Origin of the sequence: Acinetobacter sp. YH12086 (assembly GCF_013419345.1) — a bacterium.
Lineage (GTDB): Bacteria > Pseudomonadota > Gammaproteobacteria > Pseudomonadales > Moraxellaceae > Acinetobacter > Acinetobacter amyesii.
In genome coordinates this window covers 1-57671 of record NZ_VPAF01000014.1, presented here as the reverse complement: position 1 = coordinate 57671, position 57671 = coordinate 1, and the positions used below count along the sequence as shown (strand labels likewise).

The 57671-nt window shown below is 39.8% G+C and carries 57 protein-coding genes and 1 pseudogene (1 of these 58 running past the window's edge); 24 read left to right on the top strand and 34 right to left on the bottom strand.

Annotated elements, in window-relative coordinates; all coding sequences use genetic code 11:
• The 8 genes from FTU29_RS13645 to FTU29_RS13610 form a co-directional block, all read left to right on the top strand.
• Nucleotides 1-186, top strand: partial view of a YARHG domain-containing protein gene (locus tag FTU29_RS13645; protein WP_078188510.1) — the 3' portion only. Its footprint begins 84 nt before the window's first position; 186 of the gene's 270 nt are visible here — the last part of the coding sequence; its start codon lies beyond the left edge, outside the window; the stop codon is at nt 184-186.
• A gap of 31 nt (nt 187-217) precedes the next feature.
• Nucleotides 218-631 carry an HIT family protein gene (locus tag FTU29_RS13640; RefSeq protein WP_078188511.1) on the top strand — a complete coding sequence of 138 codons (414 nt, stop codon included), beginning with the start codon at nt 218-220 and terminating at the stop codon, nt 629-631.
• Between the two features lie 310 nt (nt 632-941).
• The gene (locus FTU29_RS13635) at nt 942-2021 is read left to right on the top strand and encodes a porin (protein ID WP_180122380.1); all 1080 of its coding nucleotides are present in this window, start codon (nt 942-944) and stop codon (nt 2019-2021) included.
• Between the two features lie 523 nt (nt 2022-2544).
• Complete coding sequence (gene cydP, locus FTU29_RS13630; protein WP_078188513.1) at nt 2545-2736, top strand: cytochrome oxidase putative small subunit CydP; 192 nt, start codon at nt 2545-2547, stop codon at nt 2734-2736.
• Nucleotides 2736-4322, top strand: coding sequence for a cytochrome ubiquinol oxidase subunit I (locus FTU29_RS13625; protein WP_078188514.1), 1587 nt, complete (start codon nt 2736-2738; stop codon nt 4320-4322). The genes cydP and FTU29_RS13625 overlap by 1 nt, the downstream gene beginning before the upstream one ends.
• A complete protein-coding gene (gene cydB, locus FTU29_RS13620) occupies nt 4319-5464 on the top strand; it encodes a cytochrome d ubiquinol oxidase subunit II (RefSeq protein ID WP_078193913.1) in 1146 nt (381 codons plus the stop codon). The genes FTU29_RS13625 and cydB overlap by 4 nt, the downstream gene beginning before the upstream one ends.
• Before the next feature lie 24 nt (nt 5465-5488).
• A complete protein-coding gene (cydX, locus tag FTU29_RS13615; protein WP_002120988.1) occupies nt 5489-5590 on the top strand; it encodes a cytochrome bd-I oxidase subunit CydX in 102 nt (33 codons plus the stop codon).
• Between the two features lie 3 nt (nt 5591-5593).
• A complete protein-coding gene (locus tag FTU29_RS13610; RefSeq protein ID WP_078188516.1) occupies nt 5594-5896 on the top strand; it encodes a cyd operon YbgE family protein in 303 nt (100 codons plus the stop codon).
• A gap of 20 nt (nt 5897-5916) precedes the next feature.
• Here the strand turns inward: FTU29_RS13610 and FTU29_RS17485 are convergent, their stop codons facing one another.
• From FTU29_RS17485 to FTU29_RS13575, 8 genes are all read right to left on the bottom strand, one after another.
• Nucleotides 5917-6285, bottom strand: a complete 369-nt coding sequence (locus tag FTU29_RS17485; RefSeq protein WP_257226933.1) for a hypothetical protein — start codon at nt 6283-6285, stop codon at nt 5917-5919.
• A gap of 31 nt (nt 6286-6316) precedes the next feature.
• The gene (locus FTU29_RS17480; RefSeq protein ID WP_257226932.1) at nt 6317-6589 is read right to left on the bottom strand and encodes a hypothetical protein; all 273 of its coding nucleotides are present in this window, start codon (nt 6587-6589) and stop codon (nt 6317-6319) included.
• Nucleotides 6590-6647: 58 nt separating this feature from the next.
• Nucleotides 6648-7784, bottom strand: coding sequence for a rod shape-determining protein RodA (gene rodA / locus FTU29_RS13600; RefSeq protein ID WP_078193916.1), 1137 nt, complete (start codon nt 7782-7784; stop codon nt 6648-6650).
• 85 nt (nt 7785-7869) lie between these two features.
• A complete protein-coding gene (gene ispD, locus FTU29_RS13595; RefSeq protein ID WP_180122378.1) occupies nt 7870-8595 on the bottom strand; it encodes a 2-C-methyl-D-erythritol 4-phosphate cytidylyltransferase in 726 nt (241 codons plus the stop codon).
• On the bottom strand, nt 8558-8950 hold the full coding sequence (locus FTU29_RS13590; RefSeq protein ID WP_078188520.1) for a septum formation initiator family protein: 393 nt from the start codon (nt 8948-8950) through the stop codon (nt 8558-8560). Before FTU29_RS13590 ends, ispD begins: the two co-directional genes overlap by 38 nt.
• 16 nt (nt 8951-8966) lie before the next feature.
• Complete coding sequence (eno, locus tag FTU29_RS13585) at nt 8967-10256, bottom strand: phosphopyruvate hydratase (RefSeq protein ID WP_078188521.1); 1290 nt, start codon at nt 10254-10256, stop codon at nt 8967-8969.
• 64 nt (nt 10257-10320) lie between these two features.
• Nucleotides 10321-11178, bottom strand: a complete 858-nt coding sequence (gene kdsA, locus FTU29_RS13580) for a 3-deoxy-8-phosphooctulonate synthase (RefSeq protein WP_078188522.1) — start codon at nt 11176-11178, stop codon at nt 10321-10323.
• A gap of 31 nt (nt 11179-11209) precedes the next feature.
• Nucleotides 11210-12850 carry a CTP synthase gene (locus tag FTU29_RS13575; protein ID WP_180122376.1) on the bottom strand — a complete coding sequence of 547 codons (1641 nt, stop codon included), beginning with the start codon at nt 12848-12850 and terminating at the stop codon, nt 11210-11212.
• A gap of 229 nt (nt 12851-13079) precedes the next feature.
• Between FTU29_RS13575 and FTU29_RS13570 the strand changes: the two genes are divergently transcribed.
• Nucleotides 13080-13493, top strand: coding sequence for an internalin (locus FTU29_RS13570; protein WP_111884959.1), 414 nt, complete (start codon nt 13080-13082; stop codon nt 13491-13493).
• Between the two features lie 112 nt (nt 13494-13605).
• Here the strand turns inward: FTU29_RS13570 and FTU29_RS13565 are convergent, their stop codons facing one another.
• Entirely contained in the window at nt 13606-14490 is an 885-nt protein-coding gene (locus tag FTU29_RS13565; RefSeq protein WP_180023569.1) for a LysR family transcriptional regulator, read from the bottom strand.
• A 107-nt stretch (nt 14491-14597) separates the two neighbouring features.
• Between FTU29_RS13565 and dkgB the strand changes: the two genes are divergently transcribed.
• Both dkgB and FTU29_RS13555 read left to right on the top strand, forming a co-directional pair.
• Nucleotides 14598-15407 (top strand): 2,5-didehydrogluconate reductase DkgB, encoded by an 810-nt coding sequence (dkgB, locus tag FTU29_RS13560; protein WP_180122406.1) that lies wholly within the window; start codon nt 14598-14600, stop codon nt 15405-15407.
• A gap of 1 nt (nt 15408) precedes the next feature.
• Nucleotides 15409-16584 carry an MFS transporter gene (locus FTU29_RS13555; RefSeq protein WP_180122374.1) on the top strand — a complete coding sequence of 392 codons (1176 nt, stop codon included), beginning with the start codon at nt 15409-15411 and terminating at the stop codon, nt 16582-16584.
• 37 nt (nt 16585-16621) lie between these two features.
• Here FTU29_RS13555 and FTU29_RS13550 read toward each other — a convergent pair whose 3' ends face one another.
• The 3 genes from FTU29_RS13550 to FTU29_RS13540 form a co-directional block, all read right to left on the bottom strand.
• On the bottom strand, nt 16622-17713 hold the full coding sequence (locus FTU29_RS13550; protein ID WP_180122372.1) for a YheT family hydrolase: 1092 nt from the start codon (nt 17711-17713) through the stop codon (nt 16622-16624).
• Between the two features lie 203 nt (nt 17714-17916).
• Nucleotides 17917-18321, bottom strand: a complete 405-nt coding sequence (locus FTU29_RS13545; RefSeq protein WP_078193923.1) for a nuclear transport factor 2 family protein — start codon at nt 18319-18321, stop codon at nt 17917-17919.
• 122 nt (nt 18322-18443) lie between these two features.
• A complete protein-coding gene (locus FTU29_RS13540) occupies nt 18444-20468 on the bottom strand; it encodes an NADPH-dependent 2,4-dienoyl-CoA reductase (RefSeq protein WP_180023536.1) in 2025 nt (674 codons plus the stop codon).
• 181 nt (nt 20469-20649) lie between these two features.
• Between FTU29_RS13540 and FTU29_RS13535 the strand changes: the two genes are divergently transcribed.
• On the top strand, nt 20650-21189 hold the full coding sequence (locus FTU29_RS13535) for a PadR family transcriptional regulator (protein WP_078194002.1): 540 nt from the start codon (nt 20650-20652) through the stop codon (nt 21187-21189).
• Nucleotides 21190-21214: 25 nt separating this feature from the next.
• Complete coding sequence (locus FTU29_RS13530) at nt 21215-22123, top strand: alpha/beta fold hydrolase (protein ID WP_180122370.1); 909 nt, start codon at nt 21215-21217, stop codon at nt 22121-22123.
• Nucleotides 22124-22256: 133 nt separating this feature from the next.
• On the opposite strand, the gene FTU29_RS13525 is transcribed toward FTU29_RS13530, so the two are convergent.
• Nucleotides 22257-23168 carry a LysR family transcriptional regulator gene (locus FTU29_RS13525; protein WP_078188530.1) on the bottom strand — a complete coding sequence of 304 codons (912 nt, stop codon included), beginning with the start codon at nt 23166-23168 and terminating at the stop codon, nt 22257-22259.
• Between the two features lie 279 nt (nt 23169-23447).
• Between FTU29_RS13525 and FTU29_RS13520 the strand changes: the two genes are divergently transcribed.
• Nucleotides 23448-24362, top strand: coding sequence for a LysR substrate-binding domain-containing protein (locus FTU29_RS13520; protein ID WP_078188531.1), 915 nt, complete (start codon nt 23448-23450; stop codon nt 24360-24362).
• Nucleotides 24363-24682: 320 nt separating this feature from the next.
• Here FTU29_RS13520 and map read toward each other — a convergent pair whose 3' ends face one another.
• Complete coding sequence (gene map / locus FTU29_RS13515; protein WP_078193926.1) at nt 24683-25477, bottom strand: type I methionyl aminopeptidase; 795 nt, start codon at nt 25475-25477, stop codon at nt 24683-24685.
• 349 nt (nt 25478-25826) lie between these two features.
• On the opposite strand from map, the gene brnQ reads away from it, so the two are divergent.
• Together brnQ and FTU29_RS13505 are read left to right on the top strand one after the other, a co-directional pair.
• Nucleotides 25827-27119 carry a branched-chain amino acid transport system II carrier protein gene (brnQ, locus tag FTU29_RS13510; protein WP_180122368.1) on the top strand — a complete coding sequence of 431 codons (1293 nt, stop codon included), beginning with the start codon at nt 25827-25829 and terminating at the stop codon, nt 27117-27119.
• A gap of 557 nt (nt 27120-27676) precedes the next feature.
• Nucleotides 27677-27913, top strand: a complete 237-nt coding sequence (locus tag FTU29_RS13505; protein WP_078188534.1) for a hypothetical protein — start codon at nt 27677-27679, stop codon at nt 27911-27913.
• A gap of 272 nt (nt 27914-28185) precedes the next feature.
• Here the strand turns inward: FTU29_RS13505 and FTU29_RS13500 are convergent, their stop codons facing one another.
• The gene (locus FTU29_RS13500) at nt 28186-28647 is read right to left on the bottom strand and encodes a hypothetical protein (protein WP_180122366.1); all 462 of its coding nucleotides are present in this window, start codon (nt 28645-28647) and stop codon (nt 28186-28188) included.
• A 174-nt stretch (nt 28648-28821) separates the two neighbouring features.
• Between FTU29_RS13500 and FTU29_RS13495 the strand changes: the two genes are divergently transcribed.
• Together FTU29_RS13495 and FTU29_RS13490 are read left to right on the top strand one after the other, a co-directional pair.
• Nucleotides 28822-29682, top strand: coding sequence for an alpha/beta fold hydrolase (locus FTU29_RS13495; protein WP_180063817.1), 861 nt, complete (start codon nt 28822-28824; stop codon nt 29680-29682).
• A 215-nt stretch (nt 29683-29897) separates the two neighbouring features.
• The gene (locus tag FTU29_RS13490; protein ID WP_078188537.1) at nt 29898-30383 is read left to right on the top strand and encodes an Lrp/AsnC family transcriptional regulator; all 486 of its coding nucleotides are present in this window, start codon (nt 29898-29900) and stop codon (nt 30381-30383) included.
• Between the two features lie 84 nt (nt 30384-30467).
• Here FTU29_RS13490 and FTU29_RS13485 read toward each other — a convergent pair whose 3' ends face one another.
• The 10 genes from FTU29_RS13485 to FTU29_RS13440 all read right to left on the bottom strand — a co-directional run bounded on the left by FTU29_RS13485 (nt 30468) and on the right by FTU29_RS13440 (nt 39311).
• Nucleotides 30468-30680: a hypothetical protein gene (locus FTU29_RS13485; protein WP_180004964.1), complete on the bottom strand. Its 213-nt coding sequence runs from the start codon at nt 30678-30680 to the stop codon at nt 30468-30470.
• The gene (locus tag FTU29_RS13480) at nt 30677-30889 is read right to left on the bottom strand and encodes a DUF4177 domain-containing protein (RefSeq protein ID WP_078193931.1); all 213 of its coding nucleotides are present in this window, start codon (nt 30887-30889) and stop codon (nt 30677-30679) included. The genes FTU29_RS13485 and FTU29_RS13480 overlap by 4 nt, the downstream gene beginning before the upstream one ends.
• Nucleotides 30890-31091: 202 nt before the next feature.
• A complete protein-coding gene (locus tag FTU29_RS13475) occupies nt 31092-31949 on the bottom strand; it encodes a tetratricopeptide repeat protein (RefSeq protein ID WP_180122364.1) in 858 nt (285 codons plus the stop codon).
• Nucleotides 31950-32042: 93 nt separating this feature from the next.
• Nucleotides 32043-33266 carry a sodium/glutamate symporter gene (gltS, locus tag FTU29_RS13470; protein ID WP_180122362.1) on the bottom strand — a complete coding sequence of 408 codons (1224 nt, stop codon included), beginning with the start codon at nt 33264-33266 and terminating at the stop codon, nt 32043-32045.
• Nucleotides 33267-33470: 204 nt separating this feature from the next.
• Nucleotides 33471-33686, bottom strand: a complete 216-nt coding sequence (locus FTU29_RS13465; protein ID WP_078193934.1) for a hypothetical protein — start codon at nt 33684-33686, stop codon at nt 33471-33473.
• A 106-nt stretch (nt 33687-33792) separates the two neighbouring features.
• Nucleotides 33793-34803 carry a DUF4034 domain-containing protein gene (locus FTU29_RS13460; RefSeq protein ID WP_078193935.1) on the bottom strand — a complete coding sequence of 337 codons (1011 nt, stop codon included), beginning with the start codon at nt 34801-34803 and terminating at the stop codon, nt 33793-33795.
• Nucleotides 34804-34902: 99 nt separating this feature from the next.
• Nucleotides 34903-37542 (bottom strand): bifunctional aconitate hydratase 2/2-methylisocitrate dehydratase, encoded by a 2640-nt coding sequence (locus FTU29_RS13455; protein ID WP_180004960.1) that lies wholly within the window; start codon nt 37540-37542, stop codon nt 34903-34905.
• A 296-nt stretch (nt 37543-37838) separates the two neighbouring features.
• The gene (locus FTU29_RS13450; RefSeq protein WP_180077016.1) at nt 37839-38108 is read right to left on the bottom strand and encodes a hypothetical protein; all 270 of its coding nucleotides are present in this window, start codon (nt 38106-38108) and stop codon (nt 37839-37841) included.
• 296 nt (nt 38109-38404) lie between these two features.
• A complete protein-coding gene (locus tag FTU29_RS13445) occupies nt 38405-38764 on the bottom strand; it encodes a hypothetical protein (protein ID WP_078193938.1) in 360 nt (119 codons plus the stop codon).
• A 112-nt stretch (nt 38765-38876) separates the two neighbouring features.
• A complete protein-coding gene (locus FTU29_RS13440; RefSeq protein WP_180004959.1) occupies nt 38877-39311 on the bottom strand; it encodes an I78 family peptidase inhibitor in 435 nt (144 codons plus the stop codon).
• Nucleotides 39312-39609: 298 nt separating this feature from the next.
• Between FTU29_RS13440 and FTU29_RS13435 the strand changes: the two genes are divergently transcribed.
• The 4 genes from FTU29_RS13435 (at nt 39610) to xseB (ending at nt 43169) form a co-directional block, all read left to right on the top strand.
• Nucleotides 39610-40257: a LexA family transcriptional regulator gene (locus FTU29_RS13435; RefSeq protein WP_078193940.1), complete on the top strand. Its 648-nt coding sequence runs from the start codon at nt 39610-39612 to the stop codon at nt 40255-40257.
• Between the two features lie 15 nt (nt 40258-40272).
• Nucleotides 40273-41568: a Y-family DNA polymerase gene (locus FTU29_RS13430; RefSeq protein WP_180122360.1), complete on the top strand. Its 1296-nt coding sequence runs from the start codon at nt 40273-40275 to the stop codon at nt 41566-41568.
• Nucleotides 41569-41704: 136 nt separating this feature from the next.
• Nucleotides 41705-42985 carry an exodeoxyribonuclease VII large subunit gene (gene xseA / locus FTU29_RS13425; RefSeq protein WP_180122358.1) on the top strand — a complete coding sequence of 427 codons (1281 nt, stop codon included), beginning with the start codon at nt 41705-41707 and terminating at the stop codon, nt 42983-42985.
• Nucleotides 42975-43169, top strand: a complete 195-nt coding sequence (gene xseB / locus FTU29_RS13420) for an exodeoxyribonuclease VII small subunit (RefSeq protein WP_078188551.1) — start codon at nt 42975-42977, stop codon at nt 43167-43169. Before xseA ends, xseB begins: the two co-directional genes overlap by 11 nt.
• A 73-nt stretch (nt 43170-43242) precedes the next feature.
• On the opposite strand, the gene FTU29_RS13415 is transcribed toward xseB, so the two are convergent.
• Together FTU29_RS13415 and FTU29_RS13410 are read right to left on the bottom strand one after the other, a co-directional pair.
• Nucleotides 43243-47763, bottom strand: a complete 4521-nt coding sequence (locus FTU29_RS13415) for a translocation/assembly module TamB domain-containing protein (protein WP_180122356.1) — start codon at nt 47761-47763, stop codon at nt 43243-43245.
• Nucleotides 47764-47784: 21 nt separating this feature from the next.
• Nucleotides 47785-50526, bottom strand: a complete 2742-nt coding sequence (locus FTU29_RS13410; RefSeq protein WP_180122349.1) for an autotransporter assembly complex family protein — start codon at nt 50524-50526, stop codon at nt 47785-47787.
• Nucleotides 50527-50703: 177 nt separating this feature from the next.
• Here FTU29_RS13410 and FTU29_RS13405 point away from each other — a divergent pair, with 177 nt between their 5' ends.
• Entirely contained in the window at nt 50704-52023 is a 1320-nt protein-coding gene (locus FTU29_RS13405; RefSeq protein WP_180122347.1) for an MFS transporter, read from the top strand.
• Between the two features lie 3 nt (nt 52024-52026).
• A complete protein-coding gene (gene coq7, locus FTU29_RS13400; protein WP_180122345.1) occupies nt 52027-52662 on the top strand; it encodes a 2-polyprenyl-3-methyl-6-methoxy-1,4-benzoquinone monooxygenase in 636 nt (211 codons plus the stop codon).
• 69 nt (nt 52663-52731) lie between these two features.
• Here the strand turns inward: coq7 and FTU29_RS13395 are convergent, their stop codons facing one another.
• From FTU29_RS13395 to FTU29_RS13365, 7 genes and pseudogenes are all read right to left on the bottom strand, one after another.
• On the bottom strand, nt 52732-53412 hold the full coding sequence (locus tag FTU29_RS13395) for a hypothetical protein (protein WP_180122343.1): 681 nt from the start codon (nt 53410-53412) through the stop codon (nt 52732-52734).
• 77 nt (nt 53413-53489) lie between these two features.
• Nucleotides 53490-54068 carry a DedA family protein gene (locus tag FTU29_RS13390; RefSeq protein WP_228144785.1) on the bottom strand — a complete coding sequence of 193 codons (579 nt, stop codon included), beginning with the start codon at nt 54066-54068 and terminating at the stop codon, nt 53490-53492.
• A 161-nt stretch (nt 54069-54229) separates the two neighbouring features.
• Nucleotides 54230-54679 carry a 2-amino-4-hydroxy-6-hydroxymethyldihydropteridine diphosphokinase gene (locus FTU29_RS13385; protein WP_180122341.1) on the bottom strand — a complete coding sequence of 150 codons (450 nt, stop codon included), beginning with the start codon at nt 54677-54679 and terminating at the stop codon, nt 54230-54232.
• Nucleotides 54636-55016 (bottom strand): dihydroneopterin aldolase, encoded by a 381-nt coding sequence (gene folB / locus FTU29_RS13380; RefSeq protein ID WP_180004951.1) that lies wholly within the window; start codon nt 55014-55016, stop codon nt 54636-54638. The genes FTU29_RS13385 and folB overlap by 44 nt, the downstream gene beginning before the upstream one ends.
• A gap of 83 nt (nt 55017-55099) precedes the next feature.
• Nucleotides 55100-56398: an AarF/ABC1/UbiB kinase family protein gene (locus FTU29_RS13375; RefSeq protein ID WP_180122340.1), complete on the bottom strand. Its 1299-nt coding sequence runs from the start codon at nt 56396-56398 to the stop codon at nt 55100-55102.
• A gap of 58 nt (nt 56399-56456) precedes the next feature.
• Nucleotides 56457-57185, bottom strand: a complete 729-nt coding sequence (locus tag FTU29_RS13370; protein ID WP_180122404.1) for a HesA/MoeB/ThiF family protein — start codon at nt 57183-57185, stop codon at nt 56457-56459.
• Nucleotides 57186-57561: 376 nt separating this feature from the next.
• A pseudogene (locus FTU29_RS13365) lies at nt 57562-57671 on the bottom strand (IS5/IS1182 family transposase); the annotation flags it as partial.

Genomic DNA, 57671 nt, shown 5'->3' with positions numbered 1-57671 from the left:
TGCCAAAAGTTGAAAAATGACCATGATGTGATTTATGCGTCGAAAGGTTTCTGCTTTAAAGATCCTGATGCTAAAGCGAAGTTTGGCAATGACAATTGCTACACAACTAAGCCTAAATTTTCAGAAAAAGAGCAACAACGACTTGACGCGATCAAAGATCGTCAGAAAGAATTGAACTGTAAATAATTACGATTCAATTCGCTCAAGGAATTTAGCAATGACTTATGATGATCAAAATATTTTTGCTCGGATTTTACGTGGAGAACTTCCTGCGTTTAAAGTCTATGAAGATGATCAAGTACTCGCTTTTATGGATGTCATGCCACAGGCCGAAGGTCATACGCTCGTAATTCCTAAAACCCCTGCTATTACGCTGCTTGATTTAGATCCAGAAGCGGCTGCTTATACCATTCAGGTAGCTCAAAAAGTTGCGAAAGCAATGGAAAAAGCCTTAGACGTGAAAGGTATCGTATTGATGCAGTTGTCTGGCGCTGCTGCGGGTCAAACTGTTCCGCATGTGCATTTCCACCTGATTCCGACTTCAGTCCATGAACTAGGTAAACATGCCGCACAAATGGGCGATATGGAAAAAATCAAAGCCATTGGCGAAAAAATCAAAGCAGCACTTTAAGTTCAATTGAATTTAAAGTGATGATCAATGGAGCTTCGGCTCCATTTTTTATGTCTCGAATATTATCCCAAGAACTTTTAGCTGCAAAATTTACTGTTCAATACAACTCTAAGCATTTAATAAATATTATTTTTTATAAGTATAAAAGCAATTTAAACCAAAAATCACCTTTCACCGTTTTGAAATATTTCCTTAATAGAACTGTCTTATTTGTAATGAATACTTAGCGCCATTAGATAGCGAAATTACTTCTAGCCAAGCTACTGATAAAACATATTGATATGACTGGAAAAGTCTTCTGGAGCTTCAAATGAAAAAAACTCTATGTGCATTAGCAATCGGGGCAACAATTCTTACACCAATGATGGCGTCTGCTGCAGATGTAAAAATTTATGGCCGTGCACATGTCTCTCTTGACTATCTAGATGATGGTAAAGATTACAACGAAGTTGGTCTTTCTTCTAACGCTTCACGCTTAGGCTTCAAAGTAGATCAAAAAATTAATGATGACCTCAACGTATTCGCTCAAATTGAGCAAGAAGTAAACTTTGCAAGCGGTAGCCAAGACAGCAAAGGGGTAGATTTTTCAACACGTGACACATTCGTGGGTTTAAAAAGTTCAACTTATGGTCAAGCACGTGTAGGTCGTTTTGACAGCCCATTTAAAGTCGCACGTAGCCCTGTGAACTTCTTCGGTGACATGGTTGGTGACGTTCGTAACGTAACACGTGTAGGCAACTTAAAATTTGATGAACGTAATGAAAACACCATTGAATATAAATCGCCAAAATTTGGCGGTGGTTTCAATGTATTAGCTGCAATGTCGATGCATTCAGGTACACAAATTGACCGTGAAGCAGATGGCGAAGGCAAAGATGACAACAAAGCCTATGACCTTGCTCTAACTTATAAAGAAGGTCCAATTGATTTTGCAGCAGCATACGAAAAGTATGATGAAAATGCAGCAAACGCAGCAGGTGGCGCAAGTCGAGATGCATTCCGCATTGCCGGTGCATATAAGTTAACTGAAGAATTGAACTTGGGTGCTTTATACCAAATTGCGAAACACGACAACGATACAACCAACCCAGATGCTCAAGTTTTTGGTGTAGCTGGCGAATATAAAGTAACGCCTAAAACCTCAGTACGCGGTGAATACTTCTACCGTGACGTAGATGCTGATGATGCTAATGCAAGCTTGATCGGTGTGGGTGTAGAACATAAGTTGGATAGCACTTTACGCGTATACGGCAACCTAGCAACTGTGCTTAACGACAAAAACTCTAAACTTAACCCTTGGAAAGAAGGTCGTAGCTTCGGTAACGGTATCGCAGGGATCGGTGATGAAAATGCAACTGCACTTTCTCTTGGTCTGCGTTACGACTTCTAAGCTGCAATATCTCCCCCAAAAGACATACTCCGGTATGTCTTTTTTTTACTCAAATATAGTGTCTCAAGACTAAAATAAGCTAAGTTCATCATGTATCAAATATTTAAAAAGTATTTAAAAAACTTAGTCCAGCCTCTTTAACATTAACCATATAGAGATCGTTTAACAGCACTACATGAATAGCCCTTTTTTTTAGCAAAACTTAAACATAACAAATAAAAATCTTATTCACTCAATAAAGATTCTCATTATTAATAATGTAACTTTTAGTAAATATAGTAAATTAGTCAGAATTTAAAATATAAATATAAGCGTTTTAGTCGGATTTGAAATAATTAAACACAAGTGTTTTAGTCAAGTATTTAAAATAAAAAAATTAGTTTATTTTTTAACTATTAAACACTATAAGTAATTGTATTTAAATTACTTAATAATATATTTTTATTTTAACTGTTCAACCTAATTGCTTTTTGTATATATTTGTTAATAATATAGTACAAGTTTAAAGAATAGGCTTATCTCCATGAGCTTAAAATTCAAAGATTTAAATCGTCGTGTGGTCAGAGAAATAACCGCAATACTAATAATTAAAGTGATTATTTTAATGATCATTAAGAACATCTGGTTCGACGCCCCTACTATCCCTAAAAACTTTGACAATCAAGTTGCCGAGCATATTGCTGGCAGTCCTTCCCAAATCAAGGAGACACGTTGATGATTTCTGAAAGCGTGGTCGATCTTTCGCGGTTCCAATTTGCAATGACCGCGATGTATCACTTTATTTTTGTTCCACTGACTTTAGGTCTGGCTTTTATTCTTGCCATCATGGAAACCACTTATGTGATTTCTGGCAAAGAAATTTATAAAGACATGACTAAATTCTGGGGAAAACTCTTCGGTATTAACTTCGCATTAGGTGTTACTACTGGTTTGACCATGGAGTTTCAGTTCGGTACTAACTGGGCGTATTACTCACACTATGTCGGTGATATTTTCGGTGCACCATTAGCCATTGAAGGTCTGATGGCATTCTTCCTTGAATCAACATTTATTGGTTTATTCTTCTTCGGCTGGGATCGCCTATCTAAAGTTCAGCATTTGGCTGTAACTTGGTTAGTTGCACTTGGCTCGAACATGTCTGCACTATGGATTTTAGTAGCCAATGGTTGGATGCAAAACCCAGTCGGTTCCGCTTTTAACTATGAAACTATGCGTATGGAAATGGTGGACTTCGGTGCACTGATTTTCAACCCTGTAGCTCAGGTTAAATTCGTACATACCGTATCTGCAGGTTATGTGACTGGTGCTATTTTCGTACTAGCCATTTCAAGTTACTACTTATTAAAAAAACGTGACTTGCCATTTGCTCGTCGTTCATTCGCTATCGCTGCAATCTTTGGTTTAGCTTCTACACTTTCAGTGATCTTACTGGGTGATGAATCTGGTTATGAAATTGGTGATGTACAAAAAACTAAACTTGCTGCGATTGAAGCTGAATGGGACACTCACCCAGCTCCAGCGCCATTTACTTTGTTTGGTATTCCAAATAAAGAAACTATGTCTACTGACTACGCGATCAAAATTCCTTATGTCATGGGGATTATCGCAACACGTTCAACTGATAAAGAAGTAACAGGTATTAAAGACCTGATCGTACAACACGAAGCGCGTATTCGTAACGGTATGGTGGCTTACTCACAGTTAGAACAACTTCGTGCAGGCGATACGTCTCCTGAACTTAAAGCAGCATTTGCTGAGTCTCAAAAAGACTTGGGCTATGGTTTGCTTCTGAAAAAATACACAGACAAAGTGGTCGATGCTTCTGACGAACAAATCAAAGCTGCTGCAAAAGACACTATTCCACATGTTCCAAGCTTGTTCTGGGCATTCCGTGCAATGGTTGCTTCTGGCTTCTTAATGCTCCTTCTGTTCGTACTGGCTACCTTTGCTGTCGGTAAACGTAATGCAGAAAACAAACCATGGTTATTGAAATTTGCCTTGTTTGCACTTCCACTCCCTTGGATTGCTGCGCAAACAGGTTGGTATGTTGCCGAAGTTGGTCGTCAACCATGGACCATTGGTGAAGTCCTACCTACACACCTTTCAGCTTCTAGCTTAAGTACAGGTGATGTATGGGGTTCTATCCTTGCATTGGCAGCGTTCTACACTGTACTGCTGATCATTGAAATGTACTTAATGATTAAATTCTCACGCCTTGGCCCAAGTTCTCTACATACTGGTAAATACCACTTCGAGAAACTTGAAGCTGCAAAAAAGGCAAATGAGGAGGCTCAAGCATGATCGAATATGAATTACTCAAAATCATTTGGTGGGTCTTAGTCGGTGTCCTACTGATCGGCTTCGCCCTCACCGATGGCTTCGATATGGGCTCAATGGCGATCATGCCATTCGTAGGTAAAAAAGACGAAGAACGTCGTGCGGCAATCAATACGATTGCCCCACACTGGGACGGTAACCAAGTTTGGTTTATTACTGCCGGTGGTGCACTGTTTGCAGCATGGCCAATGGTATATGCAACTGCATTCTCAGGCATGTACTGGGCACTGTTACTGGTACTCTTCGCCCTCTTCTTACGTCCAGTCGGTTTTGACTACCGTTCTAAACTCGAAAATACCAAGTGGCGTAATTCTTGGGACTGGGGTTTAGCAATTGGTGGTGCCGTTCCTGCCCTCGTATTTGGTGTTGCATTTGGTAATATGTTCCTTGGTGTTCCATTCACTATGGACGAAACTGTTCGCTCAACTTATACAGGTAGCTTCTTTGCACTGCTTAACCCATTTGCTTTAGTTTGCGGTATTGTGAGTTTATCTATGCTTTGCGCTCATGGTGGTGCATGGCTCATGCTTCGTACAGACGGCGACCTACGTGCACGCTCTGCAAAAGCGACTCAACTTATGGGTATCGTATTCTTGGTTTGCTTCTTACTTGCAGGCGCATGGTTATACTTCGGTAATATCCAAGGCTACACATTAGCGCAACCATTTGACACAAATGGCGTTGCTAACCCATTGGCTAAAGAAGTGATCACCAATGCCAATCCAGGTTGGATGAACAATTATAGTATTTATCCTATTACTATGATTGCGCCAATCATGGCTATTTTAGGTGCACTGATCATCATCCTTGCCGCAGGTAAAGGCAAAGCAGGTTTCAGCTTCCTTGGTTCAAGCTTGGCAGTCATTGGTGCAATCTTAACCGCTGGTTTTGCATTGTTCCCTTTCCTTATGCCATCGAGCATCAACCCAACTGTAAGTTTGACTATGTGGGATGCGGTTTCAAGTAAAAATACCCTGACTGTGATGACAGTTGCCGCGTGTATTTTTGTCCCAATTATCCTGTGCTACACAACTTGGTGTTACTACAAGATGTGGGGTGTGGTCACTAACAAACATATTGAAGAGAATTCACACAGCCTATACTAAGGCTGTGTCTAAGGAGAAAAGACGATGTGGTATTTTGCTTGGATTCTCGGTATTTTGATGGCATGTTTTGCAGGTGTACTTAGTGCGCTTTACATCGAACATCATCAAGATCTAGATGAGGAATAACAAATGACTGATGCTGCTGTAGAAAAATCACTTGTAGAAAAGAAGCCAAATAAATTTGCAATGGTCATTTCCTGCCTGTTAGCTTTTCCTTTGGCAGCCGTGTTACTTGTACATCCTGCTGCCATGCTGGATGACAATGGTGGATATAGCCATCGAGCGCTGATGTTCATCATGATAGGTATTTCAGGTGGTTTTGTGCATGGTGTGGGTTTTACACCACACCATTGGTTCTGGAAATGGCTTTTTAGCCCCTTCCTCGCTTGGCCACTCATGTTATGGGGCTACTACACATGGTTCCTACATTAATTAATATCTAAATAAAGCCCTCACTTGAGGGCTTTATTATATTTACGATCAATTTCGGCTTTTTTTTCTGCTGTAATATCGTCTTGCATTTGAAAACAGCCTCTAAATTTTTCATGGATATGATGAATATATTTTTCTTTAGCGGCATGCCTTAGCAAAATTTGAGCTGCCATTATGATAAATCCATTGACTTGCTTCACTATTATTATGCGCTGAGCATCCGCCAACCCAGCTTTTCGCTGAATTAATGAGTTTCGACCAGTATGCACAATCGAATGCAAATTCTTTAACGAATAGAATTTAAACTCTTTAAACATTTCAACAATATGCTTAATTTCTACAACATTTTCTAACTTTGTAATTATTTCAGCTGCGGTAGGAATTTTCACATTCTGAAGCAACTCTTCTTCTCGTTGAATTTCAAATTTCTATATTAGGGGCGACCATTAGTAGCCAATATGCCCTCACCACAGCTTCAAATTGAATTCGAAATAATGCGATTGCAGATATATCTTGGCGTGATTCTAAAAGTTGTAAAATGGCTTCACCATGCTCCATGGATAATTCACAACATTCATAGACCAAATCAAGTCGCTGCACGCCACCAATAAATGCTGAATGATTTAACTCGTTATATAGCTCATCCAACATCGATTCAGAATCACGAAAATATCTATCAACATCAGCTTCCATTTTTTAAATGCCAAAATTTAAAATATAAAAAAAGCCGGATTAATTCCAGCTTTAAAATTTAACGATGCGTATGAATCGACATCACAATCCCCATCCCAGCGAGCATCGCAATTACGGCTGTACCACCATAACTCATCAACGGTAGTGGATCACCTGTTACAGGTAAAATCCCACTGACCATACCCGAGTTTAAAAATACAAAAAAGAAGAAAGTTAATCCTATCGCTCCTGCATAGAGTCGTCCAAAATTATGGAAGCAATTTAGTCCAATAATCAAACAGCGAACAATAATTGCTGTAAATAAACTAAATAAAAGAAATACACCAATAAAGCCAAACTCTTCAGCATAGGTCGACATGATAAAGTCAGTATGATGCTCTGGCAGATAGCCCAAGTGCGACTGCGTCCCTTCGGTATAACCCTTACCCATTAACCCGCCTGAACCAATGGCAATTTTAGACTGAATAATGTTCCAACCTGCACCAAGCGCGTCAGATTCAGGGTCAAATAACGTCAGTACACGTTTTTTCTGATATTCCTGTAAAAAAAACATCCAAAGTACAGGTGCTGCAATTGCAAAGGCGGTTAAAGCGCCTGCAATTAAACGCCACGACATACCACTTAAAAATAAAACAAAAATACCCGGAATAATCAAACCGATATTCAAATCAGGCTGTAAAGCGACCAATGCAAATGGAATCAATAATAAAATTAACGCCCCGACGATTTGTAAAAATTTCGGTGGAAATGGTTTTCGCGCAAAATACCACGCCATCATCAGTGGCATGGCAAATTTCATAAACTCACTCGGCTGCATACTGCCGATACCCGGTAAGCTAATCCAGCGTTTCGCCCCCATCCTTTTTTCACCAATGACCAAAACCAATAGTAGTAAAAATATACCGATGGCATATAAGTACGGACTCATGGATTGGTAAACTTTGGGAGGAATTTGCGCGCAGATCAGCATCACAATAAAGCCCACACCAAAACTTGTGGCTTGACGTAGTACCATTCCCGAATCTTCCGCAGTCGCACTATAGACAACCATCAGCCCCAATATTGCATTGAGTACCAAGAAGCAAAGTAACCATGGGTCTAAATGAAGTTTAGCCCATCGAGAAGAATCGTGTTTTATACTGCGGCCATCGCGTAATGACTGACGTAAAAAACGATACTGTTGAGAAGGGATCATTGCGAAACAGATCTAAAAAGGATGCGGGAATTATAGATTAAAGCGACAGTAAAAATCACTGTCCCTTAAATATTCCTTGAAATAATCATCCATTAACTTGAGACGCTAAAATTAAACGTGCCAATTCCAAGTCATCAGGATAGGTAATTTTAATATTGTCCGAACGACCTTGGACGACATTGACATGCTCACCGATAAATTCTAAAGCACTAGCCTCATCTGTGATGGTCGCACCAGCGGCAAGCGCTTGTTCAATGGCATTTTTCAGCACACCCAATTTGGCAATTTGTGGTGTTTGCGCTTGCCATAAAGTTGAACGATCTACCGTTGTTGATATAAGTGGCGCCGCTTCAACTCGCTTTAAAGTATCGCGTACGGGAATGGCGAGAATCGCACTTTGCTCAGAATTTACTGCCGATTGAACTAAATTTTCTAAGCTCAACTGCGAGACACATGGTCGTGCTGCATCATGAACGAACACCCAATCATCATCATTGGCAATCCTAGATAGATATTGCAATGCATTGAGTACAGAATGCACACGCTCTGCACCACCTAAACAAAAATGTGCCTTCTCTTGATTAGTGAGTGCCAATGTCTGAGCAACATTATCTTGCTCACCTATAGCCAACACATAGCCCGTCAACGGCAATTGGTTGAGACGTGCAACTGTGTGTTCAAGAACAGTTAGACCCGCAATGTTTTGATATTGTTTTAGTTCAGTTTTAGAAAATCGACTTCCTGAACCAGCAGCAGGAATAATAGCCCACAATTTAAGGTTCTGGTGGAAGTTCGGCTGGTTCTGACTCATTGGTACGTAGGTCTACTTTTGCGTTTGGATCAATATAAATTGGTTTGTACTGAGTACTGATCGTACTCATCTGCACGAAAGTTTCATGCGGTTTAATTAAACCTAAATCTAGACGAGCATGCTCTTCAATAGCTTCAACGCCATTTTTTAAATCGTATACTTCAGCTGCAAGTACGCGATTTCGTTCTTTTAATTCGTCATTGAGTTCGACTTGTTGTTGTATTTTCTGACTCAGTTGTTGATGTTGATGATAACCACCTTCACCGAACCAGTATAAATATTGAAACCCTGCGATCAAAAAGATCGCAAGGCCCAACAATGCTTTACTCGCTTTGGAGTCAAATACATTTAACATAGATAGCATGATCTGCTTAGTTCAAACCTTTGAACTCAGCTTTACCGCGATATGCAGCATTAGTCAATTCTTCAATACGAAGTAATTGGTTATATTTCGCTACACGGTCAGAACGGCAAAGTGAACCAGTTTTGATTTGACCCGCTGCTGTACCCACTGCAAGATCCGCAATAGTTGAATCTTCAGTTTCACCAGAACGGTGTGAAATTACTGTAGTGTAACCATTTGCTTTTGCAAGGTAGATTGCATCTAGAGTTTCAGTCAACGTACCGATTTGGTTGTACTTGATCAGAATCGAGTTACCCACTTTTTCATTGATACCACGTTGAAGAATTTTAGGATTCGTAACGAATAGGTCATCACCAACCAATTGGATTTTGTCGCCAAGGATTGAAGTGAGGTAAGACCAACCTTCCCAATCAGACTCGTCCAAACCATCTTCAATTGAGATGATTGGGTATTGTTTTGCAAAACCAGCAAGGTAGTCAGCAAATTGGTTGCTTGTGAATGCTTTATTGCCTTCACCTGCAAGGATGTATTGACCATCTTTGTAGAATTCTGAAGATGCACAGTCAAGCGCAAGCATAATATCAGAACCTGCTTTGTAGCCAGTTTTTTCAATTGCTTCAAGAATTACTGTAATTGCTTCTTCGTTAGAACGAAGGTTCGGTGCAAAACCACCTTCATCACCAACTGCAGTATTTAGACCTTGTTTCTTTAAAACTGATTTTAAAGAATGGAAAATTTCAGCACCAGCGCGTAAAGCTTCAGAGAATGAAGTGAAGCCAACTGGCTCAATCATAAATTCTTGAATGTCTACGTTGTTGTCTGCATGTGAACCACCATTTAGGATGTTCATCATTGGAACAGGCATAGTCAAAATGCTGTTATTACGAAGGTCTGCGATGTATTGGAAAAGTGGAATTTTCTTTTCATCAGCAGCAGCGCGCGCAGCAGCTAGCGATACCGCTAAAGTTGCGTTCGCACCTAATTTTTCTTTGTTTTCAGTACCGTCAAGCGCGATCATTGTGTTATCAATGTCTTTTTGTTCGAATACTGATTTACCCAACAATGCATCACGAATTACTGTGTTAACGTTGTTAACCGCTGTTTTAACGCCTTTACCTAAGTAACGAGCTTTGTCGCCGTCACGAAGTTCTAAAGCTTCACGAGAACCAGTTGAAGCACCAGATGGTGCACATGCACGGCCTACAACGCCAGAGGCTAAGATTACGTCTGCTTCGATGGTAGGGTTACCACGAGAGTCCAAAATTTCACGTGCACGAATGTCAACGATTTGGCTCATGAACAATTCCTCAGTTGATTAATAAAAATGATGCGTCAAAAGTGACGCATCAATGTGTATCGAATTAGTGTGTGTCTAACTTTGCGAAACCTTTGACTAAGGTATCGAGTTCTTTTAACTGTGCCAAGAAAGGTTCCAACTGTGACATGCGTAGCGCACATGGACCGTCACATTTGGCATTTTCTGGATCTGGATGAGCTTCTAGGAACAATCCTGCTAAACCAGTCGCCATACCTGCACGTGCCAGTGTCGTGATTTGTGCACGACGACCACCTGCAGAATCCGCACGACCACCCGGCGTTTGAAGCGCATGCGTAACATCAAAGAACACAGGGACATTCATTTCTTTCATGATGTCAAAGCCCAACATGTCTACAACTAAATTATTGTAACCAAATGCTGAACCACGTTCACAAAGAATCAGTTTGTCATTCCCTGCTTCCAAACACTTATGCAAAATATGACGCATTTCGTGTGGTGCGAGGAACTGTGCTTTTTTAATGTTGATGATGGCATCAGTTTTCGCCATCGCTTCAACAAGGTCAGTTTGACGGCTTAAAAATGCAGGAAGTTGGATAATATCCGCAACTTCAGCAACAGGCGCAGCTTGGTATGGTTCATGTACGTCAGTAATAATCGGCACATTAAAGTGTTTTTTAATGTCAGCTAACCACTCGATTCCTTTTTCCAGGCCTGGGCCACGGAAAGAGTTCAAGCTTGAACGATTGGCTTTATCAAAACTTGCTTTAAACACATACGGAATATCCAAGCGTTTGCAGATATCCACATATGTTTCAGCAATTTCAAAAGCAAGGTCTTTTGACTCAAGTACGTTCATGCCGCCGAATAGTACAAATGGCAAATGATTTGCCATTTGTATATCGCCTAAACGTACAATTTCCTGTGGTTTTAATTGTGACATTTAAACTCTTCCTGGTTTAGTCAAAAACACATTATTTCGCTTTTTGGTACTGCTTTTTAGCAGCATCAATAAAGCCTGCGAATAATGGGTGTCCATCACGTGGTGAACTTGTAAATTCCGGATGGAATTGTACAGCAATAAACCAAGGATGTTCAGGAATTTCAACAGTTTCAACAAGACGCTGTACTGGAGAATAACCTGAAATCTTCATGCCTTTTTCTTCAAGCACTGAGATATAACGGTTGTTCATTTCATAACGGTGACGATGACGTTCAACGATCTCTTCAGAACCGTAAACTTGTGCAGTTTTTGTTCCTGCAACCAATTCAGATTTTTGAGCACCAAGACGCATTGTGCCGCCTAAGTCAGAATCTGCATTACGTTGTTGAACTTCGCCGCGCTCATCTAACCATTCAGTGATTAGACCAATCAATGGTGATTTTGTAGAACGGTTAAATTCAGTTGAAGTTGCATCGCTAATACCCGCAACGTTGCGCGCATATTCGATCACAGCCAACTGCATACCTAAACAGATGCCAAGGAATGGCACACCGTTTTCACGTGCAAAACGAATCGCTTTCATTTTGCCTTCTGTACCACGTTCACCAAAGCCACCCGGCACTAAGATTGCATCCGCGTCTTTTAATACGTCGTTTACATCTTGGCTTTCAAGTTCTTCTGCATTGACATAATCAATTTGAACTTTCACACGGTTTTGAATACCCGCATGTAAAAGTGCTTCGTTTACAGATTTGTAAGCATCTGGAAGTTCAACGTATTTACCAACCATCGCTACACGAACTGTGTATTCAGGGTTCAGTAATGCATCTACAACATTATCCCAATCTGTTAAATCAGCTTCAGGAAGATCGTTATAGCCAAAACGTTCACAGATTAAATCATCAACGTTTTGTTCATAGAAAGTACGTGGAATTTGGTAAATAGAACGCGCATCTTTACATACTACAACTGCACGTGCTTCAACGTTCGTAAATAACGCAATTTTACGTGTAGTGTCAGCATCAACATCATGCTCTGTACGGCAGATCAGGATGTCTGGTTGAATACCAATCGACAAAAGCTCTTTTACAGAGTGTTGAGTTGGTTTAGTTTTTAATTCAGCAGCTGACTTAATATATGGGAGTAAAGTTAAGTGCATTAACATTGTGCGCTTATGACCTAGTTCGACCATAAGTTGACGTACAGATTCCATGAATGGGAGAGATTCAATGTCACCTACTGTACCGCCGATCTCAACGATCGCAACGTCATAGCCTTCACCTGCGCGAAGAACACGTTCTTTAATATTGTCAGTAATATGTGGAATAACTTGAACTGTACCACCGAGGTAATCACCACGACGTTCTTTATTCAAGACATCTTGGTACACTCGTCCTGAAGTAAAGTTGTTCAGTTTGGTCATTTTCGCACGACGCAAGAAACGTTCGTAATAACCCAAGTCTAAGTCAGTTTCAGCACCATCCTCTGTGACAAAAACTTCACCGTGTTGGAATGGACTCATAGTCCCTGGATCGACATTAATGTATGGATCCATTTTTACCATGGTTACTTTTAAACCACGGGCTTCTAAAAGCGCAGCCACTGATGCAGCTGAAATACCTTTACCTAGTGATGATACAACACCACCAGTAACGAAAATAAAATGGGTCATTAAGTTTCTCGTACAATGGAGCCTAAATTGGCCTACAATGTTGTGCGATTTTACTTTACTCTGTACCAAGAAAGCAAAGTCATTCCGCATCAATTCATAGAACAATTAACAATTGGCTATTGTAACAGCAATTATCATAAAAATTTAGAGTAAGTTCTTATCATTTCTATATTCTTATTTGCTGTTATAATGCAGTTATCCAATCCACACTTTTTTGTTTTGTGTAATTATGAATAAGAAACTTTTAATCTGCGGTGCAATCGCAACAGGTCTACTTCTTACAGCATGTGTAAAAAAAGAAGCACCAAAAGAAGAAGAACAGGAACAGGTTGAAGTTGCAGCATCTGAACCAACAGCATCTGTACCTACACAATTAGAACCAGTTGAAGAACAACCAGTTGTTGAAGAAACGACTCAGCAGCAAGTTGAAGTGATTCGTGAAGAAACACCGAATACAACAACTGAAATTCGTCGTGAACCTACTCCTCCTGCAGAAGCTCCTGCTCCAAAAGCAGAAGCACCTAAAGCAGCAGAAAAACCTGCGCAAGCTACTCAACCTAAACAAAACTCTGGTTCTGCACAGTCTGAAGATGACGCCGTTGCCGCTGCCATTGCTGCTGCAACACCAGCTTTAGAGAACTAAGATCGAAGTTTTATCAAACCAATGATCAAAAAACCCGGCAATTGTCGGGTTTTTTTATTGTTTCTATGTAAATAAAAATATGTACCCAACAATGCACTGTTTTTTCTCACAACTATTCTTGTAATTTTTCAGCTAAATATTCAATAAATAAACGAACACGTTTCGGTAAATGCTCTTGTTGATAATAGACAGCATGAATAAGCTGTTCATGTGGCTCAATTTGATCGTCTAAAAGTTGTACCAATCGTCCTTCTGCAATATCTTTTTCCAACATAAAAATCGAAAGACAAGCGATGCCCATCCCATGAATCGCAAGCTCACGAATGGTTTCACCATTTGACGCCTTGATTTTGGGGCGGATCGTCAGAGGTTTCCCTGCGACTTGGATCGGCCAAGTATTCATATGGGTAATTTGACTAAATCCAAGTAAAGCATGTGCGGTTAGCTCTTCAGCATTTTGCGGACGTCCATGCTGCTGAAGGTATTCAGGACTCGCCACCAAACACAGTCGACTCTTGTAAATAAGTTTTGCATGCAAACTGGAGTCGTTTAATTTCCCAAAGCGAATTGCGACATCCGCTTTATGCTCTAATAAGTCAATCACTTGATCATGATTCACCAATTCAATCTGTATATGCGGATAACGCGCATTAAATTCTGGAATCAAGGGAACGATCATATGCAGAATAAACGAAATCGCAGAATCGACTCGCACCAAACCCGAAGTATCTGCATCTAATTTCAGCAAAGAATCTTCCGCTTCGCTTAAATCATTCAATATCCGCCGTGTTTTAGCTAAAAATAATTGCCCCTCTTGCGTCAGCTTAATTTTGCGGGTTGTTCGTTCCAACAGGGTTACATTTAATTTAGATTCCAGACGCTGTAATGCGCGGCTGACACCAGATGCTGTTTGATCCAGCCTTTCTGCTGCTTTGATAATAGAGCCGCTATCTACAATAACAGTAAAAGCCTGAAGCTCCTCAATGGTCGATTTCATTGCATATTCTAATTCGTGATTTTTAATCAATAATATATTCCAAACTCATGCATTTTTCTTCAATAAAATTAGCAGCACAATAGCATCAATTCAAAAAAAGAGAATTCCTGATGATTGTTCCTCCATTTGGTGTCGGCACCTTCCGTTTGACAGGTGATACTGTCATTCACTCAATTAAAACAGCCTTAGAGCTTGGATATCGTGCTGTAGACACCGCACAAATTTACGGTAATGAAGCAGAAGTAGGCCAAGCAATCCACGAAAGTCAGGTCAATCGAGCTAATATTTTCTTAACCACGAAAATTTGGACTGAAAATTATGCTGCCGACAAACTGATACCCAGCCTAAAGGACAGCTTAATTAAATTAAGGACGGATGCAGTTAACCTCACACTTATTCATTGGCCAGCACCTGCACTTGGAGTCAATATTCCAGAATTAATGGGACATTTACTTGAGGCAAAAAAACAAGGTTTGACTGAACATATTGGTGTATCTAATTTTAATATTGAGCTCACTCAACAAGCCATTGATCACATCGGGCTGGAAAATATTGCAACCAATCAAATTGAACTGAGTCCTTATCTTCAAAATGAACGACTTGCGACTTACTTAAAACAGCAAAATATTGATGTCACCTCTTATATAACCTTGGCTTATGGCAAAGTGCTAAATGACCCAATACTTTCTGATATTGCAGCACAACACCAAGCTTCAGTTGCACAAGTGACACTCGCTTGGGCGCTGCAAAAGGGTTATGCCATAATTCCATCGTCAACCCAACGTGAACATTTAAACAGTAACTTAAAAGCTCAAGACATTCATTTAACATCAGAACAAATGCAGGCCATTGCAACACTGGACAAAAATGCACGTGAAGTAAGTCCACTTGAACTTGCTCCAGTTTGGGATCTATAACATGAAAATTAATTTTACCCTGCTCGCTCTCGCAATTGGTGCATTTGCTATTGGTACCACTGAATTTTCACCCATGGGCTTCTTACCTGAAATTGCAGAAGATCTATCGATATCAATACCGCAAGCCGGTTTGTTGATTAGTGCCTATGCTATCGGTGTCATGATTGGCGCACCCGTTATGACTTTATGGCTTGCACGTTTTTCAAAACGTACATCACTCATGTTATTAATGACAATTTTCACCCTTGGCAATCTGCTTGCCACAGTTGCGCCAGATTATTTAGGTTTAATGGCTGCGCGTTTAGTGACGAGTTTGAACCACGGCGCCTTTTTTGGCTTAGGCTCTGTCGTCGCAGCAAGTATTGTTCCAAAAGATAAACAAGCCAGTGCCGTTGCTATGATGTTTATGGGCTTGACCATTGCCAATATTGGCGGCGTGCCACTCGCAACATGGGTGGGGCAAAATATCGGTTGGCGTATGTCTTTTGCGGCCATCACCTTACTTGGCATCATCACCATGTTGGCATTATGGAAAGCACTACCCCATCAGCAACAGACCGAAAAACCTGATGTACGAGCAGAGTTAAAAGTATTAACACGCATGCCTGTTGTTTTAGCACTGCTCACCACGGTCATGAGTGCTGGAGCTATGTTCGCGCTCTATACCTATATCGCACCAAGCTTAAAAGTCTTTACCCACGCAAGTCCTGAGCTTATCACTTTCATGTTGGTCCTAATCGGGATCGGATTTTCAATTGGTAACCATTTCGGTGGTAAGTTTGCAGATCAATCCTTAGATAAAACCTTGATTGGCTTTTTAGTCTTACTCATGCTGATGATGCTGTTATTTCCAATTTTAGCAACAACCACCATTGGCGCGGCGATTGCATTAATCATCTGGGGAGCAGCAGCCTTTGCCGTTGTACCACCTTTACAAATGCGTGTTATGACAGTCGCTCACGATGCCCCTGGCCTTGCTTCTTCAGTGAATATTGGTGCATTTAATCTTGGAAATGCTTTGGGCGCTGTTGCAGGTGCCGCAGTGCTAAATCTCAACCTAAGCTATGCTGCAGTGTCTTATGCAGGCGCTACACTGAGCGCTATAGCGTTGATTTTAGTATTAATACAGATGAAGCTTAAACCTCAAACAACTGCATGTTGCGCACAAGCTGAATAACTTCACAAAATATAGCCTACTAAAAGTAGGCTATATTTTAGTTCGCATATAACTTTAAAAAATCTGCTATTAATTTGGTTGCCCATGAATGGGTATCAACAAGACCTTCATAATAACCACAGTGACTGCCTTTTTTAGTGGTCACCACCACAACATTCGGCAAAGAGCGGATTAATTCTTTATAAGGTTCAAAGTTTTTAATGTGGCAAATAGGATCGTCTTCGGCATTTAAAATCATCAATGGAATTTTAATATTTTCAAATACATAAATTGGGTTGGTAGATTTTGCATAACTTTCATAATCGGCAAAACCCGCCATGTGGAAATAAGCACGTTCAAACTGTGCCAGATTTTTACTTTTTAGGACTTCTATTAAAGATGGTGTTGTTGACCATGTTGCAGAATAGGGTTCTACAAATTTCTGAAAGAGCTTTTTCGTCATCATTTTACTGTAAAAAGGATGGACATTTTTAAAGCCAAGCTCAGTGTCATAGCCCGGACATAAAGCAAAAGCCGCTTTAAATGGTGTTTCCTCCCCTTGTTCGCCTAAATAGCGGACCAATAGTCCTGTTCCTGCAGATGAACCGACGCCATACAAATTCGATTCGGGAAATTTCTGCTGAATAAAGGCAATCTGTTCACGTAGGTCATCTGTTGAACCAAATAAGTTTATTTTGGCAACTGGCATCGGTAAATTGGCATGACCACGTCTTAAACACAGTGCAATGCGCCAACCTGTATATAGATGAAGATCCCGAACCACTTCTCGCATACTTTCAGGCGTACCCGTAATCGTATGCATAAGCACCATCGTTGGCACATCCGCAGGTAAATCCAAACCCAACCATGCAATGGCTGTGATTCCACCATCAGCCATGGTTAGTTGCTCTATGGCGTCGTATTTGAGCTTTACTTGGCGCTTTTTAATGACATCAAAATACAGTAAATGTGCATGAGTATTCGACAACCAAGGCGTAGGACGATATTTTTCATGTAGTTGCTTTAACTTCGGCAGCACATCTTTCATTTGCCCTTCAGGATGATAATAAAGCTGTGGTAATTCTGCACCAATTGCATGATCTACAAAGTTTAAAAGAGCCTGACGCCCTTTATGAATCACATTATTCATTGACCTTACCTTCACCTCGCTTCGCACCACAGCAAATCATTTCAATCTTTTCACTTTGACTAACAATGCCCATTAAAAAAAACGTATCTACAAAACCATATCTCGCTAGCAATATTTGTTTGCTTAAGCCTCAAAAGCAAAAAGCATGACAATATCCATCATGCTTTTTATCATTCTGTGATGAGCATTTAAAATCAGCAGATTTAAGGCTGATATTGCATAATGCGCTCACCCATTTTCGCCGCCAATGCTTCCAAGCCACTTTTTGGACGAAGCATGACTTCAAAATCAATCATCTGACCTTGTTCATTAAACTGAATCATGTCGATCCCTTTTAACTTTTTCTCGCCAACATTGGCAGAAAACTCAAGTACAACATTGAGGCCATCCTCACTATAAAACTCACGGTGGTAAGTAAAATTTTCAAAAATTTGAATCACATTGGTCAAAATAAAAGTTACTACAGGCTTACCTGGATATGGGTTAAACGCGACAGGTGAACGAAACACCACATCCTCTGCCAAGAGTTCATTTAAAATATTCATATCCCGTGTGTTAAGCATTTCGTGCCAACGTGCAACAGATTTTTTTGTTGTTTCAATAGTCATGTTTATGTCCTTTTTTTTGATGAATCATTTCCCTTTCCTCAAACTCCTCTCCCAAATGGAGAGGAAGCACGACAACTGCATATTAAATTGAATGAAGTTGTCGTGGTTTAGTATGAGGCTGATTAAATCACCGCAGCCAAATCTGCACCTTGACGAATGGCACGTTTAGCATCTAACTCACCTGCTTCTTTCGCACCACCAATCAAATGCACATTTTTCCCATCTGCTTGTAGCTGTTCATACATCGCGGTATAGGATTCCTGACCTGCACAAATCACCACATGATCAACATCTAAAATACGTGATTGACCATCAACGGTAATATGCAAACCTTGATCATCAATTTTGTCGTAGCTTGCACCCGCAATCATTTTCACATCGCGGTGTTTCAAACCTGTACGGTGAATCCAACCCGTGGTTTTACCTAAGCCAGCACCAACCGATTTAGCCTTACGCTGCAATAAATACACTTCACGCGGCGATTCTTCGACGTCTGGATGTTTCAAGCCACCGACTTGTGCATAAGTGGTATCAATACCCCATTCATCATAAAATTTCTCAGGATTGAGGCTACCGCTTTCACCTTCATGCGTTAAATATTCAGCCGTATCGAAACCAATACCGCCTGCACCAATGATCGCTACACGTTTGCCAACAGGTTGACGTTCACGTAATACCTGTAAATAGCTCAATACTTTTGGATGATCAATACCATCTATATCTAACTGACGCGGTGTTACACCCGTCGCCACCACGATGTCATCAAAATCAGACTGAGCTAATTCTTCATAAGTTGCCGTATGATTCAATACCAATTTAATCTGAGGTAATAATTCTATTTTGCGTTTGAAATAACGCAGCGTTTCATAAAACTCTTCTTTACCAGGAATCGTTTTGGCAATATTAAACTGTCCACCAATTTGGCTCGATGCTTCAAAAATAGTTATGTTATGACCACGCTCTGCAGCATAAGTTGCAAAGCTTAAACCTGCAGGTCCCGCACCAATCACAGCAATATTTTTCACCTGTGCAGATTCTTTAAAAATCAGTTCAGTTTCATAGCAAGCTTGAGGGTTAACCAAACATGTTGCAATTTTCATTGAGAAAATATGATCTAGGCAGGCTTGGTTACAACCGATACAGGTATTAATTTCATCACTACGACCTTGTTCTGCTTTTTCCACAAAACGTGGGTCAGCCAGCATTGGACGTGCCATGGACACCATATCTGCATCACCCGAAGCAAGTACGTGCTCAGCCATTTCAGGAGTATTGATACGGTTTGAGGTGATTAAAGGAACATTCACAAGACCTTTTAATTTCTTGGTCACCCATGTAAATGCAGCACGTGGCACTTTGGTTGCAATGGTCGGAATACGCGCTTCATGCCAACCAATACCGGTATTGATAATAGTTGCACCGGCTTTTTCAATGGCTTTTGCAAGTTGCACAACTTCTTCGAAAGTCGAACCACCTTCAACCAGATCCAGCATAGAAAGACGGTAAATAATAATAAAATTTTCACCGACTAATTCACGCGTACGACGCACGATCTCAATTGGAAAACGAATCCGGTTTTCATAACTGCCACCCCATTCATCATCACGGTGGTTGGTACGTGCAGCAATAAACTCATTAATTAAATAACCTTCTGACCCCATGACCTCTACACCATCATAACCCGCTGTCTGTGCTAACTGAGCACATCGAGCAAAATCATTGATTGTGCGTTCGACGTCTGCTGTGCTTAAAGCTTGCGGTTTTACTGGGTTAATTGGTGCTTGAATAGATGAAGGTGCAACATTATTGGCCTGATACGAGTAACGACCTGTATGCAAAATCTGCATCGCAATTTTACCGCCAGCATCATGTACCGCCTGCGTAATCACTTTATGTTTTTCTGCTTCTTCTAAAGAGTCTAATTTTGAACCACCAGCAAATGTCACACCATCATCATTGGGAGAAATACCACCGGTTACAATCAGACCTACACCACCTTTCGCACGTTCTGCATAAAAAGCAGCCATGCGTTCATAGCCACCCGGTGCTTCTTCAAGGCCGATATGCATAGAACCCATCAATACACGGTTCTTTAGCGTTGTAAAACCTAAATCTAGTGGTGCCAATAAATTTGGATAATTTGACATTTTTTCTCCTTAGCGTGCTGAAAAGCTGGCTATTTTTATCTTCACTTGTATACGAGCTTTCTCTTTCCATCTACGTATACAATATTTTTGCAACTTGTTGCACTATTTTATATGCGAGATTTGATTTTTATGCAACATGTTGCATAATAAAAAGTACAAAACTATTTTGACTGAGCCATATATGTCTTTAGCCCATGTTTTACTCACGAGCTTACTTGAAAAACCGAGTACAGGAATCGATCTTGCACGCCGTTTTGACCGCTCTATGGGCTTTTTTTGGAATGCAACACATCAGCAAATCTACCGTGAACTCAATGGCATGCTGCAAAAAGGCTGGATCAGCACCATTGAAGATGAGCACAGTACAACCCGTAAAAAAACCTACCAAGTTGAACAGCTTGGACGTGTTGAATTAGCCAATTGGATGGTTGAGCAAAGCCCTCCGGCTCAATTACGTGAAGAGTTGATGGTTCGTTTACGTGCAGAAGCTCAGCTGGGTACAAATGGCGTATTACCCGAATTAGAACGTCATCTAGAAATTCACAAAGAAAAACTAAAAGTGTACCAGTCTATTTTTGCAAAAGACTTTGCACATGCGCATGATGAAGACCGTACTTTGTACATTCATAAAATGATTTTACAGCTTGGGATTGATTTGGAAATCGGTTGGATCAAATGGCTCGAAACCATCATTCCACAGTTGCATAAATTTAATCGCTAAAACAAAAAAATAAATAGGAAGCCGCATGCCACACTATACAATGCCCGATCAGCAACAACTGTATGTTCGTGAATATGGTCAAGGAGAACCCATTCTGGTTTTATCTGGGCTGGGAATGCAAAGTTGGCAATGGCACCCTTTTCTATATCAACACCGAAAACACTTTAAATTTATCATTCCAGACTGGCGTGGATTTGGCGGCTCTAAACTTTGTCAAATTCCCAATATGGACACCATTTCAAGCCATTGGCGAGATATTGACAGCTTAGTTTCCCAACTTGGTTACGATAAAATCACGGTCATTGCCTACTCCATGGGGGCAACGACTACCATGCACGGTTTGAAATACGGTCAGTTTGCCGAAAAAATTAAACGCTATTTACACATCGATCAAACCCCTAAAATACGAGTAGATGCAGATTGGCAATATGGTTTATATGGCAAACGCCACATTGAGTTTTTAAGTATTTTAGAAGACATCTCGAAGGTACTTGTAACTAACCTCTCCGTGCCATTTGCACAGCAGATGAATAAACATGACCGTCAAGGTCTGGTCGACGCTTGGTTAAGGTTCATAGACTTACAAAATAGCAATCCTTATACATTATCCGCTTTCCGTTTTGCATACCAACAACCAACTTTACAGAAGCTGATGTTACCATCACAAAGTGTGGCCTATTTATATTGGTATATTCAAAATTATTTGAACCATACTGAAGATTATCGTGAAGCCATTGCAGCACTCACCGCACCGACGACTTTTTTCACAGGGGCAAAATCGATCCTCTATCCTGCCCAAGGTCAAAAAATTATTGCTGACAGCCTAGCCAATGCTAAGCAGATTATTTTTAAAAAATCGGGACATACGCCATTGCTCAGTGAACCGGTCAAATTTAGCCGTGAAATCACCAAGTTTTTAAAACAATCGATCTAGTAAGACTGAATAAAAAAACAGGCTCAATACTTTCAAGAATGAGCCTGTTTTTTTATATACAGGATGGTGTTACTTAATAAGTAACTTAAAAATTAATTTCAAAATCAAATTATTTTTAATGCTCTAACAAGTGTTAGAAAACTCGACGATCGTATTCAATTGCTTCCAAATCATACACTTGGTAAACGCAGTCAAATAAAGGACGTGCCAATTCCCCTTCATCATCATTCCGCACGATCAAATAAATTTGGCTAATGGCTGCACTGTCCGATAATTTCACATAATTCACATGCCTAAACTGCATAATTTGTACAGATTCAGGAACAATACAAATGCCTTCGCCTGCGGCAACCATGCCTAGCGATTGCTGCAAATCAGCTTGAGTGTTAAAGCGTTTCGGCTCCATACCATATTCTAAAAACAACGACTTGATTAGCGTTGCATAACTTTGACCATCCGTTGCTGGATAGATAAAAATCTGCTCATCTTTGAGATTATTTAATGCAATCTGCTGCTGTGAAGATAAAGGATGACTCGAATGCACCGCAACAATTAGTGGCTCTTCACGCAATAGCACACGTTTAACCGCCTGATCCGACACTCGAACTCGGCTAAAACATGCATCAACCCGACCTTCTTTTAATGCCTGAATCTGATCGACTGCACTCAGTTCAATTAAATTTACATTTAAGTGTGGATATTGCTGACGGAACAAATAAACAATTCGAGGTAATAAACCACAGAGTAACGAACCGCCATACCCAATATTAATGGTACGTTCTGTAGCACTGGCCCGCTGCGTAATGAGCTTAATTTCTTCTGCATTGGAAAGTAATTTCACAGCTTGCTGATAAAAGAAACGTCCAATGGTGGTGGTTCTTAAAGGACGGCTGCCACGCTCAAAAAGCTGTGCCCCCAACTCTTCTTCTAAATTTTGAATTTGACGACTTAAAGGAGGTTGTGCAATAAATAGCTTTTCAGCAGCCTTCGTAAAACTCTGTTCTTCTACAACGGCAACAAAGTAACGTAAATGTCTTAATTCCATGACATTGTCCTTTAATGTCGAATTTCTTTCAGAATGGTCTTTTATTTGAATATATCAGGACGACACTCAAATCACATCCTTCAAATTCGGTTATTTAAAAGATGTATACACCACATTTATTGTTTGGTCATGCTAATGTGAAACGATTACAAGGTTAACCCGACTTTAGTCTTGGCAATTTTGCTCAACCTTCTCACATGAAAAACTACAAAACGTGATTGACTTCATGAAACAATTCAAGTTAATTAGCAAAATCGTTGCAAATATGGAATAAGAATAGTGCTGAGTGATCTAGATGATTTTTATTGTTTTGCCCAAGTGGTCGAACATGGTGGTTTTAGTGCAGCAGAACGTGCAACAGATATTCCAAAATCAAAACTGAGTCGTCGAGTCTATAACTTAGAAGAACGTTTAGGTGTCCGCCTGATTCAACGTAGCTCACGACATTTTGCTGTTACAGATATTGGTATGAATATCTATCGCCATGCACAAGTCATGATGAATGCCGCTCAAGCCGCACACGATTTGGTTGATCATCTCAGCACACAGCCGCGCGGCTTAATTAAAGTCAGCTTACCTGTTTCCATCGCGCAAAATGAAATGACCAAAATATTGCCTGAATTTTTAAAGCAATATCCAGAAATCAAAGTGCAAATGATGGTGACCAATCGACGCGTAGATATCATTAATGAAGGCTTCGATCTTGCGCTACGTGTACGTTCAAATCTAGACGACGACCCCAATTTAGTCATTCGTAAATTTGAAACGATTGAGCAGCACTTATTTGCCAGTCAGGCGTATCTGAATAAATTTGGTGAACTCAAACAACCTGAAGATTTATCTCAGCATCAAATATTAAGTATGGCGGATGAGCATCTCGATCAACATATTATTGTGACCGATGCACAGCATCATCAGAAAAAAATCAAAGTTAACCCAACCGTGATGGGCTCTGACCTGTCTATGTTAGCTGCACTGGCCTGCCAAGATTGTGGCGTGGTGTTATTACCCGACAGTATTGTGTCCGATCACGTGAAATCAGGTGCTTTGGTTCGTGTACTACCTGAATGGAAAGCTGCACATGGTATTTTCCATGCAGTTTATCCATCTCGTCGTGGCTTACTACCTGCTGTACGTGTATTCATTGATTACTTAGTTGAAAAACTCAGCCAACATGAACACGCTAAATTTTAAGCAAAAAAAAGCTTACCCATGTGATGGGTAAGCGAAAACTTAAAAACTAAGTAAAATCAGAAACTACAGCAGAATCTGTAGGGCTATTGTATAAATAAAATACATCTTTATTAAATCGTTAATAGCTCTAACTGATTTTTTGAGCTATAGACAAAGCCTTACAAATTAAGACTTAGAGAAATGTAGTTAGTCTTAAAAACGATAACGCCCATAATCACCACGAACACCTAGACTAAAGTCAAAAAATATACAACTGTATAACTTTATTTAACTTCAATCATTTGGACACAGCAGATATGGCATTAACAACACTACAGAGCTTAGATCGCGGGATATTCGCCTGTACCCTCTGGCCATGGAGATAACAACTCAAAACCAGTATCGGTTACAACAACCATATGTTCCCACTGTGCCGATAAAGAACGATCTGCGGTAATTACTGTCCAACCGTCTTTTAACTCTTTAGTACGCGCTTTACCGCTGTTGATCATCGGTTCAATGGTAAAGACCATGCCTTTTTTCAGAATGACACCTTGACCCGGTTGACCATAGTGTAAAACGCTTGGTTGCTCATGATAAACTTTACCAATCCCGTGACCACAGTATTCTCGTACAATGCTGTAGCCTTCACGATGAGCAACTTGTTGAATGGCATAGCCTACATCACCCAATGTTGCTCCCGGTTTAACAGCATGAATCCCTGCAACCATCGCTTCGTAAGTAGTTTCGACTAACTTTTTAGCCGCAGGCGAAACCTCACCCACATAGTACATACGACTGGTATCACCGAAATAACCATCTTTAATGATAGCAACATCAATATTGATAATGTCACCGTCTTTCAATACGGTTTCTTTCGAAGGAATACCATGACAAACCACTTCATTCGGTGAAATGCAGGTGGTTTTGGTATAGCCATAGTAGCCAACGTTGGCAGGAATCACTTTAAGTGTGTTGACGATAAAATCATTGCAGATATCGTCTAGATATTCAGTGGTCACGCCCGGCTTGACATACTCCCCGATCATCTCTAAAACCTGAGCAGCTAAACGACCTGAAATGCGTAATTTTTCAATATCTTGCTCGGTTTTAATCGTGATTTTGGAAGCTTTCATCTGAATATCCTCAAATTTGAATACACCGAATTATAGACCTTTTAGATTTTTTTTGTTTTATTCAGCCAATATTTCTGCATTTATTCGGCTTATAGCATCCTATTTAGTGCTGAAAATTAGAACAATTGATTTATATCTGATAAATCTTAATAGCTAAACATATTCCTATAAAAAATTTATATACAATAAATTTCTTTTATTTATCATAAATATAAATAAAACATTATTTTATCTGTCAATATATTCATGATTCGTATTATAAAAACTATCTATACGATTTATAAATTTTGCTCCAAAAACGAGCTTAATTGCACTAAAATTGCCTTTTTTCACAGTTCATCTCCCCTTTATGACAAGTCTTCGTACACGGGATATTGTTGCCTTAGGTTTTATGACCTTTGCACTATTTATTGGTGCAGGTAACATTATTTTCCCACCAATTGTCGCACAGCAAGCGGGTGAACATGTTTGGTTAGCTGCATTTGGTTTCTTAATCACCGCAGTTGGTCTACCTGTCATCACGATTATTGCTTTGTCGCGTGTTGAAGGTTCTATTCAAGTTTTAAGTTCGCCTTTGGGTAAAGCAGCCAGCATTATCCTTACTGTCGCGTGTTACTTAGCTGTTGGACCTTTATTTGCAACACCTCGTACAGCTACCGTTTCTTATGAAATTGGTTTCTCTTCTTATTTTGGTAACAGCGCAAACAGTCTGCTGATTTATAGCGTGATTTATTTTGCATTGGTGACGATTGTTTCACTTTACCCAAATAAAATTTTAGATACCGTAGGTTATTTCCTTTCACCACTCAAGATTTTAGGCCTCGTTATACTGGGTATCTCTGCGTTCTTTATCCCTGCCGGTGTGATTCCACCTGCAATTGATAACTACGTAACTGCACCAGTTTCTGAAGGTGTAGTAAATGGTTATTTAACCATGGATACATTAGGCGCTTTAGTTTTTGGTATTGTGATCGTCAAAGCCATTACTTCACGCGGCGTAACGGATAGTAAGCTCGTCACCAAATATGCTGTCATTGCCAGTATTATTTCTGGTATTGGACTTACACTGGTTTATATCAGCTTATTCAAACTCGGTATGGGCAGCCATGATATTGCTCCAAATGCAACAAATGGTGCAGTGATCCTGCATGCATATGTACAACATGCTTTTGGTGATATGGGCGCTTATTTCCTATCTGCAATGATTTTTGTTGCATGTATGGTTACCGCGATAGGCTTAACCTGCGCATGTGCTGAATATTTCTCAGAATTGACTAAAATTCCATACAAAGTTTTTGTGTTCATTTTAGTTGGTTTCTCACTACTGATTTCAAACTTAGGTTTAACCAAACTCATTGCAGTTTCAGTGCCTGTTTTAAGTGCGATTTATCCACCTGCGATTGTAGTTATCCTACTGAGCTTCTGCTCTAAATGGTTTATTTCACCATCAAGAGTTATTGCGCCTGTTACCGCATGTGCGTTTATTTTCGGTATTTTTGATGGTTTAAAAGTGGCTGGTTTCGAAGATGCACTTCCAAGCTTTATTGCCAATCTACCGCTTGCTCAACAAAATTTAGCATGGCTGATCCCTTCTGTGATTGTGCTGATTATTGCTGCTGTAATTGACAAAGTTAAAAAATAACCTTTTTTGACCTGTCTAAAATCGGAGTTTTACCCGAATGACGATTTTACCTGTGACCAATAATTGTCGAGTTTTACCCAAACTGACATTTATTTGTCCTACTACAGCGCAATAATCCTAAGTCATTGAACTTTTAAATAAAGTTTTATTTTCATGATGAGAAAAAAGCCAGCCATTTGGCTACAAAATATAATAATAGTTAAAATACAAATACTTTCTGCAAAATACACCGTACACAAACTCCATGATTAAGCCCGATTCAGACTGTAAGCTAGGCGGTTTCTTGTCATAAAGCCGATATACCCGTGTTGGTATATATATTGCTTATTCATACATAGATATTATGCATCGACCATTTTACTCACCAGTCAACACCTTTAGATTCATAATATTTAGTATATGAATAAAATGATTATTCTTATATGATGATCTAACATAGTTTTATGACAAAATAATGACATTTACTATTGAAATACTTCTAGTTTCGAAGTACAACAGTAGTTCAAACCTGACCAAAATCATGGGTTTTGGCTAAACAACAACACGGAGGGGTGGAGATGTTATCAGTACATTTCAAAAAGCAATTCTTCATTAACGCTCTGAAGGCAAATAAGAACATGGTGACCTATACAAGCACCACTATTGCTCTCATGCTGACACTACTTATTCAAGGCTTAATCCAAGGAAATTTAAGACCTGAATACTTTGCTTATGCGCTTATTGTCTCGGTGGCCTTTTATTTATGGGCAGTCATTGACCACAAATATCGAAAGCAAAAATCAACAGAATTTTAAGTTAGAAGATGGATGAGGCATCATCCATCTTGAAAAAAGAAAAGATGCCATTCCCCACCTTCTCGTTCATTCAATCCATTTTAAATAACAATACAAATAATCCCTAAAATAACCATAAAATCATCAGCCTTTTCTCATGAATTTTCGATTCTATTTAACTTCAAATTTTGTTTTATAAATTCTTCTACATAGCCATCTCTGCACTTTAAAAGCTTTTAGTTCTTGATTAGCTTCCAATCTCATTCAAACCATTTCTGATTCATATACTTTGCTTAAAACCAAAATTTAACAATGACTCCAAAGAGCAAACCGAGTGTTGCAATTAACTCACCAATCACCAATCCAAGCATTGCCATACTCATCATCCATTTAGGTAAATGCCATTTGCCTAAGACGTGCGGGACTTTAAATTGATTGGTGGTATCGGCTAAATAGCCATGCAGTATATAGCTTAAAATCGAAAAGCTAAAAAAGAACAGATTGATGATTACAAAGAGTAAATTAAGTGTATGTGGAAGTGCTGAAAAATAGGCCAATACCGCCAAAATGAGTGTCGCTGGGGCGTATAACAAACTGCTCCGATGTGCGATATCGACATAATAATGCGCACGTGCCAGTTCAGACTGTCTTATTTGTGCATATTTCCACACACCCGTGAGCATACCTACCCATAAATAAATCCCACTAAAAACTATCGCAATTTTTACTGCACCCGAAAGTTGAAGCATGTCCATTTTTAATTTACATCCATTGTTCAATTACACGCATTATTTTTATCTGTATTTCTTCTCCAATAATACTTACTTCTAACCTATTATGACATGACTTTAGAGTCATACTCTTTTCAGGTTTCTTTTTGGAACTTGTGTAAATTAGAGTCATCGGAACACACCCATGAAGTTTGAATCATGTCATCATCTGAAAAACTCACGATTCATTGCCAAGACGGCTATTCACTGAGTGCGCGCTATTATCCACACCAGACAGAGCTCAAACAGGTTTTACCTGTGTTGATTTGTCCAGCCACAGGCATTACCAAGCAATTTTATAATAGTTATGCAACATGGTTGAGCCAACAAGGCTATGACGTTTTAGTTTTTGATTTTCGTGGTATTGGTGAGTCGCTACACAGCCCTCTAAAAGAATCGACAGCAAGTATTGTTCAATGGGGGCAGCTTGATATCCCGGCGGCAATCGACGCTTTAATCAGTAAAACGCAGGCGCCTAAAGTCATATTACTCGGTCATAGCGCAGGCGGACAATTATTAGGTATCGTGCCAAATTTTGACAAAGTTGCCAAAGTGGTTGCTGTTTCTGGCTCTACAGGTCATGTAAAAAAACTTAAAGGTCGTACCAAGCTTTTAGCCCCAGTGATGTTTAATGTGATCTTCCCGATTGCACGCTATACCATTGGCTATGGGCCGACCAATGCGATTGGCATGGGGGAAAATTTGCCAAAAGATGTAGCTCGTGAATGGGCTGAATTTTGTAGCAAACCCGGTTATGTCATCAATGCCTTAGGCAAAACTGTTCAGCATGATTTTCATCAACAAGTGAGCTGCCCGATCACTGCCGTATGGAGCTCCGATGACGAAATTGCCACGGAAGCCAATGTCAAAGACTTGCTGCGCTTATACCCGAATGCTTCGACTCAAATGATTGAGTTAAAACCGAAAGAAACAGGTCATAAAGCCATCGGACATATGTTGATGTTTAAATCGTCACATCAAAACCTATGGCCGATCATTGAACAACAGTTACACGCTTAAGTTTTTGCCACTCAGTCAGTAATCCGGCTGAGTGGTCTTTTTATGGTCTATACAATAATTTCTACTTTTAGATTCAATCACCCTGCCTGACAGCTTACATATTCTATTTTCTATCTTTAAAATCTACACTGAACGTCCAAGTGTACTTATTTTCTTCAGCCGACTATTGCAAAAAATGATATAACTATTTTTTCTCAATTATATTCTATTTTGGCATGAGTGAAGCACGACACAACCTCGACAGAATTGATCGTTTAATATTATCCGCATTAAGAGAAGATGGACGACTCACCATAGCCCAGCTTTCTGAACGTGTTGGTCTCTCCTCTTCGCCGTGTTGGACACGCTTAAAGCGTCTAGAAAATTTAAAAATTATCGACGGCTATACAGCCAACATCAACCCAAAATCGATTGGGATCAATGAATTATTCTTTATTGAAATTACATTAGAACGTCACGACGATGAAATTTTAGATCAATTTAGTGAAACTTTAGCCAATATGCCAGAAGTAGTAGAAGCACATTTAGTCACTGGCGATTATGATTATTTGGTGAAAGTTGCAGTTAAAAATGCTGAACACTATGAGCGTTTTTTACGTAAAAATTTATATTCTATGAAAGGTATACGCCATACCCGCTCTATTTTTGCGCTACGACAATTAAAATCTGCCAGCAGTGCTGACCTCATGATGATTGAGTAATGAGCCCATATAGATCTAATCTATAAGATGACTTTAAATTTTAAGGCAATTGAGTTCAGCACCCAATTGCCCTATTTATGTGTTCTAATCTATATAGCCATCTTTTTTCAATTTTTTATCTGTCAAATACTCACGTATGACCAATGTTGCAATAATAATGATGGCTTCTAAGATCGCTACTGTGACGGTTAGTTTGGTAAATACTTCGACACTGAGCAACTCAAACCATAATTGAGCGATGGCTAATAAACCCCATAAAACTGAAATAATAAGTGCACTAAAGACACCGTATTTCATTTTTCTCTCTCCAAAACAACTACATAAGCTTCGCGCTTCCAAAAAAGCAGCATACGACGGATATCCTTTTCCATCGTAATCACAGCCCAGCCTTGCTGTGCATTTTGATTTAAAAAATTGGTGAATTTAACAGGATCAACTTTTGAAGAGCCAAGCAGCAAAGATCCCAGCATACCTTCTTGATAGATAACAACTTTATATTCTTTCATCAATATAGTTCTTTATGGTTATAGTGAATTGAACAAATGTTCATGGCAAAGTATAGCGATCGCTTTTTCCTAAAACAACAAAGTTTTAACTGTCAATTTACTCAGCATTTTTTTCAATTTTATGCTTTAATATACACAGTATGAGATGAGCCTTATATGAGTATCACGCGAGTGATACGACTAGCCCCAACCATGGGGCTTTTTATTGTTTTCTACTTAGCTCACATTGTTGTATTTCATTGTTCAATTTTGACAAAACAAGACTGTGAATTTCACATGTTTTCACAGGGTCTTGCTCATAAGCCGAATTAAACCATGCAGCAGCTTTTTCAAAATCTCGCTGTACGCCTAGCCCACCCAAATAAAAACTTGCTACGCTAATTTTTCCGTTCAAATCATTTGCTTCCGCAGCCTTTAAAAACCACGGATAAGCCTTTTTATAATTTGGCTTTCCATCTGTACCTCTATAATAAATCATGCCTAACCGGTGCTGATACTTTGCCAATCCTTTTTCTGCTAAAAGTACTGTAGGTTTTTCTGCAAGTAGTAGATCATTCTTCGTATAGTAATAATAGTCGGCCAATTGTTCGATATCTTCTTGCTTGCCTTTATTTGCAAATTCAATTAAAAGACTTTCCAATTTTTTCTCATTCCTTGGAATGAGTTCATATTTATTCATGATCAAAAGCATACGCTTTGAATCATCTAAGTTTCTTTCAGCACCGATCTCAAACCATTTTGCGGCTTCTGCATAATCTACTTTTACTCCTACACCTTTGTAATACATCAATCCCAAATTTTGATTTGCTGAGCGATGCCCTAAGGCAGAAGCACGCTTATACAGCGCTATGGCTTCAGGCAGATTAATCTCCACACCTTCTAGCCCCATATGTTTCAGTACAGCCAAATCATACAGCGCCTGCTTTTCGTTATTTTGCACTTGAACTATGGTCTTTTGGACATCAATTTCGGCTGAATAGGTTATAGAAAATGGAAGTGCTGTTAATACAAATAGCATGAACAATTTGATGTAAGGCAAATGATATTTTAAAACTTTCATTGTTTATTATTCTTGATCAATAAGATGGTGAAAAATGAAATGCTAAAACACTCTATCTAGATGCTTTAGCATTTTTTAAAGCTATATATAGTATTAACCAAAGAAGCCTATCGTTGCCTGAATGACCACAGCATTGACAATATCTACAAAGAATGCCCCAGTCAAAGGTATGATTAAAAAGGCTTTATGTGATGGCCCATAAGTATTGGTTACTGCTTGAATATTAGCAATCCCTGTCGGTGTTGCACCCAAATTTACACCACATTGCCCTGCACAAAGTACTGCTGCGTCATAGCTTTTTCCCATGATCCTAAAAGTTACAAAGTACAGATACAGTGCTAAAACGAGGGTTTGTACCAGTAAAATAATCACCAGCGGGCCTGCAAGATCTGCCAATAACCAGAGCTGCAATGACATCAGCGCCATCGATAAAAACAGCGCCAATGATGCGTTACCAAATACATCGATACAGCGATCAAACATTTCAATTTTAAAGCCAAGTTCAAGGGTGTTTCTTAAAAATACACCACACGCTAAAGCCCAAACGAAGGTAGGTAATTCAAACCACTGTCCACGAGCAAACTCTGTCATGAAATAAGCAAAGCTGATACAGATGGCAAACATCCCCATCGTTTTGACGGCATCATCTGCGGTAATTAAACGAGTTTTTTCAGGATATTCGAAAGGCGCCGTTTCAGATGCAGGCGGTGCTTCATTACGTCCTGATGTGGGTACAAGTTCTTCTGCCAACTGAAAACGGCGGATGAGGAATTTCGCCACTGGCCCGCCCATCATGCCGCCAATGACCAAGCCGAAGGTTGCACTTGCCATACCGAGTACGACTGCACCTTGTATACCATGATCTTGTTCAAAGACTGTACCCCATGCGCCTGCTGTACCGTGACCGCCAGTTAATGTGACTGAGCCTGTAATTAAGCCGATGAGCGGATCTAATCCTAAAATTTTGGCTAAACTGATACCAACGATGTTTTGCAGCATGACAAATATAATGACACAGCCTAAAAACAGCACTAACGCCTTGCCACCCTCTTTGAGTTTTCCAAGACTTGCACTCAAGCCAACAGAGGTAAAGAACATCAGCATGAATATTTGCTGAATTTTGGCATCAAAATTTACGGTGATATTAAAGTTTTTAAATAATATAAAAGTAATTACCGCTGCAACTAGACCACCTGCCACTGGTTCAGGAATGTTGTATTTTTTCAGGATAGAAATTTTATGTACAAAGAAATACCCGATAAATAAAACCAAAACCGCCACGACAATTGTCAAAAAAGCATCTAGCTCATAATTCATAATTTAATCTTAAGTGCTCAATTTTATTTATCTTTTTACATAATTATTTGATTTTTTCAGCTAGAAAAATGTAAATAAGTTATTTAGCCCCTTCTTCTACTACACATTTCTGAAGCCTAATAAATGAAATAAATAAAAATGCTCAGCGTATGTGATGTGCTGAGCATTTGCTGTTTATGACTGAAAAGCAGGAATTTTGAGAGATTATTTGATATCGAATACCCAGTTATGCGCCTCTTTATCACTGGTGGTTTCACAGACATAGTAATCTTGATCCCAAGCATCTTGGTTAAAGATTTCTTTTTTGTGGTAAGTCATCTGTTTGCCATTTTCGACACAGACAAAGCTTTCGCCTTGGTCTTTGACTTGGGTTCCGTTGAGGAAGCCACCAATACAGAGGAATCGGGATTGTTTGGGCACTGATCTATGCTACTGTAAAATAATATTAGTTGTGATTAAACGTTGTATTCTTAGAACTGTAAATAACATTTATAAATAAAAGCCTCCAATTAAGAGGCGATTATTTCTATTTTTGACAGTTATTCAAACTATTTTCTATATAGCTTTTTTCTAATTGTCCTTGTTTAAAGGATTTTAATAACCGTTCCAACCTCACTCTATTCCCAGGATAAGAGCAATACAATTTTTGCACATCATTTATTTTACTCAAAGAAGTAAGTTTACTTAAAGAATCTACGGCACCTTGCTCAACCCTAGCCCAATTTACATTTAGTTTTTTCAAATCATACTTATTGTTATGTACTGTATATAGAATATGATAATAATGAAAATCTTTTTCTGCAGGATTCATTTCCTGTATATCATTAATAATCATTTGAATAGCATCATAATTTTCTCCAAACCACTTTGGCTCAAAACTCTCCATAAATGTATTATAAATAACTCGCTGTTTTGGATATTTTACAATTCCATCTTGATAAGCTTTTAAGTAGTTTTCTTCAGCCCCCAGATCACGTAGGGTCATTAACAGTATGTAGTAATAAAAAGGATCTTTAGATGCAACATCATAATTTTCTAATAAAAAATTTAAATTTTTAATTGATTGATCACCAAAATATTGCATATTTTTTTTCGATACTTGTGAAGTATAACTTCCCCCTCTAATGCTCCAAGCATGTTTTCTAACCCAAAGCGTATAGTAAATATAACCTAATGGTGACTCTGGTTCAGCCTTAATCCATTTCTGTGCGATTGCTATATTTTCTTTATAATAATTTGGAGAAGTTACTCGATGTTTATTTACAATCCCAAGAAAAGAATCTAAATAACTAGTATGTTTAAACTTACCATCAAAATTATATTCTTCACTATTTAAAAGCTGTTGTGCTTTGTTTGAAATATCTTTGAACTTTTTCTCTCTAATCAAATTTTCCACTTCAGACTGAATGTCATATCCTGTGGGATATATACTTTCATCAACCAATTTTATGTTTGCTAACTTCGTATACGACACTTCTGCAAAAATTTGTGTAGAACAAAATGTTAATAATATAAAAGATAAATTCTTTAGTTTCATAAGGCCAATTTCTAAATTACAGTTTTATTATTAGTAAGATTCTATTAAATAAAGAAAATCCCACATGACGTGGGATTTTCTTATTAACTACTTAATCAATTAAGACAATTGAGCAGCAGCAATTTTCTTAGTATCAACGTCTTTAGCAGCGTCAGTATAGTCGCCCATTTTGTCGAAGCTTAAGTATTGGTAGATGTCTGCAGACATGCTATCAATTTGAGCTGCGTATTCTTGGTACTCAGCTGGAGTTGGTAATTTACCAAGTACAGCAGCAACAGAAGCAAGCTCAGCAGAAGCTAAGTAAACGTTCGCACCTTGACCTAGACGGTTCGGGAAGTTACGAGTAGAAGTCGATACACAAGTAGTGTTCGGAGCTACACGTGCTTGGTTACCCATACATAATGAACAACCTGGCATTTCTGTACGAGCGCCAGCTTTACCATAGATGTTATAGAAACCTTCTTCCATCAATTGACGTTCGTCCATACGAGTTGGAGGAGCCAACCATAGACGAGTAGATAAAGAACCACCAGGAACTTTGTCTAGAAGTTTACCAGCCGCACGGAAGTGACCAATGTTAGTCATACATGAACCAACGAATACTTCGTCAATTTTTGTACCAGCAACGTCAGAAAGCAATTTAGCGTCATCTGGGTCGTTCGGGCAGCAAAGAACTGGTTCAGTAATTGTAGAAAGGTCAATTTCATACACTTTAGTGTATTCAGCATCTGGATCTGCTTTGATTAGGCTTGGGTTCGCTAACCATTTCTCCATGTTTTCTACACGGCGCGCCATTGTACGAGCATCGCCATAACCTTCAGAAATCATCCATTTCAACATAGTAATGTTTGATTTAAGGTATTCAGCAACTTTCTCTTCAGAAAGCGTGATAGAACAGCCTGCAGCAGAACGTTCAGCAGATGCGTCAGAAAGTTCGAACGCTTGCTCAACAGTAAGGTCAGTTTCCATTTCTGTAAGGTCGATCTCAAGGATACGGCCAGAGAAGATGTTTTTCTTACCTTTTTTCTCTACAGTTAAGTCGCCTTCTTGGATCGCAACGTAAGGAATCGCATGTACTAGGTCACGTAGAGTGATACCAGGCTGCATTTTACCTTTGAACTTAACAAGAACAGACTCAGGCATGTCTAGTGGCATAACGCCAGTTGCAGCAGCAAACGCTACAAGACCAGAACCCGCTGGGAATGAAATACCGATTGGGAAACGAGTATGCGAGTCACCACCAGTACCAACTGTATCTGGAAGAAGCATACGGTTTAACCAAGAGTGGATAATACCGTCGCCTGGACGTAGAGAAACACCGCCACGGTTCATGATGAAATCAGGAAGCGTGTGCTGCATTTGAACGTCAACTGGTTTTGGATACGCAGCTGTATGACAGAAAGATTGCATAACTAGGTCAGCAGAGAAGCCTAGGCAAGCAAGATCTTTAAGTTCGTCACGAGTCATTGGACCTGTTGTATCTTGAGAACCAACAGTAGTCATCTTAGGTTCACAGTAAGTACCTGGAAGTACACCTTGACCTTCAGGAAGACCACAAGCGCGACCAACCATTTTTTGAGCTTGAGTGAAGCCTTTACCAGTAGCTGCAGGTTGAACTGGAGTACGGAATAAAGTTGAAGGTGCAAGACCAAGAGCTTCACGAGCTTTAGTTGTTAAACCACGACCAACGATAAGGTTGATACGGCCACCAGCACGTACTTCATCTAAAAGAACTGGAGTTTTAAGTTCAGATTCAGCGATTTGAACGCCGTCTTTGAACGCAGTTACTTTAGCAGCAGCGTGGTCGATTTTAAGCGTGATTTCGTCGCCCATGTTCATGTTTTGAACATCGATTTCTACTGGCAATGCACCAGCATCTTCCATAGTGTTGAAGAAAATCGGAGCGATTTTAGAACCTAAGCAATAACCACCGTCTTTTTTGTTCGGAATGTGAGCAATTTCGTCACCAAAGAACCAAAGTACAGAGTTAGTTGCTGACTTACGAGAAGAACCAGTACCAACAACGTCACCTACGTAAGCAACTTGGTTGCCTTTCGCGATAAGCTCTTTGATTTGGCTAAGTGGACCAACTTCGCCAGGAACTTCTGGATTGATACCGTCACGTACGTTTTTAAGCATTGCGTTAGCATGTAACGGAATGTCTGGACGGCTCCACGCGTCTTGTGCAGGTGACAAGTCGTCTGTGTTCGTTTCGCCAGTTACTTTGAAAACTGTAAGTTTGATTTCTTCAGGAACGTCTTTACGGCTAGTGAACCATTCAGCATCTGCCCAAGATTGCATAACTGCTTGTGCATTCGCATTGCCCGCTTTTGCTTTATCAGCAACGTCGTGGAAGGCATCAAATACAAGAAGAGTTTTCTTAAGTGCGTCAGCAGCTAATTCACCAAGCTCTGCATCATCAAGAAGTGCAACTAAAGGAGCAACGTTATAACCACCAAGCATAGTACCTAGTAGGTAAACCGCACGTTCTTTAGTTACTAGTGGAGAAGTTGCTTCACCTTTTGCCAAAGCAGCTAAGAAAGCAGCTTTAACGTATGCAGCTTGGTCAACACCCGCTGGAACACGGTTTTCTAGTAAATCAACTAAAAATGCTTCTTCGCCAGCTGGTGGGTTTTTTAATAATTCAACTAATGCAGCTGTTTGAGCATCGTCAAGTGGCTTCGGTGGGACTCCGAGTGCGGCACGTTCTTCAACGTGTTGGCGGTAAGCTTCTAGCACGGTGTTATTCCTCTTTTTTAAAAAATTATTTACGCATTCCTGCTTTAAATAAAGCTACGCAAATAATATGGACTGCTAAATTTTACTAAAATTCCAGTTAAAAGTTAATGCACTACAAGTGTTTCTTCGTGATGCCCGTTATTTTATAAATAAATGATCCTCATATTGTTTATACATTAAGCAAAATCAATACTTAGAACACGCTTTTCTTGCGTATATTAACTTTTGACTAAAATTAACCATCAAAAAAAGGCAACTAAATGTTGCCTGTTTTTATCAGTATTGGATATTCCACCTTAGTGTACAGTGGTTGCAGTGATATATTGCTGAAGTTCTGCTCGATCGCCTGTAAATCTGAGGTACCATTCGTCCTGACATGTGGTTTGATGTTGATTACTTGCAAAGCTGATATCGACCAAATAGCGTTGAGAAAATTCATCTACTTTTTGGCGTAATGTGACTTTATCTCCAATGCTGAGCACGTAGTTCCCATCACCGATAATTGCTACGCCTTGTTCATCTTCTAGGAGTAGATCTGAGTGATGCATATAACCTATAACGTCCATATTCTGCTCCTCTACTGTTTTTTATTCTCCATTTCATTATTCATTAAAAAGATTTGCTTTTCTATATTTATGATTTAGCAAGTTGTCACAATTTGTATTTCGCTCTGCTTAGGCTATTTAAAAATCTTTAAGCATCTCATATTCAAAGTAACCCGAAGATAAATATGCATTCGCAAAATAAGCATGAACTCAATCATATGGCTAAACAACGGATAGTTGCCCCGTTGTAACTACTCACTGATGAATACAGCCTTTAGGTTTTGCTTTACGCGCTTTCTCGCATAAAAAACCGTTCCTTAGAACGGTTTATAATCTGGCATTTCAGTATGCGGTGTTGCGATACATTTTTCAGTAAACTCAGCACGAATTTTTTCACGTGCTTTTTCAACATCAGTATTAATCTCAGCTTGCGGCAAGGCATAAACTTCATCAATGATGTTCAGGATAAATCCTTTGGTGGTTTCATCCTCAATTTTGTTGGCATGCTCAACTGCTTTGTCTTTTTCAATTGCATTTTGACGATCTAACATAATCGTACGTGCAGCATTACCTACACTGCGGCAGTAACCCTGCCACTGCTCTTCAGGGGTTAATGGTTTTTTTTCAGCACAGCCGACCAAAGCCACCATAACGGATAAAGCAAATAACTTTTTCATGAACTTCTCCTTACGAGGGGCAATATAAAAGATCGTAATGGATTTGTCATTTAAATTAGTCGTAGCCGAACAAACAAAAAAAGCCCTTTCGGGCCTTTTTTATGCGTTTGAATTAACCACAAGTTGCTTGAATAATCTTTTTATTGATTGGATTTACAGTGACGGTGACGCGCTCTACACGATAATCCATTGTTACTGGCTGCCCAGGTTTGACTAAACGGACAATTTGAGCTTGGCTAATCGCCTTGATCTGATCTTCAGTCAATTTTGCTTGGCCAATCAGCGTCTTGGCCTTATCAGCTACACATTCAGTTTGGCTACTACGGAATAATGCCCACTCTTCAACCACTTGTCCGTTTGGCAGATGGCAATACCCGACCTGAGCATTTGCTTCATCACGAATTTCAAGTTTACCTTTTTGTTCTACACAATACTGGCTGGCTGGATTTGCCATACCAATTTTTTCTGGTGTCGTTTCAGTTTGCTGTGTTGTGCTACAACCCGCCATAAATGCTGTCAGTGCAGCTAAAATCCATATATTTTTCATCAAGTCTATTTCTGAATATAAAAATTTAACTTACCAAGTTTGTGCCAAATAAACGAGTTGTTTATTGAAATTTTTAGCTGTCATTCCACTTTCTGTAATTAGGCAGCAATGTGCCCTATGTTCAAAATACAGAACGTCATTTTCTTTGAACTGATGATGATTTTTGCAATATTTAAAACGACTAAACTTGTCGCAGCTTTGATTTTAAAGATTTTATAAATTTGAAAAATGACCTGCTCAACGCGTATGCTAAAAAAGTACTTTTCTTCAAACACGCCACGTTGCGTAGGAGCAAAATATGTCAAAAAAACTGCCGATTTATTTTTCGGACGAAGCTTGGTCGTCTTTGCAACAGCTCATGGGCGCAGATGGCAAACCCAGTCCCACCATCAATGCCCTGCTTGAAAGGCAATCTCAAGAACTATCTATGGATCCATTTTTGGATTCTTCGCTCAATGTTCAGCCTGTTCAGAAAAATACCCGTATTGAACTTCCCGTTGCCTTGGAACGTATTCCTGCTGGCCCAGCTTTCGCCAATAAAGATGTTTTTGAAAAAGTCTTAGACCTAAATGATTATTTGGTAATTAACCCGCTCGCTACATTTATTGCGCATGTCGATAGCGAGTCTTTACTCAATGCCGGCTTTGAAATTAATGATACTTTTTTAGTCGATCGTAGCTTAGAAGCCAAACATGGCGATATCGTGGTTGCACTGATTGATAATCGTGAAATCACCTTAAAGCGATTGATGATCACCGCAAAAATGTCAAAAGAAGAAATTGCCGACATTTTTGGGGACCCCAATAAAGTCTTACCCAAAATTTGGCTAAAAGCAGAAAATCCAGCCTATGCGCATATTATCCCTTCAGATAGCGAATCTATCGTTGTTCAGGGTGTTGTGACCTTTAATTTAAAGCAATTTTATAAGCGCTCATCACACACCTAAACACAAGAATTCACAATGAAAGCTGCAAATAAAATATTTGCGTTAGTTGACCTTAACAACTGCTACGTCAGTTGTGAGCGTGTCTTTAACCCAAAGCTCAATAATGTCCCTGTCGTCGTGCTGTCCAATAACGATGGCTGTGTTGTATCTCGAAGTCAGGAAGCCAAAGACCTCGGGATTAAAATGGCTGTGCCGGTCTATCAAATTCAGGATTTAATCCAACAGCATCATGTTCAGGTGTTGTCGAGTAACTATGCTCTCTACACCGAAATGTCTAATCGATTTATGAATATTTTAGGCATGTATGTCGGCCCCGAAGACCGTGAAGTTTACTCGATCGATGAGTGTTTTTTAGATTTCACTGCCTATCAAGAACTGTTTGATTTGAGCCTATATGCCAAAGAAATACGAGATACGATCCTAAAATGGCTAGGTTTAACCTGCTGTGTCGGGATTGGTCGCTCTAAAACGGAAGCCAAAATGGCCAACCATTTTGCCAAAAAAAATGCTTATTTGAACGGTGTGTGCAATTTAGTTGAAATGGACCCTTGTTCCTCAGAACAACTCCTTGCGCAGACACCAGTCAATGAAGTTTGGGGCGTCGGTCGGAATCATACAAAAGCCCTGAATCAGCTTGGCATTCATTATGTTTTAGATCTGATCAATGCACAGCCTAAAGATATTCGAAAAAAATTTAGTGTGGTGATGGAAAAAACCGTCTTGGAACTGCAAGGTCTATCTTGTCTGTCTATTGAAGAAGAAGCACCGAGCAAACAGCAAATTATCAGTAGTCGTTCCTATGGTCAGCCAGTCTACGAACTGGAAGATATTAAGGCCTCTATTCGTGTATATATCGCGCGAGCCGTCACACGTTTAAGAGCAGATCATTCTCTATGTCGTATGGTGGGAGTGTTTATTCAAACGAGTCGCTTTAATTCTACTGAAAAATACGCACCTTATCTGGCCATTACACTGAATGAGCATACCGATGACTTAATTAGTATCACCCAAGCAGCAACGCGTGCCGCCGAAAAAATCTTTAAAGCGGGATTTAAATATAAAAAAGCCGGTGTGGTGTTATTAGAAATCATTCCAAAACAAAACTTTACCCCAGATTTGTTTTGCGATATGGCGTTAAGACAAAGCCGTTTGAAACTGTCCGACACCATCGACGATATTCAAAAAAAATTTGGGCATCATTTTGTCTCGATCGGCTTAGCGCAGGACGATGCTGCAACATGGCGGATGAAAAAAAATCTGTGTTCCCCCGCTTACCTGAGTAATTGGAACGAACTGCTCCGTGTGAAATAAAACGTTTGATTGAAACGCTATGTTGTAGCGCTGCTGATTCCTTCTATTGTTTTAACCGAAATGATCATTTGCAATTGCTGAATATTTATTTAGTATTTAAATGAATATTCATTTTTATATTCTCCTATTTTAAATTATGTCTGATGTTCAATTAACGCTGAGCGAATACCTATCTGCGGTCAAAGAAGTCATTCAGTTGGCTTTTGATGATGCCGTGTGGGTCAAAGCCGAGATTCGAAATTTAAACATCAAAGGTGGACATTACTATCTAGAATTGGCTGAAAAAGAACAAGAAAGTGATAGAGTCATTGCCAGTTGTAAGGCCACAATTTGGAAATTTACTGCAAATAAAGTTGTCGGAAAATTTGAACGTGAAAGCGGCATTGAGCTCAGTCGTGACTTAAATGTCTTGGTTAAAGTGCGTGCCAAGTTTGACCCGCAGTACGGCTTTTCAGTCAATATCGAAGAAATTGATTCGAGTTTTACTTTGGGTGATCTGGCTCGACGCTATCAACAAATTTTAGAAAAACTCACCAGCGAAGGTCTGATTCATAAAAATCGAAACTTGCCTGCGCCATTTGATATTCAGCATGTCTTGGTTATTGCGCCTGAAAATGCGGCTGGCTTAGGTGACTTTAAAAAAGATGCAGATGCACTACAACATGCTGGCGTGTGTGAATTTGTCTATCATGCTGCAACCTTTCAAGGAAATACCGCAGCACAAAGTATCCGAGATGCTTTAGCACTGGGTTTAAGACAATGGGCCAATGACTTTCAAACTGCGCCAGATTTGATCGTGATTATTCGTGGTGGCGGTGCTGTTAACGATCTTGCTTATCTGAATGATTATGATTTGGCTGTACTTCTATCTAAGCGTAGCGTGCCAATTTGGGTCGGTATCGGCCATGAAAAAGACCGTACAATCTTAGATGAAATTGCACATCGTTCTTTCGACACCCCGAGTAAAGTGATCGGGGGGATTCGTAATCATATTGTTGAGCGAACTCAGGAAGTTTTAGAGGCATTACAAAGCATTCAACTACGCTCACAACATCAAATTGCTCTGTATCAAAGTCAAAATGATCAGTTACTACAAGTCATAAAGACCTTGGCTCAGAGTCAAATCAATGACTCAACTCGGCTCTTACAGCAATACCAAGATAATACTGCTTATTTTGCTCAGTTACAACTTAAAACAGCTGCACAGAATATTGAAATACTCATGCGTGAGACTTTGCTGCAAAACCCTGCACATGTGCTCTCCAAAGGTTATGCCATCGTCCGACAGCAAGGTCACGCCATTCGTGCAACGAAAAATCTTCAGCCTTCAACGCATTCACCGATTGAAATTGAAATGCAAGACGGTGTCATCACGGCTGACATTCAACATATACAGGTAAAAAATCATGACGACTGATACACTAAGTTTTAAAGAAGGCTATGAAGTTTTAAAACGTAATGCTGAATTACTCGAATCTCAGCAAGAACCCGACATTGATAATCTTATGAAAATCGTTGAAGAGTCGATGCAAGCCTATAAAGCCTGTAAGACCCGTGTTGAAGCAGTACAACAAGCTTTGAATGATACGTTTAAAGATTGATTTCTCAATTCATTATTTGCATAAAAAAACGCAGCCTAAGCTGCGTTTTTTTATATTCAAATTTTGACTTCTCTTAGAAGCGCCAGTTATAGAATAAGTCAATTGCACGCTCTAAAGACTGACTCGCTTCCAAGTACAAACGTTGATTCATTTGATAACGCAAGGTCAGTTTATTCACTGGTGTAAATACCCCGACACCATAACGAATGAATAAGTCAGGTGTGATATAACCCGTCACAGAAACCTGAGTATCATCTCCTGTTCCTTGAGCATCTAATGCCAAACCACTCAGACCAAATGTACGACCAATTTGATTGGTCAATGCACGTGTACCACCCAAGCCCATACTAATACCGGCTGCAGCAATCGTGTTGTTCACATCAGAACGGAAACCTTCCGCCTGACTTAAACCTGAACTTCCTTCATTGATACGACCTGTAATTAAGGCATTTAAGGCTTCTTGTTCAGATAGACCTGCATCGTTATACACCTGAATTGCAGGGCTTGATGCTGTACCTGTCACACGAACACCAACAGTACTACCTTGCACGGCTTTATTGGCATCAATATCTAAAGTAGGGTTCGCCAATGGTCCATTAAAACGGGCAATCGCACGGTTCAAGTCCAGACTTTGACCATAAGCTTCGATTTTCACACGCTGAGAAACACCGATTGCACCATTGGCACGCATTGCTGTTTCTAAACCACGTTGTGTCAAATTCAAACGACCAATCAACGGAATTCGGCTATCAAAACCTTGGAAAATCACTTGATTACCAATATTTACCTGTACGTCAGCGCGAATATCCCAAGGACGTGCTGATTTTAAGATTTCAAGTTGATTATCACCTTCATGTACCACACGTACATCTGAAGATACCCCAACCACTGTTGCAGACGATTCTGGCATCGAAATCAATGCGCGCGGCACATCAATTTTACCTTTTAAGGTTAATTTCTTACTGAAAGGCAGCACATCTAAAGATAAATCAGGCGTTACAACAGCGGTGATCAATGGCGCTTGACGGACCAACATTTCATTACCCGTTAAATTCAACTGGATACGTGGATCATTTTTCCAGTCAATATTTCCGGTTAATTTGCCCACACCACGACCACTGTTAAATGCACCATCAATCGTAGCGTGGTTTTGACGCACAGCAGAATACAACTGAATATTGGTCAAGTTCACAGGCAATGAAATCATGCTAATCGAGCCATTTTTCACTCGAATCTCACCATCCATTAAAGGCTGAGACAATGTTCCGCTAATTTTTGCCGCATAAGACAACGTACCGCCCATTGAACGGACATCTTGTATAAATGGTTTTAAGATTTTCAATTGAACTTGGTTAAAGGCCACTTCACCACGGATCGGTTTGTTGGTTTTATACGGGTCAATAATAATATTGGCATAACCTGTACCAATATCAGGAGCTTTGGTATCGAGTCGAATTTGTAGCCCTTCAGCGACACTTTTCGCAATCAAACCTACTTCATCATATTTTAAAGTGGATGCTAAATACTGTGGGTCTTCCGCTGCTAAACCGAGTAAACCGTCACGAGTCACTAATCGTGCATCAATTTTAGGTTTTGCACCTTTCGCCCAAGACGCTTTCGCATAACCATTCACTTTACCCGTAATCGCCAGGCCTTCAGGCATAAATGCTGCAAAATCATTTAAGTCTAGGTTCTTTGTCACAAAAGATACATTACCGCGGTTTTTATTCACACGAATCGGCTGATCAAAACATAATTCACTTTGCTGGCTCATCCAACAATGTGCGCCAACAAATAAGTCAGACTGTGCAGTGTTGTAAATAATCGATGCATTTTGACGCTGTACGAGACGTGTACGCAAGGAGTCAAAATCGCCTTTTTGAATCTGACCGAGCCAATTATTTTGTGCGTTGAAACCACCAGCTAACTGCACATAAAATTTTGATAATTTATTTTCAGCACTGACTTTTAATAAATGCGCATTACGTGTACCGGCCAGTGAAATTTGACCTTTCACAATCTCACGGTTGTTACTGCGTAAATTATCCATCGTTGCCGTTAATAAACTTGGTGAAGTCGCAGAAGTTGGCAACTCGCCTTGCACCCGTATTTTTTTCACACTGAATAAATTATTAAATGCAAAATCATCTATTGCGATATTGGCAGATGCTTGCAGTCGTGGCTGTGCTTGAACATTTAAGTAGCCATAAGCACGTCCACGTAGGCCTGCATAAACTTCATATAACGCTGGTGCATTAATTTTCAATTGTAAATTTTGTGCATTACCAGTGGCTTGAATTTGGTTATTGGCATAAGCCAACAGTAAATTATTCGCTTCAAACTGTTTTGGCATAAAGCCAGATTGATTTGAATTAATCACCATCGCCAAGTTACCTTGACCACGGACAGGTTTGTTATTGATCATACCTGCCAAATTCAGACGTTCAATTTGAATACGTTTTAGTGCATCTGACCACACACCACTGGTTTTTAAATTTCCAGATAATTCACCCCGTACATTTGAGGCAAAATAATGCGGCTTAAAATGCACCAGTGATGCATTGATATCCCAACCAATGGCTTTTTGCAGTAAAACCTGTCCATTGGCTGAAATCTTACCTGCCACGCCATCATGACGCAGTTCGGCTATTTTAATTAATTCAGGTGTGCCAGATACTTTGAAAATCAAACTGCCTTTACTTGCGGCAACTTGGCTTGCATTGAGGCCACCATCATAATTCACAGCAAAAGCTTTAAAGCCTCCACCTTGTTTCTCATCATGGAAAGTCAGCGCAGCAGTAGATTTACCTGTTAAATGAACCGTTTCATTTTGCTGTGCTAGTCGGCCTAACAAATCAATATTATTCAGCTGAATAATCTGTTGATTTGGTTTTGCATAACCATTGGCTTTTAATGACCCTGTAATTTGGTCGACAGGCGCAGCAGCCACGATGGTTTGCGGATTGAACTGCTGTGCTTGTACATTGGCTTGCCATTTCAGCATGCGTTTTTCATCAGGCAATTCTACAACTGCGTTACCTTTGAGCTGACCTTTGTCGGCCACATAACTAAAGGCAGGGACATTGAGATTGTTATTTTTCAGATTCAGTTTGGCTTGATATTGTCCAGCAGGCAGAGCACCTTTTTCATGTCGTGACACTGTGGTCGCCACGTTGATGTTCTGCTGACCTTCTGTAAGCGCCAATTGCACATTGCCCGAATCACTACTCAACCATCCAACATATGGCACTGCACGGTCTATATTTTTCCAAGACACATCCATCTGCATCGGCTGAGCTTTATTATTTTTGGCAGGTGCTTGATCGAGTTTTAAATTCCAAGTTTCATATTGATCAAAATCTACCAAAGCCGTGAGGTGCATGCCTTTTTCAAGGGTCCCTTTGGACGCAATATTACTGTTTAAACTCACAGGTAGAAAATCTTGAACCACCTGCGGGATCAACTTATGTTTTGGATTAATTTTATCTAAACGACCGCTTACATCCCAAGTGACCTGATCTTTCCAACTCACCACGCCACCCAAATTGACAGCGCCGCCCATTACTTGTCCATTTAGGTTAGTAATATCAAGTTGGTTGACCAAGTCCGTACTCATGAGCGCAGTATATTTCCCCTCAGGGATATTGGCACCGCTCAGGTCCGTGTCTAAATCTAAATTAAGACGCTGAATATCCCCTTTGAATTTTGCCAGACCATTTTTAGCAAAAAGCTTTTGCTCAGTCAGCAACGGTAAATGATAGTTTTTAAATTTGAGTGCACCAAACATTGGAACATGTGGACGCATCGGATGGACCACAGCCCAACCAGTTAAAAGATCTGGGGTATGTGTTGCCACACCGGCTTGAATTGTATCCAACGATCCTTTAGCCACCACTTGAATATCATGAATGTTCAAGCTTTCACGTAGTGAAGGTAAGTTGACAATCCCCACAGCATTTAGCGGATATTTACCTTCAAACTTCATATTCCCAGACGCTTGGCGCACAGATAAATAGCCCATATCCATACGGGTATCTTCAAATTTTAATTCCGTCCCAGACCAAAGCGCTTCATTTAATTCAATATCATAAAAATCCACACCTGAACTATGCGTTTTAATCAGCATATGATCTAGATCTGCATGATCGACACGAAGGACGAACGGCAGACGGATTTCACTAAATGCAAAAGGTTTATCGCTAGGTGGTGTCTTGGTAATAATTTGCAGATTTTTAACATCTGCCTTATTTAAGTGAATTTCTTTATTAATAATGGCACGCCAACCGAGTGTAATATCGGCACGGTCAATTTTTACATCGACAGGTTTTAGCGTAACGAGGACATTTCGTAGAATAATGCCCCGCCACAGGTTACCACCTTCATATTCATAGTGAATGATTTGCTGACGTTCCAGAACACGGTCAAGTAAAAACTTACTGCCTTTGTCTGTAGAGAACATGACTGCTAATGCAGCCACCAAAAAGATAAGCACGAACACGAAGGTCAAAATGACACTTCGAAGAATACGACGCTTCTTCGGCAGTTGCTCTACCGGCGTTTCGTTTTCTGGTTCTTGCTGTTCTTGTTCAGTCATAAAAAACACATCACCTAAAAATTATAATTGTGAACCAATAAAGAAATGTAAACGAATTGGTTTGCTGTCGTCAGAAAGTCCGGTAGCGACATCTAAACGAATTGGGCCAATTGGAGAAGCCCAACGTATCCCCACACCGGCGCTATATGCGGTCGGTGTATTGAAGTCTTTATCGTACGCATTACCAAAGTCACTAAAGACCGCAGCACGCCAGCCTTCTTTAAATTGGTAGTTATATTCTAATGAACCCGTTGCCAAGACTTGACCACCAATTTTATAGCCATTTTCTTCGGCAGCTAAACTCTTATAGTCAAAGCCGCGAATGGTTTGGTCACCACCGGTAAAGTAGCGTAAGTTATAAGGAACTTTATCAAAGTTCTCTGTCAGAATATAACCTAAATCACTGCGCCCCACGAACTGGTGATTATCATTTTCACCCAATGAATAAATAAAGCGCCAGCCCGCATTCAAGATCGCCATGTCAGCATCTGAAAGTAAGCTTTCACTTCCGACTTCAACTTTATAGGTTTGCTTGATCCCTTTACTCGGATTCACACGTTTATCAGAGTCGGTTCGAGAAATTTCATAGCCAAACATCAAAGACTGCTGTTCATTGTTGGTATTTACCAAGAACGCATCTGGAATGTCATCACTAGGACTTAGGCCGTCATCGGTAATACGGTCCAAACGGTAACGTAAACCAAAGGTATGCTGCCAACTACCACGTGGGTTTTTAATAATCCGGTCAACCCCAGCTACAGCAGATTCAATCGAAAGATTGACGCCTTGACCGACATCATCACGTTCTTCACGCTCATAACCACCAACCAAACTGACATAGTCATTTAATGGATGGTTATATGGGATGTTATAGCGACCATCAATCGATTGACGGATTTTGGATACTTCCATGTTGGCGTCAAAAGAATGACCACGTTTATTCACGATGGCACGGCGATACTGCCCACGAACACGTGTACCGGTGTCGGTACCAAAACCAGCACCAATTTCTGCACTATTCAACTTATCTGCATTTAGTGTAACGATCACAGGGACTTTTTTATCTTCACGTGCTTGCGCTTTTAAACGTTCTTGTTCTGCTTGTTTAGCATCTTGCGTATCTTGCAAACTGCGTAATTTAGAGGATTGCTCTGCATCATTCACCCCCGCAAATTGGTCTTCATCAACCACTTTTTGCGTGACTTCCTTATTCGACATCACTTCCGTTTTGTCTTTCACTACTTGTGAACTTTCAGACAACTGATTTTGATCGACCAAGGTCTGAATATCTGGTGGCAGTTCAAGCGGCTTTTCAATTGGGTCTGGTCGAATCGCATCAACTAAGGTGTAGTTAAAATAGCGAGAGTTGGTCAGGTTGTTAGCCAAACCATTCACACGCCAGAAAGTATAGTCAGCACCGTCTTTCCACATCACCAAACTTTCTAAAATATCGCGATCCAATGGAAACTCTGCATTCGGATCACTCATTCGAAATTCGACTTCGCCAAGCTTATAACGCTCACCCGTTTCAAATCGCAAATTGATATCGGCTGTATTTTGTGGTTGAGCCACTCTTACATCGTGCAAACGCCAGTACGAGTCGAAATAACCGTTATTGGTCGCTGCATCATTAATTCGGCCTTTCGTCGTTTCGTATTCACCATGATTAAGAATGTCACCTTCTTCCTGATCTGGTAAAACACCAATCACCTGAAACTGAGCTTGATTTGCTCCAGCCCCTGAAAATTCAATATTTTGCTTTTGAATTTGCACAGGCGTATTTGGTGTAACCAATACACGAACTTTACTATCAGACACTTTTTCAAATTTGAATTCTGACTGATAAAAACCTACAGCTTGTGCAGCCTGATTGGACAAGCTGCGTAATTGAGGCAAAGCCGATGGAAAATCGCTAAAAGACTCTTGAGTAAAACTTGAAAGCTTGCCTTTAATATTGGCTTTGAGATCTTCCAGCGCCGCACCGTAAGCCTTACTCGAAGTCTGACTGGTATTATGTGCTGAGGTAATTTCAACATCCGCACTAATTCGTGGCACTTTTACCGTATTCATCTGACGTGGCGGACGCACTTTATATAATAAGCGCTTGAAAATACCCGGCTCTGCATCATCTTCCACAGTTGGATTATTCAGCTCTTGCAGCGTACTGGCATTTTCATTTTGTGTTGCAATAATTTCATTATCAGAGCGAATTTCACCCATGAGCTGATCAATATTGACTGGCGCTTGGTTAATTTCCGTTAACTCTTTTTGGGTAATATCTGCAACAGCAACTTCTGTTTGCTGTGTCGCACGGTACTCCTGCGCCTGACGTTTGGCTTCTTCAGCAACTTGGAAGATTTCATTCGCCATGTTTTGATCAACAGGTGTCACAGGTAAGTTTTCTAAATCTTCGAACTCAATGGGTTTAAATTCTTGTAGTTGTGTTCCTGCTTGCTGCTGTTCTTGCAGCATTTTCATGCTATCAACAGATTCTTCCGGCTCATTTATATTTTCAATTTTTTCAACTGCTTCAGGTGTCGACAGCCCTTGCTTTACAGCCTCATTCTTGATTTCAGTAACAATCTCTGCTTTTGTATCTGCAGATGTTGGAACAGTTTCCGCGGGAGTTTGGGCGAAACTATGCTGAGCACACAAGGTCAAAAAGATGCTCATATATAGGCTTTTATTGCTATGATGCTGTCGTATGCAGTGAGCCATACTGTGATGAAGCATTGTTTTTTTAAACTTGATTTTTGCAGGCATAGCAAACTCTAACAAATTTCATTATGTAATGGACTTAGTCAATCAGATGTAGAGCTAAAGATCTTATATCTATTGGTTTTTCGCCATCTCCAAACTCAAAAACATATTACATGATTTTTTTAGAGATTTTACCAATCACTCACATTTCTTAATAAAACTTAATGTAGCAAGACGCTTATGAATAACAACGAACATCTGCTAGGTACACGCCGTTTCCTGCCTATGTTTTTGACCCAATTTTTTGGGGCCCTCAATGACAATGTCTACAAACAGGCTTTATTGTTGGTCATCACCTATGGATTAATCCAACAACAGGCATTACCCATCAGCACGCTAAACAATCTAGCTGCATTATTGTTTATTTTACCCTACTTTATTTTTTCAGCGACAGCGGGACAGATCGCAGATAGGTTTGAACGTTCACAACTTGTCCGTGGCATCAAAATTTTAGAAATTATCATCATGATCATCGGCAGTATTGGCTTTCTGACCGGTCATTTATGGTTATTGTTGCTGGCTTTATTTTTGATGGGGACCCATTCGACATTTTTTGGTCCAATCAAATATGCAATTTTGCCTGAAATTTTAAAGCCCAATGAGCTGATGTCAGGCAATGCGCTCTTCCAATCGGCAACGTCCATGGCGATTTTATTCGGGATGATCTTGGGTGGTGCTGTGATTGCTTCATCACAAGGCAATTTAATGTGGATCAGCCTGACAGTGATGACCATCGCAATTTTAGGTTATATCACCAGTCGTTTTATTCTTAAGCAAAATGTCACTACACCAGATTTAAAAATCGATTGGAACTTTTTCCGAACTAGTTACCAAACGATGAAATATGCCAAAAGTTTGCCGCTAATTTTTACTATTTTATTGGGGAACTCGTGGTATTGGTTTTATGGTGCAACCTACCTCACCCAAATCCCACAAATGACTCAGCAAAATCTACATGCCTCTGAAAATGTCGTTAGCTTGCTATTGACCTTTTTCTCTGTCGGTGTGGGCGTAGGTTCATTGCTTTGTCGTAAATTGGGCGGCACTCAAGTCAATATTAAGATGGTTCCCATCGGTGCTGTCGGTTTAACGGTATTTGCACTTTATTTAGCATTTAGTTTAACGCTTGTCCCGACTCAAACTGGCCCACTTATTACCCTTTCAGAAGTTTTTCATCAAGGTTGGGGCTATTACCATGTCATGATTGCCGTGACTTTATTGGGTATTAGTGGTGGTTTTTACATCGTTCCGCTCTATGCAATGATGCAAGCTTATTCTCCACGCTCACATCGTGCGCGAGTCGTTGCCGCAAACAACATTTTAAATGCGGTATTTATGGTATCTTCTGCTATATTTTCAATTATCATTCTGAGTGTTTTAAAGATTGATATTAAAATACTTTTTTGTATAACCGCAGTGCTCAGTGCAATCTTTTGTATTTGGCTGCTATTACGCATCAAACCTTTGCTTAAAACTACGCAAGTCTCTTTGGAGGATTAATCCATGCGTCAATTCACAGGTATCGACAAACTTATTCATTCTTTTGATCAAGCCTTACGTAGTTTAGTTCCCGGAGCAACAGCTGCACATCGTGAAAATCCGTCTGTTGCTGAAAAAACCCAACTTGCAGTCAGCGAAGCACGCCATGTGGCAGGTCTAATGCGGGTCAACCATAGTGGTGAAGTTTGTGCACAAGCGCTCTATCATGGCCAAGCACTCACCGCTAAACTGCCAAATGTCCGCCGTGAAATGGAACACGCTGCGATTGAAGAACAAGATCATCTGGCTTGGTGTGAAGACCGCTTAAAAGAATTAGACAGCCATACCAGTCTGCTCAACCCTGTTTGGTACGGCCTTTCTTTTGGGATGGGTGCATTGGCAGGTATTGCCGGTGATAAATACAGCCTAGGTTTTGTCGCTGAAACTGAGCGTCAAGTGAGCCTGCATTTAGAAGATCACATCCGCCAACTTCCTGAACAAGACGAACGTTCACGTAAAATCTTAGTGCAAATGAATGAAGATGAGCTGCATCACCGTGATACAGCACTCAATGCAGGTGGTGTAGACCTTCCTGTTCCAGTTCGTATTGCCATGACTGGTATTTCTAAGCTGATGACCAAAACCAGTTATTACATTTAATGATTTTCTAATGATTGTCGCTAAGTTTTATAAATAGTGAACAAAAAGCCTGCAATGATGCAGGCTTTTTCATAAGTAATGTTTTGACTCTAATACAATAATTCCTTCGCCATCAAAACAGTTTATAGGCTGCCATCGACTTGGTGTAAACCAATCAAAATTCAAACTATAAAGTTGCTCAGTGGACGGATAATCTGATCCACCTAATTCAAGCAGCCATCCTGCCGGACAAATTTCCTTTTGGTTATTCATCATAACGGTTTGATCATGTGCCAACTCAAGCAATAAATGCCGATGCAGCTCAAATGCAATAACATCAAATCCAGCTATTTGAATAGGCTGTGGAAAACGAGCCGATGTCAAACCTTGACGAATATCAGTCATCTGTTCCAGAGTATAGTCGATTTCAAATGATCGGTTAATCCACGTGCCTTCAGGCAGTACAACCTCTCCAAAGTTTAAGGGTTCCTGCAACTGTATATGAATTTTCTTTTGATGCTGCCACTCTGCATAGTCAGAACTAAGATCTGAAATCACGAACAATCCAAGCGTTACTGCAACAAATAAAGGGAAAAACAATACGCCAGATAAACCAATTTTAAGTGCAGCATTTACTTTATATGGTCGATTTTTTTGCTTTTTATACCAATTATTCCAACTCAACCAAATCGCAATGACGATAAATAGCACCAAAATCGCAAAGCAAATAATAAGGAAACCTCCCGCACCCGCACCATAACCTAAGCCCATATTGCTCTCACTAAATATCCCTTTAAATCTTTTAATTATGTTTTGACGACTTTATCAGATCAACCACTTGCACTTTATCAATGTTGATGATGCTTACGCCACCACTTCAACACCGTATAGAGCACACGGAAGAATACGATACATAATATAACGGCAATAACGATGTAAATATCTTGATGATAAGGCAGCATTTTCGCCCAAAATAGATGTAAATAATGACTGATTTGGAAGCCAATCGTTGCGACCAACATCGCCCAAATAAAACAGGCAACCAGATTAATCAGCACATATTTCCAAACAGGATAAGCACGCACACCGACTGCAATAAGTAAAATAGTTCTAAAACCCCAAGCAAAGCGCATAAATAAAATGGTCAAAATAGGATAACGTTCAATAAACTGGCTCGCACGATCGAATTTTTGTGCAAATTCTGCATTCGACTGGATAAGTTTTTGCCCATAGCGAGCGCCCATTTGATAATAAAACTGATCGCCAATAAAACTGCCCAACATCGCCACTGCAATCAACATTGGAAAATGAAGTATGTGTTGATGGACGGCATAGGCGCCAATCATCAGCACTGTTTCTCCTTCAAACAATGTGCCAATAAAAATCGCAATATAGCCATAGTGCTGAATCAGATCCGTCCAGTTCATATCATTATTTTGAAGCTAAAAAGATAATGTAATCCTGCGACAGCCTATACGCTAGCGCATACCATGACAGGATTTGAATATTTTTGTTATTGTTTATCTAGCATAGTTAGGTCAGTTTGAAATATCACTCATGTGCGTTAAAAACATTCCGTTTCATTCACTCAATCCACTAAAACTTTTTGACAACTCACCATAGGAAATTGATGTGCTGGATGTTCAAACATCTTATTTTTCCATATATCGAACATTGGAATTTTAACATCGAGTGCTAAAGGCAGTTTTTTCGGATTAAATTGCATATGGGCTAAGCTTTCGCCCCACGCGATCAGATCCAGATCCAAAGCGATATTATGAGACGGACGAACACGACCTGAGTCTGCTTCCATTTTTTTCAGTAAGGTGCTGATTTCATCTACAGATAAACTGCTTTTCACCAAACAAGCTGCATTCCAATAATCCGCCCCAATGCCATCACGACAAGGAATCACATAAATTTTGGAAAATTCAACATGACCCAAAGCCTGAATTTGACGTAAAGCCTGTTGAAAATGCGGTTTAGGATTGAAATTACTCGCCAGAGCTAGGGCGAAAATCGTTTCGGTGGCGTTCAAGACGAATTCCTACAGAATTGGCTTGCGCGATAATGGCAGGCTTCCGGATGCTAATCATAATAGATTCAATGCTGTCATAGGTAGCAAAAAGTGCATCAATCACCAGTTTTGCTGCATGTTCGATCAATTTAGGTTGAGCAGTTTGAATGACTTTGGCTGATATTTCGCAAATTTCAGCATAATTCAAGGTATCTTCAAGCTCATCTGACTGAGCCGCCTGCGCTAAACTGGTTTGAATATTGAGGTCGAGCATCAAAGGCTGAATAATCTGACGCTCCCAATTGAAACAGCCGACGACAGTCTCAACTTTCAAACCTTCAATGATAATTGCGTCCATTCTTACACTCAAAATAAAATCTTAAACATCGATAAAATCCTCCTGTTTAAGCAAGAGGATTTTATTTATATCTTGCGGCTAAATTATTGCTTCAACAATAAATTAGGGTCCATAGTCTGCACCATTTGAATACGCTGGTCTGCATAAATATCGGTATATGGCGCAAGGATGCGCATAAAGCGATCGAAGTACAACATTTGTTTGAATAATAAAGCGAAGTCACGTGGGAAGCGAATACCATGACGCTCTCCGACTTGTACCATATCCATCATGATGTCATTCAAATCGGCAGGATTCGAGGTTAATAACTCTTGCGGATCGGCCAAAAGCACACCGCTAAATAAGCGCTCTAAGTCGGCAGCTAAGACTTGTGTGTCAATTTTGACAGCCGTCATGCCCATTTTCAGCATATTTTCAGCCATCAAGTTGTATTCAGTTTTTTGTAGGGCATCCATAAACGCAATACATGCTGTCCACACTTCAGGTTTCAACTGGCCCACGATACCAAAATCGATGAAGCCAACTCGACCATCTTCAAGCAGCATCAGGTTGCCTGCATGTAAGTCTGCATGGAAACTATTACATAACATCAAGCTGCCAAACCATGTATTCATCGCTGTCACCAAAACTTGCGATGGATCTTTAGCGACTTTTTTAACCACATCAAAATCAGTCAATGGTACGCCGTATAAACGCTCCATCGTTAAGACACGACGTGTTGAATATTGGTGATAAACTTTTGGTGCAGTCGCGGCTTTGTTTTGAGTTACATTCAGATAGTTCACAAAGTCATCAAGATTTTGAGCTTCTTCAATAAAGTCCACCTCACGTACCATGCGAACTTTAATTTCTTCAACAATATCTGCAAGTGAAGCAAATTTGACTTTAGGTACAGCTTTTTCAACCAGTTTGGTTGCCCAATGTAAAACGTTTAAATCTGTATAGAGAATCGTCTCGACACCCGGCTTTTGCACCTTGATAACAACATTTTCACCACTGACCAATTTAGCAGCGTGTACCTGTGCTATCGATGCAGAAGCTAAAGGCTTTTCATCAATTGAAGCAAATATTTCATCTAAATTACGACCAGCAAATTCTGAAGCCAATACCTGCTGCACATAACTAAACGGCAATGACGGTGTCTGATCTAAACAGCCTTGGAACTCTTCGACATATTCACGCGGAAATAAAGAAGGTGTACTGGCAATAAATTGACCCAATTTAATATAGGTTGAACCCAGTGATTCAAAAGTTTCACGCATTAATTTTGCGTTACTTGGTTTTTCAGTTGCATATTTAAAGCCGGCTTTTGCAGCAACGACTGCGGTCTCACCCATTCGGGCAACCGAGCGAATTCCATCTAACCAGATATTGTTTTTCATAATGTCTTAGAAAAAAATAATTAACGTGAGTGTAGCAAAAAAATAAGGGCTTGCTGCTTTATCTTGCCTGACAGATTGGACAATCTGGATCTTTTTCAAAAGCGAGAATTTTTTGTTTCATTGACCGACCATCCCACAACAAAAGCTTTTGTTTCAGTGCTGTCGTCCCCAAACCCAAATAGAGCAAGGCATGATGTGCTTGCAAACTTGCCATAACATTTGGTGTAGTTGCAAGTACACCCGAGTCTGCACAGCGTAAACTTTCACTGGTATGATGTTCTTTTGGAAATAAACATTCATAACAGGCAGCATCGGCTTCAACCATAAATAACTGCCCTTGAAAGCCAATTGCAGAAGCACTAATCAACGCCACATTATTTTCTACGCAGCTTGCATTGACCAAATAACGCGTGCTGAAATTATCACAACCATCGAGAACCAAATCTTGCTGTGAAATCAATGTCTTTGCGTTGCTTTCATCTAATTTTGTGGTATAGCTTTGCACTCGGATATGCGGGTTAATCGCTTGTAAGCGTTTAGACAAAATTTCTGATTTATAAAAACCCACATCGTCTTTGGTATACGCGATTTGTCGTTGCAAATTACTGATTTCAATTCGATCTGCATCGATTAAAGTAATTTGTCCGACGCCTGCACGTGCCAATAATTCGGCTGTGGTACACCCAATTCCACCACACCCTACGATGAGTACATTGGCAAGTTTTAGCTTCTCTTGTGCATCGATGTCCCATCCATCAAGCAATATTTGACGGCTGTATAAATGCATTTCATCATCACTTAATTCAAATTCAGAAGTTGATTCATTCGATTTAAACGTAGACAAAGTATTTCCTTATTAAAATTCGTCAAGCATAAAAAATGGGCGAGTTTATACCGCACACAAAAGATTAAAACACCGATATCCATCAAATGTTGTTCGAGTACAAACCCGAAACAGTGTAAAAACACCCTGCTATTTGAGCAAGACAATATACAGCTTAAAGTTAAAATAAATGCTCTGTAGACATGGTATTTTTCTTAGTTAGCGTATCTTCAATTACACTATTTAAAATACAGTATCTCAGACACCTTAGTATGTAGAAACATCATAGAGGTATAGCGTATACATGTTTTAAAAATAATAAATAGACTTCTTTCATAATTCATTTTTTGCTCAGCTCTAAATTATAGATTCCCGCAATTAAATTAAATCTTAAGCCCAGTCTTTTTCCTCGATTACGATATCGCTCGGCAAGGATTTTGAAAGTTTTAA

Excerpts from the sequence above, each read along its gene's own strand:
- FTU29_RS13640 (WP_078188511.1), top strand. The coding sequence starts at position 218 with ATGACTTATGATGATCAAAATATTTTTGCTCGGATTTTACGTGGAGAA.
- FTU29_RS13635 (WP_180122380.1), top strand. The coding sequence starts at position 942 with ATGAAAAAAACTCTATGTGCATTAGCAATCGGGGCAACAATTCTTACA.
- cydP (WP_078188513.1), top strand. The coding sequence starts at position 2,545 with ATGAGCTTAAAATTCAAAGATTTAAATCGTCGTGTGGTCAGAGAAATA.
- FTU29_RS13625 (WP_078188514.1), top strand. The coding sequence starts at position 2,736 with ATGATTTCTGAAAGCGTGGTCGATCTTTCGCGGTTCCAATTTGCAATG.
- cydB (WP_078193913.1), top strand. The coding sequence starts at position 4,319 with ATGATCGAATATGAATTACTCAAAATCATTTGGTGGGTCTTAGTCGGT.
- cydX (WP_002120988.1), top strand. The coding sequence starts at position 5,489 with ATGTGGTATTTTGCTTGGATTCTCGGTATTTTGATGGCATGTTTTGCA.
- FTU29_RS13610 (WP_078188516.1), top strand. The coding sequence starts at position 5,594 with ATGACTGATGCTGCTGTAGAAAAATCACTTGTAGAAAAGAAGCCAAAT.
- FTU29_RS17480 (WP_257226932.1), bottom strand. The coding sequence starts at position 6,589 with ATGGAAGCTGATGTTGATAGATATTTTCGTGATTCTGAATCGATGTTG.
- rodA (WP_078193916.1), bottom strand. The coding sequence starts at position 7,784 with ATGATCCCTTCTCAACAGTATCGTTTTTTACGTCAGTCATTACGCGAT.
- ispD (WP_180122378.1), bottom strand. The coding sequence starts at position 8,595 with ATGAGTCAGAACCAGCCGAACTTCCACCAGAACCTTAAATTGTGGGCT.
- FTU29_RS13590 (WP_078188520.1), bottom strand. The coding sequence starts at position 8,950 with ATGTTAAATGTATTTGACTCCAAAGCGAGTAAAGCATTGTTGGGCCTT.
- eno (WP_078188521.1), bottom strand. The coding sequence starts at position 10,256 with ATGAGCCAAATCGTTGACATTCGTGCACGTGAAATTTTGGACTCTCGT.
- kdsA (WP_078188522.1), bottom strand. The coding sequence starts at position 11,178 with ATGTCACAATTAAAACCACAGGAAATTGTACGTTTAGGCGATATACAA.
- FTU29_RS13575 (WP_180122376.1), bottom strand. The coding sequence starts at position 12,850 with ATGACCCATTTTATTTTCGTTACTGGTGGTGTTGTATCATCACTAGGT.
- FTU29_RS13570 (WP_111884959.1), top strand. The coding sequence starts at position 13,080 with ATGAATAAGAAACTTTTAATCTGCGGTGCAATCGCAACAGGTCTACTT.
- FTU29_RS13565 (WP_180023569.1), bottom strand. The coding sequence starts at position 14,490 with ATGAAATCGACCATTGAGGAGCTTCAGGCTTTTACTGTTATTGTAGAT.
- FTU29_RS13555 (WP_180122374.1), top strand. The coding sequence starts at position 15,409 with ATGAAAATTAATTTTACCCTGCTCGCTCTCGCAATTGGTGCATTTGCT.
- FTU29_RS13550 (WP_180122372.1), bottom strand. The coding sequence starts at position 17,713 with ATGAATAATGTGATTCATAAAGGGCGTCAGGCTCTTTTAAACTTTGTA.
- FTU29_RS13545 (WP_078193923.1), bottom strand. The coding sequence starts at position 18,321 with ATGACTATTGAAACAACAAAAAAATCTGTTGCACGTTGGCACGAAATG.
- FTU29_RS13540 (WP_180023536.1), bottom strand. The coding sequence starts at position 20,468 with ATGTCAAATTATCCAAATTTATTGGCACCACTAGATTTAGGTTTTACA.
- FTU29_RS13535 (WP_078194002.1), top strand. The coding sequence starts at position 20,650 with ATGTCTTTAGCCCATGTTTTACTCACGAGCTTACTTGAAAAACCGAGT.
- FTU29_RS13530 (WP_180122370.1), top strand. The coding sequence starts at position 21,215 with ATGCCACACTATACAATGCCCGATCAGCAACAACTGTATGTTCGTGAA.
- FTU29_RS13525 (WP_078188530.1), bottom strand. The coding sequence starts at position 23,168 with ATGGAATTAAGACATTTACGTTACTTTGTTGCCGTTGTAGAAGAACAG.
- map (WP_078193926.1), bottom strand. The coding sequence starts at position 25,477 with ATGAAAGCTTCCAAAATCACGATTAAAACCGAGCAAGATATTGAAAAA.
- brnQ (WP_180122368.1), top strand. The coding sequence starts at position 25,827 with ATGACAAGTCTTCGTACACGGGATATTGTTGCCTTAGGTTTTATGACC.
- FTU29_RS13505 (WP_078188534.1), top strand. The coding sequence starts at position 27,677 with ATGTTATCAGTACATTTCAAAAAGCAATTCTTCATTAACGCTCTGAAG.
- FTU29_RS13500 (WP_180122366.1), bottom strand. The coding sequence starts at position 28,647 with ATGGACATGCTTCAACTTTCGGGTGCAGTAAAAATTGCGATAGTTTTT.
- FTU29_RS13495 (WP_180063817.1), top strand. The coding sequence starts at position 28,822 with ATGTCATCATCTGAAAAACTCACGATTCATTGCCAAGACGGCTATTCA.
- FTU29_RS13490 (WP_078188537.1), top strand. The coding sequence starts at position 29,898 with ATGAGTGAAGCACGACACAACCTCGACAGAATTGATCGTTTAATATTA.
- FTU29_RS13485 (WP_180004964.1), bottom strand. The coding sequence starts at position 30,680 with ATGAAATACGGTGTCTTTAGTGCACTTATTATTTCAGTTTTATGGGGT.
- FTU29_RS13480 (WP_078193931.1), bottom strand. The coding sequence starts at position 30,889 with ATGAAAGAATATAAAGTTGTTATCTATCAAGAAGGTATGCTGGGATCT.
- FTU29_RS13475 (WP_180122364.1), bottom strand. The coding sequence starts at position 31,949 with ATGAAAGTTTTAAAATATCATTTGCCTTACATCAAATTGTTCATGCTA.
- gltS (WP_180122362.1), bottom strand. The coding sequence starts at position 33,266 with ATGAATTATGAGCTAGATGCTTTTTTGACAATTGTCGTGGCGGTTTTG.
- FTU29_RS13460 (WP_078193935.1), bottom strand. The coding sequence starts at position 34,803 with ATGAAACTAAAGAATTTATCTTTTATATTATTAACATTTTGTTCTACA.
- FTU29_RS13450 (WP_180077016.1), bottom strand. The coding sequence starts at position 38,108 with ATGGACGTTATAGGTTATATGCATCACTCAGATCTACTCCTAGAAGAT.
- FTU29_RS13445 (WP_078193938.1), bottom strand. The coding sequence starts at position 38,764 with ATGAAAAAGTTATTTGCTTTATCCGTTATGGTGGCTTTGGTCGGCTGT.
- FTU29_RS13440 (WP_180004959.1), bottom strand. The coding sequence starts at position 39,311 with ATGAAAAATATATGGATTTTAGCTGCACTGACAGCATTTATGGCGGGT.
- FTU29_RS13435 (WP_078193940.1), top strand. The coding sequence starts at position 39,610 with ATGTCAAAAAAACTGCCGATTTATTTTTCGGACGAAGCTTGGTCGTCT.
- FTU29_RS13430 (WP_180122360.1), top strand. The coding sequence starts at position 40,273 with ATGAAAGCTGCAAATAAAATATTTGCGTTAGTTGACCTTAACAACTGC.
- xseA (WP_180122358.1), top strand. The coding sequence starts at position 41,705 with ATGTCTGATGTTCAATTAACGCTGAGCGAATACCTATCTGCGGTCAAA.
- xseB (WP_078188551.1), top strand. The coding sequence starts at position 42,975 with ATGACGACTGATACACTAAGTTTTAAAGAAGGCTATGAAGTTTTAAAA.
- FTU29_RS13415 (WP_180122356.1), bottom strand. The coding sequence starts at position 47,763 with ATGACTGAACAAGAACAGCAAGAACCAGAAAACGAAACGCCGGTAGAG.
- FTU29_RS13410 (WP_180122349.1), bottom strand. The coding sequence starts at position 50,526 with ATGCCTGCAAAAATCAAGTTTAAAAAAACAATGCTTCATCACAGTATG.
- FTU29_RS13405 (WP_180122347.1), top strand. The coding sequence starts at position 50,704 with ATGAATAACAACGAACATCTGCTAGGTACACGCCGTTTCCTGCCTATG.
- coq7 (WP_180122345.1), top strand. The coding sequence starts at position 52,027 with ATGCGTCAATTCACAGGTATCGACAAACTTATTCATTCTTTTGATCAA.
- FTU29_RS13395 (WP_180122343.1), bottom strand. The coding sequence starts at position 53,412 with ATGGGCTTAGGTTATGGTGCGGGTGCGGGAGGTTTCCTTATTATTTGC.
- FTU29_RS13390 (WP_228144785.1), bottom strand. The coding sequence starts at position 54,068 with ATGAACTGGACGGATCTGATTCAGCACTATGGCTATATTGCGATTTTT.
- folB (WP_180004951.1), bottom strand. The coding sequence starts at position 55,016 with ATGGACGCAATTATCATTGAAGGTTTGAAAGTTGAGACTGTCGTCGGC.
- FTU29_RS13375 (WP_180122340.1), bottom strand. The coding sequence starts at position 56,398 with ATGAAAAACAATATCTGGTTAGATGGAATTCGCTCGGTTGCCCGAATG.
- FTU29_RS13370 (WP_180122404.1), bottom strand. The coding sequence starts at position 57,185 with ATGCATTTATACAGCCGTCAAATATTGCTTGATGGATGGGACATCGAT.